This window comes from Cupriavidus numazuensis (assembly GCF_905397435.1).
Classification (GTDB): Bacteria; Pseudomonadota; Gammaproteobacteria; order Burkholderiales; family Burkholderiaceae; genus Cupriavidus; species Cupriavidus numazuensis.
Genome location: NZ_CAJPVI010000032.1, coordinates 1 through 54,633 on the forward strand (window position 1 = coordinate 1; position 54,633 = coordinate 54,633).

The window sequence follows — 54,633 nt, forward strand, 5'->3', positions numbered from 1 at the left end:
GTACGAGTTCCCCGGCGACGACACCCCGATCATCAAGGGTTCGGCCAAGCTGGCGCTGGAAGGCGACAAGGGCGAGCTGGGCGAAGTGGCCATCATGAACCTGGCCGACGCACTGGACACCTACATCCCGACGCCGGAGCGTGCCGTTGACGGTACCTTCCTGATGCCGGTGGAAGACGTGTTCTCGATCTCGGGTCGCGGCACCGTGGTGACCGGCCGTATCGAGCGCGGCATCATCAAGGTCGGCGAAGAAATCGAAATCGTCGGTATCCGCCCGACCGTGAAGACCACCTGCACCGGCGTGGAAATGTTCCGCAAGCTGCTGGATCAAGGTCAAGCTGGCGACAACGTCGGCCTGCTGCTGCGCGGTACCAAGCGTGAAGACGTCGAGCGCGGCCAAGTGCTGTGCAAGCCGGGTTCGATCAAGCCGCACACCCACTTCACCGGTGAGGTGTACATCCTGTCGAAGGACGAAGGCGGCCGTCACACCCCGTTCTTCAATAACTACCGCCCGCAGTTCTACTTCCGTACCACCGACGTGACCGGCTCGATCGAGCTGCCGGCGGACAAGGAAATGGTGATGCCGGGTGACAACGTGTCGATCACCGTCAAGCTGATCGCCCCGATCGCCATGGAAGAAGGCCTGCGCTTCGCTATCCGTGAAGGCGGCCGTACCGTCGGCGCCGGCGTCGTGGCAAAGATCCTCGACTAAGTAGCTTCCTGGGACATGCCTGCAGGCATGTCCCCTTTAATCCGGGCACATTGCCCATCGCTCTTTTAAGGAAATATCATGCAGAACCAGAAGATCCGTATCCGCCTGAAGGCTTTCGACTACCGCCTGATCGACCAGTCGGCTGCCGAAATCGTGGATACCGCCAAGCGTACCGGCGCGATCGTCAAGGGCCCGGTGCCCCTGCCGACCCGCATCCAGCGCTTCGACATCCTGCGTTCGCCGCACGTCAACAAGACCAGCCGCGATCAGTTCGAGATCCGCACTCACCAGCGCCTGATGGACATCGTCGATCCGACCGACAAGACCGTCGACGCGCTGATGAAGCTCGACCTGCCGGCCGGCGTGGACGTCGAGATCAAGGTGTAATCATGCTTCGGGCCGCCTGAGCGGCCTGCTGCAGCAAAGAACGGCGAACTTCGGTTCGCCGTTTTTGTTTTGGGGCTAGTGAACGGACTTGTGCTGATCAGCCTTGCCGATGCCGACGCAAGCTCTGCGCCGGGCACACCCTGAATGCATGCCGATATTCCGCACTGAACAGCCCAGGTGCGTAAAGCCCCAGTGCAACGGCTTCCGTGACTGATGGCAGTGCCGCATCATTCAGCTTGCAGGCAAGGTGCGCAGAGGGGGGGGCTTGTTACATCGCCGTATTGGATTCGCCCCGGCCGTCAGCATGTCCCTTGATCGGGCAAGCAGTTTCCTGCACTAATTGGATAGCCGCTGCATCTGGCGGCTAGTTTGCCGCGGTGCGGGTCCCCCATCATGAAGGCAGGGGCGAAGGCGCGCGGTGGCCGACCCCACAGAACCTACAGGAGCAGAAGGCATGGGCCAGACCATACAGATCCAGACCCAGGACGGCAGTTTCAGCGGCTATCTCGCGACCCCGGCAGCAGGCAAAGGCCCCGGCATCGTGTTGTGCCAGGAGATTTTCGGCGTCAATGCCACGATGCGGCAGGTGGCGGACTACTACGCCGAGGAGGGCTATACGGTGCTGGTGCCGGACCTGTTCTGGCGCATTGCACCCGGGATCGAGCTGACCGACCGCGGCGAGGACTTCCATCGGGCGCTGGGGCTGTATCAGCAGTTCGACGAGGACAAGGGCGTCCAGGATGTCGGCGCGGCGCTTGATGCATTACGTGCGCGGCCCGAATGCGTCGGCCAGGCCGGTGTGCTCGGCTTTTGCCTCGGCGGCAAGCTGGCCTATCTGGCGGCATGCCGGTTGCCTGACGTGGCGTGTGCCGTCGGCTACTACGGCGTCGGCATCGAGCGCGCGCTGGGCGAGGCGGCCAATATCCGCGGCCGGCTCGTGCTGCATATCGCCGAACGAGATGGCTTTTGCCCGCCCCAAGCGCAGGCGCAGATCCGCGAAGCGCTGGGCGGCCGGCCCGGCATCGAACTATACGTCTATCCGGGTATGGACCACGCCTTCGCGCGCGTTGGCGGCGAGCACTTTGACAAGGCATCGGCGTTGATGGCGCACCAGCGCTCCATCGCGGCTTACCGCAGCGAGATGGGCCCGCACTACGATTTCTCCGCGCTGTGGGACAAGCACTGCGAGTACGAATTCGCCACGCGCGATGTCGATGCCACCATGGCCACGATGGTGCCCGAGCCCTACGTCAACCACATCCCGACGATGACTGGCGGTGTGGGCTATCGCCAGCTCAAGCGCTTCTATCAGCATCACTTTGTCCACAGCAATCCGCCCGACACGATGCTGATTCCGCTGTCGCGCACGATCGGCGCGAGCCAAGTGGTCGACGAGATGCTGTTCTGCTTCACCCACACCTGCGAAATCGACTGGATGCTGCCCGGCGTCGCGCCGACCGGCAAGCGCGTGGAGATCCCGCTGATCGCCATCGTGAAGTTCCGCGGTGACAAGCTCTACCACGAGCACATCTACTGGGATCAGGCCAGCGTGCTGGTGCAGATCGGCAAGCTGGATCCGAAGGGATTGCCGGTGGCGGGCGTCGAGACCGCGCGCAAGCTGCTGGACGAAACACAGCCATCGAACACGCTGATGGCGCGCTGGAGCGAGAGCGGGAGCAAGTGACCGGGTGCCAATCGCGTGGGCCGGAAGCCAGGGCGGCCCGCAGAGGCCGTCTGGCGCCACAAGAGAAGAGACGCCATCGTGAACCGCGTGCAGGACAAGGTTGCGATCATCACAGGGCCCCGCGCTGATTGACAGCGGCGTACGGCGAGGCAGCTACGCGTGAAAGCCGTGGCAGCCTCGGATGGCGAGCCGCTGTTGTTAGCGGGATTTCGTCCGCGTAGCCGCCTGAACTTGAACGCTTCGGCGGCCATCGCACCGCCGCAAGTCGGCTTCGCGCCGCAATTTCACCGAATCTGACGATCGTGGCAGGAAATCCCTGCGGAAATCGGCAATTGAGCTTGCCCTTCCAAAAGCACTGGGTTATAGTGTAAGGCTACCCGTGTATCCGGGTAGATGGGTTGGCCGTTTTGGCCGTGCGCAGTCCTCTTCAGCGCGCCCAATCGCGTGCAAACGCAAACCGCGCATCAGCGCAAACACAGTTTTCGTGTATCAATCAGCCCCGGCCAATCGCAGCTGGGAATGGAGCAAACCATGAGCCTTGGCCTTGTAGGTCGCAAGGTTGGCATGACCCGTATTTTCACGGACGACGGTGATTCGATTCCCGTTACCGTGGTCGAGGTCGGCGACAACCGCGTGACGCAAATCAAGACGGACGAGACCGACGGTTACACCGCCGTTCAAGTCACCTTCGGCGCACGACGCGCAAGCCGCGTTACCAAGCCGCTGGCGGGTCACCTCGCCAAAGCCGGCGTGGAAGCCGGCGAAATCATCCGCGAATTCCGTATCGATGCAGCCAAGGCTGCCGAACTGCAAACTGGCGGTTCGCTGTCGGTCGAACTGTTCGAAGTCGGTCAGAAGATCGACGTGCAGGGCGTGACCATCGGTAAGGGCTACGCCGGTACCATCAAGCGCTACCACTTCGCCTCCGGCCGTGCCACGCACGGTAACTCGCGCTCGCACAACGTGCCGGGTTCGATCGGTATGGCGCAGGATCCGGGCCGTGTGTTCCCGGGCAAGCGCATGACCGGTCACCTGGGCGATGTCACCCGCACCGTGCAGAACCTGGAAATCGCCAAGATCGACGCAGAGCGCAAGCTGCTGCTGGTCAAGGGCGCGATCCCGGGTTCGAAGAACGGCAAGGTCATCGTTACCCCGGCCGTCAAGGCCAAAGCCAAAGCTTAAGGAGCGCATGTAATGGAACTCAAGCTCCTCCAGGACAATGGCCAGATCGGCGCGGGCGTTGACGCTTCGCCCGAAGTGTTCGGCCGTGACTATAACGAAGCCCTCGTTCACCAGATCGTCGTCGCTTACCAGGCTAACGCTCGCAGCGGTAACCGTAAGCAGAAGGATCGTGAAGAGGTCAAGCACACGACCAAGAAGCCGTGGCGCCAGAAGGGTACGGGCCGTGCTCGTGCCGGTATGTCTTCCTCGCCGCTGTGGCGCGGGGGCGGCCGTATCTTCCCGAATTCGCCGGAAGAGAACTTCAGCCAGAAGGTCAACAAGAAGATGTTCCGTGCCGGCATGCGCTCGATTTACTCGCAGCTCGCACGTGAAGGCCGTATCAATGTGGTGGACGGATTCACCGTCGACGCGCCCAAGACCAAGCTCTTGGCCGACAAGTTCAAGGCCATGGGCCTGGACTCGGTGCTGATCATCACCGACAGCCTCGACGAAAACCTCTACCTGGCTTCGCGCAACCTGCCGCACGTGGCAGTTGTCGAGCCGCGCCAGGCTGACCCGCTGTCGCTCGTGCACTACAAGAAGGTGCTGGTGACCAAGGCAGCTGTCGCGCAGATCGAGGAGTTGCTGAAATGACGCAAGTAGCCAAGAACGATCATCGTTTGATGCAGGTGCTGCTCGCGCCGGTGGTTTCCGAAAAGGCAACCCTGGTCGCCGACAAGAATGAACAAGTCGTGTTCGAAGTGGCTCGCGATGCCAACAAGGCAGAAGTGAAGGCCGCCGTCGAACTGCTGTTCAAGGTCGAGGTGCAGTCCGTTCAGATCCTGAACCAGAAGGGCAAGCAAAAGCGCTTCGGTCGCTTCATGGGGCGTCGCAACCACGTGAAGAAGGCCTACGTTTCGCTGAAGCCGGGTCAGGAAATCAATTTTGAAGCGGAGGCCAAGTAATCATGGCACTCGTCAAGACCAAGCCGACGTCCCCGGGTCGTCGCTCGATGGTGAAGGTCGTCAACAAGGACCTTCACAAGGGCGCCCCGCACGCTCCGCTGCTGGAAAAGCAATTCCAGAAGTCGGGTCGTAACAACAACGGTCATATCACCACCCGCCATAAGGGCGGTGGTCATAAGCACCACTACCGCGTGGTCGACTTCAAGCGCAACGACAAGGACGGCATCGCCGCCAAGGTCGAGCGCCTGGAATACGATCCGAACCGCAGCGCCAATATCGCGCTGGTGCTGTTCGCCGACGGCGAGCGCCGCTACATCATCGCCACCAAGGGCATGGTTGCTGGCCAGGCACTGCTGAACGGCGCTGAAGCCCCGATCAAGGCTGGCAACAACCTGCCGATCCGCAACATTCCGGTTGGTACCACGATCAACAACGTGGAAATCCTGCCGGGCAAGGGTGCTCAGGTCGCTCGTGCTGCTGGCGGTTCCGCTGTGCTGCTGGCCCGTGAAGGCCTGTACGCTCAGGTTCGCCTGCGTTCCGGTGAAGTGCGCCGCGTGCACATCGAGTGCCGCGCCACCATCGGTGAAGTCGGCAACGAAGAGCACAGCCTGCGCGTCATCGGCAAGGCCGGTGCAACCCGTTGGCGCGGTATCCGCCCGACCGTCCGTGGTGTCGTGATGAACCCGGTCGACCACCCGCACGGTGGTGGTGAGGGCAAGACCGCTGCTGGTCGCGATCCGGTTTCGCCGTGGGGTACCCCGGCCAAGGGCTACCGCACCCGCAGCAACAAGCGCACGGACAGCATGATCGTCCAGAAGCGCCACAAGCGTTAATCGGTAGGTAGGAGCTAAAGATATGACTCGTTCCGCTAAAAAGGGTCCGTTCTGCGACGCCCACCTGCTGAAGAAGGTGGAAGCGGCCGTAGGCGGCAAGGACAAGAAGCCCATCAAGACGTGGTCGCGCCGCTCGACCATCATGCCGGAATTCATCGGTCTGACGATCGCCGTGCACAACGGCCGTCAACACGTGCCGGTGTATGTCACGGAAAACATGGTTGGCCACAAGCTCGGCGAATTTGCGCTCACCCGCACGTTCAAGGGCCACGCGGCTGACAAGAAAGCGAAGAGGTAAGGTGCCATCATGGAAGTGAAAGCGATTCATCGCGGTGCCCGCATCTCCGCCCAGAAGACGCGCCTGGTCGCTGACCAGATCCGTGGTCTGCCGATCGAGCGCGCGCTCAATGTCCTGACGTTCAGCCCGAAAAAGGCTGCCGGGATCGTGAAGAAGGTGGTCGAATCGGCCATCGCCAACGCCGAGCACAACGAAGGCGCCGATATCGACGAACTGAAGGTCAAATCGATCTTCGTCGACAAGGCAACCTCGCTCAAGCGCTTCACCGCACGGGCGAAGGGCCGCGGCAACCGCATCGAGAAACAAACCTGTCACATCACTGTGACGCTCGGCAACTAAGGAGTCACGATGGGACAGAAGATTCATCCGACTGGCTTCCGTCTGGCCGTCAGCCGTAACTGGGCTTCGCGTTGGTACGCCAACAACACGAAGTTCGCCGGCATGCTGAAGGAAGACATCGAAGTTCGCGACTTCCTGAAGAAGAAGCTGAAGAACGCATCGGTTGGCCGCGTGGTCATCGAGCGTCCGGCCCGTAACGCACGTATCACCATTTACAGCTCGCGTCCGGGCGTGGTGATCGGCAAGAAGGGTGAGGACATCGAACTGCTCAAGGCTGAACTGCAGCGTCGCATGGGCGTGCCCGTGCACGTGAACATCGAGGAAATCCGCAAGCCGGAAACCGATGCTCAGCTGATCGCCGATTCGATCACCCAGCAGCTCGAGCGCCGTATCATGTTCCGCCGCGCCATGAAGCGCGCGATGCAGAACGCGATGCGCCTGGGCGCCCAGGGTATCAAGATCATGAGCTCGGGCCGTCTGAACGGTATCGAAATCGCACGTACCGAGTGGTACCGCGAAGGCCGTGTGCCCCTGCACACCCTGCGCGCCGACATCGACTACGGCTTCTCCGAAGCAGAAACCACCTACGGCATCATCGGTGTCAAGGTGTGGGTCTACAAGGGTGATCACCTCGGCCGCAATGACGCGCCGGTGGTGGAAGAGCCGCAAGACGACCGTCGTCGTCGTCCGGGTCGTCCGGAAGGCCGCCGCCGTGAAGGCGAAGGCCGTCCGGGTGGCAACCGTCGCGGTGGCGCCGGTGCAGGTGCCGGTCGCCGCGGTGCGCCTGGCGATGCGAAGAGTGGAGAATAACGATGCTGCAACCTAAGCGCAGAAAATATCGCAAGGAGCAGAAGGGCCGCAACACGGGTAAGGCTACCCGTGGCAACGCCGTGTCTTTCGGCGAATTCGGCCTGAAGGCAATGGGTCGTGGCCGTCTGACAGCTCGTCAGATCGAGTCGGCACGTCGTGCGATGACCCGCCACATCAAGCGTGGCGGCCGCATCTGGATCCGGATCTTCCCGGACAAGCCGATCTCGAAGAAGCCCGCCGAAGTCCGTATGGGTAACGGTAAGGGCAATCCGGAGTACTACGTGGCTGAAATTCAGCCGGGCAAGATGCTCTATGAGATGGATGGCGTGAGTGAAGATCTGGCACGTGAGGCGTTCCGCCTCGCGGCTGCCAAGCTGCCGATCGCCACCAATTTCGTGGTGCGCCAGGTCGGGACGTAAGGAGAGCAGGGATGAAAGCATCCGAACTTCGCGGCAAGGACGCCGCAGGCCTGAACCAGGAGCTCTCCGAGCTGCTGAAGGCCCAATTTAGCCTGCGCATGCAAAAGGCGACTCAACAGCTGCAGAACACCAGCCAGCTGAAGAAGGTTCGCAAGGACATCGCGCGAGTGCAAACCGTGCTGAATGAGAAGGCGAACGCGAAATGACTGAAGCTGCAAAAACGGAAACGTCGCTTCGCCGCACCCTCGTCGGTCGTGTGGTAAGCGACAAGATGGACAAGACCGTTACGGTCTTGGTGGAAAACCGCGTCAAGCATCCCCTGTACGGCAAGTACGTGCTGCGTTCGAAGAAGTACCACGCACACGACGAAGCTAACCAGTACAAGGAAGGCGACAAGGTCGAGATCCAGGAAGGCCGTCCGCTGTCGCGGACCAAGTCCTGGGTGGTTTCCCGGCTGGTAGAGGCTGCACGCGTCATCTAAGAACAACACGTTCTTAGTCTGACTTGCAAGTCCAGGATTATGTAGCTATAATCCTGGACTTCCGCTTTGTTGCGTCCGCCAATGCAGTATCACCCGGGCGGCCTGGAGAGCGAGCCAGGGTCAAGTGGTCCCGAGATGTTGTCGAGATTGCCTGATTCCTACCGACTTCAAAGTTGATCAACCCATACGGGAATGGCGCAAAGCCGGAACCGACGGGACCAAGACTGACCGGCAGATGTTTCTGACACCTGGCGGATTAAGTTGGGAAGACAAACACCATGATTCAGACAGAAAGCCGGCTCGAAGTGGCCGATAACACTGGTGCGCGCGAAGTGCTGTGCATCAAGGTCCTGGGTGGGTCCAAGCGCCGCTACGCGAGCGTTGGCGACATCATCAAAGTGACCGTCAAGGACGCAGCTCCGCGCGGCCGTGTGAAGAAGGGCGATATCTACAACGCCGTCGTCGTGCGCACCGCCAAGGGCGTGCGTCGCGCGGATGGCTCGCTCGTCAAGTTCGACGGTAACGCCGCTGTCCTGCTGAACAACAAGCTCGAGCCGATCGGCACCCGTATCTTCGGGCCGGTGACTCGTGAACTCCGTACCGAGCGCTTCATGAAGATCGTGTCGCTCGCTCCGGAAGTGCTGTAAGGAGCCGCCATGAACAAGATTCGCAAAGGCGACGAAGTCATCGTCCTGACCGGCAAAGACAAGGGCAAGCGCGGTACCGTGCAAGCCATGCTCGGCGACAAGGTTGTAGTGGAAGGCGTGAACGTTGCCAAGAAGCATGCTCGCCCGAACCCGATGCTGGGCACCACTGGTGGTGTGGTCGACAAGGTCATGCCGCTGCATATTTCCAACGTTGCGCTCGTGGATGCCAATGGCAAGCCGTCGCGCGTCGGCATCAAGGTGGAAGACGGCAAGCGCGTGCGCGTGCTGAAGACCACCGGCGCCGTCGTGGCAGCTTGATTCTGGGCACGTATAGGAGTTGAGCATGGCAGCACGTCTGCAAGAGTTTTACAAAGAAAAGGTTGTGCCGAAGCTGATCGAGCAGTTCGGCTACAAGTCGGTCATGGAAGTGCCGCGCATCACCAAGATCACCCTGAACATGGGCCTTGGCGAAGCGATCAATGACAAGAAGATCATTGAAAACGCTGTCGGCGACCTGACCAAGATCGCTGGCCAGAAGCCGGTCGTGACGAAGGCCAAGAAGGCTATCGCTGGCTTCAAGATCCGTCAGGGCTACCCCATCGGTGCGATGGTGACCCTGCGCGGCGAGCGCATGTTCGAATTCCTCGATCGTTTCGTGACCGTGGCCCTGCCGCGCGTGCGTGACTTCCGTGGTGTGTCGGGCCGTTCGTTTGACGGTCGTGGCAACTACAACATCGGTGTGAAAGAGCAGATCATTTTCCCCGAAATCGAGTACGACAAGATCGACGCACTGCGTGGTCTGAACATCAGCATCACGACGACGGCAAAGAACGACGAGGAAGCCAAGGCACTCCTCGGTGCGTTCAAGTTCCCGTTCCGCAATTAAGGGGTAACCGTGGCTAAACTGGCTCTGATTGAACGTGAGAAGAAGCGCGCCAAGCTGGCGGCGAAGTTCGCCCCGAAGCGTGCTGCCCTCAAGGCCATTATTGACGACCAAGAAAAGTCGGAAGAAGAGCGTTATATGGCGCGTCTCGAGCTGCAACAGCTCCCGCGCAACGCGAACCCGACTCGCCAGCGTAACCGCTGCGCGATCACCGGTCGTCCCCGCGGTACCTTCCGCAAGTTTGGCCTGGCGCGTAACAAGATCCGCGAAATCGCCTTCAAGGGCGAAATCCCGGGTCTGACGAAAGCCAGCTGGTAATTACGCACAGGCTACAGGAGAAACAGTATGAGCATGAGCGATCCTATCGCCGATATGCTGACGCGCATCCGCAACGCCCAAGGCGTGCAGAAGGCGTCGGTTGTCATGCCGTCGTCGAAGCTGAAAGTGGCAATCGCCAAGGTCCTGAAGGACGAAGGCTACATCGACGACTACGCCGTCCAGGAAGATGGCGGCAAGGCACAACTGAGCATCGGCCTGAAGTACTACGCCGGCCGTCCGGTCATCGAGCGCATTGAGCGCGTCTCGAAGCCCGGCCTGCGCGTGTACAAGGGCCGCAGCGACATCCCCCAAGTGATGAACGGCCTCGGTGTCGCGATCATCTCGACCCCGCAGGGTCTGATGACCGACCGCAAGGCACGTGCCACGGGTGTGGGTGGCGAAGTTCTCTGCTACGTCGCTTAAGGAGAGAACCATGTCCCGTGTAGGTAAGGCTCCCATCGCGCTCCCCAAGGGCGCGGAAGTGAACGTGGCAGCTGGCGTGCTCTCCGTGAAGGGCCCGCTCGGTACGCTGTCGCAGCCGATTCACAGCCTGGTCAAGGTCAATGTCGAAAACGACACGCTGACTTTCGCCCCGGCTGACGAATCGCGTGAAGCAAACGCCCTGCAAGGCACCATGCGCGCCCTGGCGGCGAACATGGTCAAGGGCGTGACCACCGGTTTCGAGCGCAAGCTGAACCTCGTTGGCGTGGGCTACCGTGCCCAGCTGCAAGGTGCTGCGCTGAAGCTCCAGCTTGGTTTCTCGCACGACGTGATCCATGAGATGCCGGAAGGCGTGACGGCAGCAACGCCGACGCAGACCGAGATCATCATCAAGGGTGCGGACAAGCAGAAAGTCGGTCAGGTTGCCGCGGAAGTTCGCGCGTACCGTCCGCCTGAGCCCTACAAGGGCAAGGGTGTGCGTTACAGCGACGAGCGCGTTATCCTGAAGGAAACCAAGAAGAAGTAAGGGGTGCAATGATGAACAAGAAAGACGCTCGTTTGCGCCGTGCACGTCAGACCCGCGCCAAGATCGCGGAGATGAAAGTCAATCGTCTGACCGTGTTCCGTACGAATTCGCATATTTACGCCCAGGTCTTCTCCGAGTGCGGCACCAAGGTGCTGGCTTCGGCTTCGACCGCCGAGGTGGAAGTGCGCAAGGAACTGGATGGCAAGGGCGCTACCGCCGCTGCCGCTACTATCGTGGGCAAGCGCATCGCCGAGAAGGCGAAGGCTGCCGGCGTGGAAACCGTCGCGTTCGATCGCGCCGGCTTCCGTTTCCATGGCCGCGTGAAGGCCCTGGCAGACGCCGCCCGCGAAGCTGGCCTGAAGTTCTAAGCGCATAGAGAGAGATACGTCATGGCAAAGATGCAAGCAAAAGTCCAACAGGACGAACGCGACGACGGCCTCCGCGAGAAGATGATCTCGGTCAACCGTGTCACCAAGGTGGTGAAGGGTGGCCGGATTCTCGGTTTCGCAGCGCTGACCGTGGTTGGTGACGGCGATGGCCGCATCGGCATGGGCAAGGGCAAGGCCAAGGAAGTGCCGGTTGCAGTTCAGAAGGCAATGGACGAAGCCCGTCGCAAGATGGTCAAGGTCTCGCTGAAGAACGGCACGCTGCAACACGAAGTCGTTGGCAAGCACGGCGCCGCCAAGGTGCTGATGATGCCCGCCAAGGAAGGTACCGGCGTGATCGCCGGCGGCCCGATGCGCGCGATCTTCGAAGTGATGGGCGTCACCAACGTGGTGACCAAGTCGCACGGTTCCACCAACCCGTACAACATGGTTCGCGCCACGCTGGACGGCCTTCAGAAGATGAGCACGCCGGGCGAAATCGCTGCGAAGCGTGGCAAGTCGGTCGAAGACATCCTGGGTTAAGGTGAACGCAATGTCGCAGAAAACCGTAAAAGTGCAACTCGTGCGCAGCCTGATCGGCACGCGCGAGGATCATCGCGCCACCGTGCGTGGCCTGGGCCTGCGCCGCATCAACTCGGTGTCGGAGCTGCAGGACACGCCCGCCGTGCGCGGCATGATCAACAAGGTCTCGTACCTGGTCAAGGTTCTGGCCTGATCGGGACTTGGAGAGCAAGATGCAACTGAACAACCTGAAACCGGCTGCCGGTTCGAAGCACGCCAAGCGTCGCGTCGGCCGCGGTATCGGCTCCGGCCTGGGCAAGACCGCCGGTCGCGGTCACAAGGGTCAGAAGTCGCGTTCGGGCGGCTTCCACAAGGTGGGCTTCGAAGGCGGTCAAATGCCGCTGTATCGTCGTCTGCCGAAGCGCGGCTTCACGTCGCTGACCAAGGCGTTCAACGCCGAAGTCTCGCTGCGTGACATCGAGCGCCTGGAAGCGACCGAAGTCGATCTGCTGGTCCTGAAGCAAGCTGGCCTGGTGAGCGACCTGGTGAAGAGCGCCAAGGTCATCAAGGCTGGCGAGCTGACCCGCAAGGTGACGATCAAGGGTCTGGGCGCCACCGCTGGTGCCAAGGCCGCGATCGAAGCCGCTGGCGGCCAGATCGCAGAGTAAATCGGCAGCAATCATCGCAGCATAGGCAGTCATAGTCGGAGCATCGTTTGGCCACGGCGAAACCCAATGCAAGCGCGCAAGCCAGGAACACGGCGAAGTACGGCGACCTCAAGCGTCGGCTGATGTTCCTGGTGTTGGCCCTGATCGTTTACCGCATCGGCGCACATATTCCGGTGCCGGGAATCGATCCGGATCAGCTCGCGAAGCTTTTCCAGAGTCAGTCGGGTGGCATCCTCGGGATGTTCAACCTGTTCTCGGGCGGGGCGCTGTCGCGCTTTACCGTCTTCGCGCTCGGCATCATGCCGTACATCTCGGCGTCGATCATCATGCAGTTGCTGACGATCGTGCTGCCGCAGCTGGAGTCGCTGAAGAAGGAAGGGCAGGCAGGTCAGCGCAAGATCACGCAGTACACGCGTTATGGCACCGTGGTTCTGGCCACGTTCCAGGCGCTGTCGATCGCGGTCGCGCTGGAGTCGCAACCGGGGCTGGTGATCGATCCGGGCCTGATGTTCCGGGCTACGGCGGTGATCACGCTGGTGACCGGCACGATGTTCCTGATGTGGCTGGGTGAGCAGATCACCGAGCGTGGTCTGGGCAACGGCATCTCGATCATCATCTTCGGCGGTATCGCAGCGGGCTTGCCCAACGCGATCGGCGGACTGTTCGAACTGGTCCGCACGGGTTCCATGAGCATCATCGCAGCGATCCTGATCGTCGCGATCGTGGCTGGTGTGACCTTCGCCGTGGTGTTCGTCGAGCGTGGCCAGCGCAAGATCCTGGTGAACTATGCCAAGCGTCAGGTCGGCAACAAGGTGTACGGCGGTCAGTCGTCGCACCTGCCGCTGAAGCTGAACATGGCAGGGGTGATTCCGCCGATCTTCGCATCGTCGATCATCCTGTTCCCGGCGACGATTGCGGGCTGGTTCACGTCTCAGTCGACGGGTGCGGTCGGCCGGTTCATCAAGGACCTGGCTGCCACGCTGTCGCCGGGACAGCCGGTGTATATCCTGCTGTATGCGGCTGCGATTGTATTTTTCTGCTTCTTCTATACGGCTCTGGTTTACAACAGCCGGGAAGTGGCGGACAACCTGAAGAAAAGCGGTGCCTTCATTCCGGGCATTCGTCCGGGCGAGCAGACGACGCGCTACATCGACAAGATTCTGGTGCGCCTGACGCTGGCTGGTGCGATCTACATCACACTGGTCTGCCTGTTGCCGGAATTCCTGGTGCTGCGCTGGAACGTTCCGTTCTATTTTGGCGGGACTTCGCTGCTGATCATCGTGGTCGTCACGATGGACTTCATGGCCCAGGTTCAGTCCTACGTCATGTCGCAGCAGTATGAATCGTTGCTGAAGAAAGCGAACTTTAAGGGCAACCTGACCCTGCGCTGATTCAGATCGGTACAGACAAGGTATGGCGCGCACGGATCGTCTTCCGGACGAAGTGAGCGAACAGGAATAGAAGGAAGAGGAAAAATTATGAAAGTGCTGGCTTCTGTTAAGCGCATTTGCCGCAACTGCAAAATCATCAAGCGCAACGGTGTCGTGCGCGTGATCTGCTCGTCGGATCCCCGCCACAAGCAACGCCAAGGCTAATCGGAAAGAGGATTGACGAATGGCACGTATCGCAGGGGTTAACATCCCGAACCACAAGCACACCGAAATCGGCCTGACGGCTATTTATGGTGTCGGCCGCTCGCGCGCTCGCAAGATTTGCGAGGCCACCGGTGTACCGTTTGACAAGAAGGTCAAGGATCTGACCGACGCTGACCTGGAAAAGCTTCGTGACGAAGTGGGCAAGGTCACGGTCGAGGGTGACCTGCGTCGTGAAACCACGATGAACATCAAGCGTCTGATGGACCTTGGTTGCTATCGTGGCATGCGTCACCGCAAGGGCCTGCCGATGCGCGGCCAGCGTACGCGCACGAATGCCCGTACCCGCAAGGGTCCGCGCAAGGCCGGCGTGGCTCTGAAGAAGTAAAGCCGAAGGCAGAGGAAGAAACTAATGGCAAAAGGTCCGAATAACGCCGCTCGCGCGCGTAAAAAGGTCAAGAAGAACGTTGCCGACGGCATTGCGCACGTCCACGCTTCGTTCAACAACACCATCATCACGATCACCGACCGTCAGGGCAACGCCCTGTCGTGGGCGACCGCTGGTGGCCAGGGCTTCAAGGGTTCGCGCAAGTCGACCCCGTTCGCTGCTCAGGTCGCTGCCGAGAACGCCGGCCGCGTGGCGCAAGACCAGGGTATCAAGAACCTGGAAGTGCGCATCAAGGGCCCGGGCCCGGGTCGTGAGTCGGCTGTCCGCGCGCTGAACGCGCTGGGCATCAAGATCGCGATCATCGAAGACGTCACGCCGGTTCCGCACAACGGCTGCCGTCCGCCGAAGCGCCGCCGCATCTAAGCGTCGGCGTGTCCGGACCGGCGGGTTTACCTGCCGGCCTCGGATATGGTAGTATCGCGCGTTGACCTGCTGCATTTGATGCGGCAGGTTTTCGTTTTGTCCGACGGAAATGTCGCATAAAGCACATTTCGGTTGCGCTCTGTAACTGCTTTCAGCGTCGTACCCGTTAACGGGGCGCGCTTCATAAGCCCACCGTCCGTCACGGTCGCCGGCAATTCCCGGTGGACAGCGCTGGCGGACTCGCGGCGCGTCAACACAGGCGTCGCGATCGAACAAAGGAAGACAACGTGGCACGTTATACCGGCCCGAAGGCCAAACTCTCCCGCCGTGAAGGTACCGACCTGTTCCTGAAGAGCGCCCGTCGCTCGCTCGCCGACAAGTGCAAGCTGGACAGCAAGCCGGGCCAGCATGGCCGCACCTCGGGTGCCCGCACCTCCGACTACGGCAACCAACTGCGTGAAAAGCAGAAGGTCAAGCGCATCTACGGTGTGCTCGAGCGCCAGTTCCGCCGCTACTTCGCCGAAGCCGATCGCCGCAAGGGCAACACCGGTGAAAAGCTGCTGCAACTGCTGGAATCGCGCCTGGACAACGTGGTGTACCGCATGGGCTTTGGCTCGACCCGCGCTGAGGCACGCCAGCTGGTGTCGCACAAGGCGATTCTGGTGAATGGTCAGACTCTGAACGTGCCGTCGGCCCAGATCAAGTCGGGCGACGTCATCACCATTCGCGAGGCGTCGAAGAAGCAAGTTCGTATCGCTGAAGCGCTGTCGCTGGCCGAGCAGTCGGGTTTCCCGACCTGGGTTGCCGTGGATGCCAAGAAGTTCGAGGGCACCTTCAAGCAAGTTCCGGATCGCGCCGACATCTCGGGCGACATCAACGAAAGCCTGATCGTCGAACTGTACTCGCGTTAATCCGCGGGCAAGACGACTCAGCGCTTGCGTTCGCCGCAAAGCCTCTCCTTCTGCAGCCCGCCGCGCACTATGCGCGGTCGGGCTTGTTGCCCATCGTGCGATGGGATTTCAAGGTTCCAAACGTCAGCCTTATCGGTGTAACGAGCCGAGGGTATTGAAAAGGACAACCTAATGCAAACAGCACTCCTCAAGCCAAAAATCATTGCCGTCGAGCCTCTGGGCGACCATCACGCCAAAGTCGTGATGGAGCCGTTCGAGCGCGGCTACGGCCATACGCTCGGTAACGCCCTGCGTCGCGTGCTGCTGTCGTCGATGGTCGGTTATGCTCCGACCGAAGTGACGATCGCTGGGGTGGTCCATGAGTATTCCACCATCGACGGCGTGCAGGAAGACGTCGTCAACCTGCTGCTCAACCTGAAGGGCGTCGTGTTCAAGCTGCACAACCGCGACGAAGTCACGGTTTCGCTGCGCAAGGATGGTGAAGGCATCGTGACTGCAGCCGATATCGAGCTGCCGCACGACGTCGAGATCATCAACCCGAACCACGTCATCGCCCACCTGTCGGCCGGCGGCAAGCTGGACATGCAGATCAAGGTCGAGCAAGGCCGTGGCTACGTGCCTGGCAACGTGCGCAAGTTCGGCGACGAGTCGAGCAAGGTGATCGGCCGTATCGTGCTGGACGCTTCGTTCTCGCCGGTGCGCCGCGTGTCGTACGCCGTCGAGTCCGCCCGCGTCGAGCAGCGTACCGACCTGGACAAGCTGGTGATGAACATCGAAACCGACGGCGTGATCTCGCCGGAGGAAGCGATTCGCCAGTCTGCCCGTATCCTGGTTGACCAGCTGTCGGTGTTCGCAGCGCTGGAAGGCACCGAGTCCGCCGCCGAGGCCGCTTCGAGCCGTGCACCGCAGATCGACCCGATCCTGCTGCGCCCGGTCGACGACCTGGAGCTGACCGTGCGTTCGGCTAACTGCCTGAAGGCAGAGAACATCTACTACATCGGCGACCTGATCCAGCGTACCGAGAACGAGCTGCTCAAGACCCCGAACCTGGGTCGCAAGTCGCTCAACGAGATCAAGGAAGTCCTCGCCTCTCGTGGCCTGACGCTCGGCATGAAGCTCGAGAACTGGCCGCCCGCCGGTCTGGACAAGTAATTGTGGCGCGGGGCAATGGCCTCGTGCTGCGGTAACCGCCTCGGTTTCGGCCGAGGCATGTATGACTACCGGCCCGCGTCTCGGGAGCTTGCTCCAGGGGTGATAGAAGAGCTGGTCAAACACTCAATCTGAAAAGGAATCATCATGCGTCACCGTCATGGTCTGCGGAAACTGAACCGCACCTCGTCGCACCGTCTCGCGATGCTGCGCAACATGTCCAACTCGCTGTTCCAGCACGAGCTGATCAAGACCACCCTGCCCAAGGCCAAGGAACTGCGCAAGGTTGTCGAGCCGCTCATCACGCTGGCCAAGAAGGACACCGTTGCCAACCGCCGTCTGGCTTTCGCCCGTCTGCGCGACCGCGACATGGTCACCAAGCTGTTCACCGAACTGGGCCCGCGTTACAACGCTCGTCCGGGCGGCTACACGCGTATCCTGAAGTTCGGCTTCCGTCAGGGCGACAATGCGCCGATGGCGCTGGTCGAGCTGGTGGATCGTCCGGAAATCACCGAAGCTCCGGCTGAAGAAGCTGCTGAGTAAGGTTGGGTTCCCGCCCGTCTCCCGACGGGTTCGGACACACCGCTTACAATCGAGCCAGGCAATTTGCCTGGCTCTTTTGTTTTGTGCGCCAGGATTCGGAGGGGCCGGATGCAAGCCAGTAACAGTCCACAAAACGCCGGCGACGGCGACAACGAGGCGGTCATTGCTGTACTGACCAACCTGCCCGATGCAGACGCCGCGGCTCGGCTTTCGCGGGCTTTGCTCGAAGCGCGCGCATGCGCGTGCGTGAACCGTCTTGCGCCCGTGGAATCGGAGTACTGGTGGCAAGGCAAGCTGGAACAGGCCACGGAATGGCCCCTGCTGGCCAAGACCACGCGTGGACGGTATGCGGCGCTGGAGGCTGTGATCCGCGCCAATCATCCCTATGATGTGCCGGAAATCATCGCCTGGCCCGTGAGCCAGGGATTCGGACCCTATCTCGAATGGGTGCGGAGCGAGGTAACTCGCGCCGAGCAAGGCGAGGATTGAGGCGCCGGGCACACAGCATCGCAGAGTGACAGAAAGGATTCAGGAAGGTCTATGAGCATGGGTTTTGCGCTTTCGGCGCGGTCATACGGCGCGGGCTGGGCGCGGCATATTGCCGCAGTGCTGGCGGTGATGGTGGCCTGGTTGAGCCTGGTCGCGGGCGCCCATGCGGCCACGGAAGACGATTTCCTGCCCCCTGAGCAGGCGTTCCGCTTTGCCGCCCGGCAGATCGACCCACAGACCATCGAAGTGCGCTTTGATGTGGCTAGCGGTTACTACCTGTACCGCGAGCGCTTCGCCTTTGCTGCCCAGCCCGACACGGTGCGCCTCGGCCAACCCGAGTTTCCTCACGGCAAGGTGAAATTCGACGAGACCTTCGGCAAGGAGATGGAGACTTACCGTGATGCGGTGGTGATCCGCGTGCCGGTGCAGTCTGCGCCGGCTGATGGCAAATGGTCGCTCGTCGTCACGTCCCAGGGCTGTGCCGACAAGGGGCTGTGCTACCCGCCGATGGAGAGCGTCTACAAGGTCGGCGGCTCGACCTTGGGGAACCTGTTCGCCGACAGACCGCGCAGTGAGGCAACCGTGCCGCCGGCAGCGTCGACCAGACCCAGTACGGAAGCCGTTGCGCCGGCGGCGCGCCTCGACGAGAACGACCGCATCGCCGGCGTTCTGGCCAGCCGCAACCTTGGCGTCGTCCTCGCATTGTTCTTTGGCCTTGGCCTGCTGCTGACCTTCACGCCATGCGTGCTGCCGATGGTGCCTATCCTGTCGTCCATCGTCGTCGGCGAACACGCGACGCGCAGCCGTGCGCTGGTGGTGTCGCTGGCCTATGTGCTGGGCATGGCCGTCGTCTATACGGCGATCGGCGTGGCCGCGGGGCTGCTCGGCGAGAGCCTGGCCGCAGCCCTGCAGACGCCTGCCGTGCTGGCCGCGTTCGCGGCGCTGATGGTGGCGCTGTCGCTGTCGATGTTCGGGCTCTATGAGCTTCAGCTGCCGCAGCATTGGCAGACGCGGCTGACGGCGACGTCCAACCGCCGCCAGGGCGGCCAGGTGATCGGCGCTGCAGCCATGGGGGCGATCTCCGCGCTGATCGTCGGCCCGTGCGTGACGGCGCCGCTTGCCGGTGCGCTCGCGTATATCGCGCAGACGCGCGATGCGGTGACCGGTGGCACCGCGTTGCTGGCCATGGCGCTGGGCATGGGCGTTCCACTGGTGCTTGTGGGTGTTGGCGCAGGCAACCTGCTGCCGCGCGCCGGGCACTGGATGGAGGCCACCAAGCGTTTCTTCGGCTTCCTGCTGTTGGGCGTGGCCATCTGGATGGTGACGCCGGTGCTGCCGGCGTGGCTGACCATGGCATTGTGGGCGGCGTTGCTCCTGGTGGCCGCCGTGTTCCTGGGCGCCTTTGACGCACTTGGCGCCGAAGCCCGCGGTCTGGCGAGGCTCGGCAAGGGACTCGGTGTGCTGGCCGCGCTGGCAGGTGCCATCCTGCTTCTGGGGCTGGCCTCTGGTGGCCGGGATCCGCTGCAACCGTTGGCGCACCTGAACCTCGCGCGCGTCGCCGGCGGTGCAGCGGGAACGGGAGCGGGGGCGGGACCCCAGGCGGTGCGATTTGAGCGCATCCGCAGCGTGGCGGAACTGGATGCGCGCGTGGCCCAGGCCGCCGCCGCCGGCAAGCCCGTGCTACTCGACTTTTATGCCGACTGGTGCGTGAGTTGCAAGGAAATGGAGCACCTGACGTTCACGGACGCCAAGGTTCGGGCGCGCATGTCGGAAATCGTGCTGCTGCAGGCCGACGTCACCGCCAACAACGCCGATGACAAGGCGCTGCTCAAGCGCTTCGGCCTGTTCGGCCCGCCGGGGATCATCCTGTTCGGCGCCGATGGCCGCGAACGGCCCGTGCGCGTGATCGGCTACCAGTCCGCCGGCCGCTTCCTGGACAGTCTGGAGCGTGCATTCGGCACGCGTCCCAGCACCTGAGTCTTACCGCTCCAGTTGCCGCCCAAGCGCCCACACGGCGGCCAGGACCACCACTACGGCGCCCATCAGGCCGATCGACCACCAGAAGCCGTCGGGCTCACGCAGCCACGGCATGCGTTCGAAGTTCATGCCGAAGATGCCGGTGATCAGCGTCAGCGGCATGAACAGCGCCGTGATCAGCGTCAGCGTGCGCATGGTGCGGTTGGTCCGGTGGGCCACCGCTGAAAAATGGATCTGGACTGCGGACTCGATCGAATCTTCGAGCCGCCGCGCATGCGCAAGCACGCGCTGGATGTGCTCCATGAGGTCGTTGATCCGAACGAGCAGCACTTCGTCGCGGCCGGGTGCCTTGTCCGCTGGCTCGGTCGGATCGGCGCTGTAGCGGTTGTCCAGCACGCTGTCGCGGAATTCCTGCAGCGCATCGCGCTGTTCTTCGCTCAGGTGTTCGAGCCTGCGTAGCTGGATGCGTGCATCCAGCAGCCCTTCCCAGCTCGAGAAACTGCGCCGCGAATTGAGCAGCGCGCGTTGCCAGCGGTCGAGCTGCCGCGTGAGTGGCGCGCGCAGTTCGAGATAGCGGTCGACCATGGCGTTGAGCAGGCGCAGCATCAGGTCCTCGGGCCGGCTCGGCGGCCGTGTGCCATGCAGCAACGGGGCGTGGCCATTCGCTTTCGGTGCGATGGGGCGCGGCTCTTGGCAAGATTCCAGCAAGCGCTGGCGTACCTGGTCGATCGTGCGCGACGGGCCCGGCCGGACGGTGACAAGTACTGTGTCGAAGACGAAGAAGGTGACCGGCTGGGTGTCAATCCGGGCCAGTGCCGGCAGGAAGCCGGGAGGATGACGCCGCGCCTTCGGGGCGGCTTCGACCGCTGGCGCCGGCGAGCCGTCCGCCTCGGCGATCGCGCGGCTGGTCTCGAAGGTCAGCTTGCGGAAGATCACCATGTCGTACGCATGCGTCGTGTCGAAATACGACGGATGCGCCGTGTTGGTGGCATCGGTCAAATGCAGGTCGAGGATCGGCGCGCCGGCAAGCTGCCGCACGTTCTCGCGCCAGGCGTCCGGCGCAGCGGACACCTCTTCGATCGAGAAATCGGCCCAGACAAAGCGGGCCGTCGCGTTGCCGCCGAGGAACGCCGCCGCCTCGGCGAGCGAGGCGAGCGGGTGAACCTGGCTGGCCGAAAAGCCTAGCAGCTCCATGCGTGGGGCGTGGCCTCAGCCGGCGAGCAGGCGCGCGGCGTCGCGCGCGAAGTAGGTCAGGATGCCGTCGGCGCCGGCGCGGCGGAATGCCAGCAGCGATTCCATCATCACCTTGTCGTGGTCCAGCCAGCCGTTCTGCGCGGCGGCCTTGAGCATCGCGTACTCGCCGCTGACCTGGTAGACGTAGGTCGGGAAGCGGAACTCGTCCTTCACGCGGCGAACGATGTCCAGGTATGGCATGCCGGGCTTGACCATCACCATGTCGGCGCCTTCCATGATGTCCTGGGCGACTTCGCGCAGCGCCTCGTCGGTGTTGGCCGGATCCATCTGGTAGGTCATCTTGTTGCCCTTGCCCAGATTGGCGGCCGAGCCGACGGCGTCGCGGAACGGACCGTAGAACGCCGACGCGTACTTGGCCGAGTACGCCATGATGCGCGTGTGGATGTGGCCCGCGTCTTCCAGCGCCATGCGCACGGCACCGATGCGGCCATCCATCATGTCGGACGGGGCGACGATGTCGACGCCTGCCTCGGCCTGCACCAGCGCCTGCCTGACCAGGATCTCGACGGTCTGGTCGTTGATCACGTAGCCATTGTCATCGAGCACGCCGTCCTGGCCGTGGCTTGTGTACGGGTCGAGCGCCACGTCGGTCAGCACGCCGAGTTCGGGGAATCGGTCCTTCAGCGCGCGTACGGCGCGCGGCACCAGGCCGTCGACATTGGTCGCCTCGATGCCGTCGGGAGTCTTCAGTGACGGGTCGATGACCGGGAACAGTGCGATCACGGGGATGCCTAGCTTCACGCAGTCCTCGGCCACCGGGAGCAGCAGGTCGACCGACACACGCTCCACGCCCGGCATCGAGGCCACCGGCTGGCGCTGGTTCTGCCCGTCAAGGATGAACACGGGGTAGATCAGGTTGTCCGGGGACAACCGGTGCTCGCGCATCAGGCGCCGCGAGAAATCATCGCGACGCATGCGGCGGGGACGGTACTCGGGAAAGGCAGACATGGCAGCTTGAAGGGGGAAGTTCAGAGGAGGAAATGTGCGGAAAATGGTTCACCGCCGACCAGCGGTGGGCACGCCGTAGCGCATTCCGCAGAAAAACTAAACTTTTGTGCGTGCCCGCTATCATACTCGCGGACACCTTGCGTTGCGCCCCGCGTGGCGCGGTGTCCCCCGCTACTCCTCCCTGAGCGGGTACCCGCCTCAACCGGCGGGAAAGTTCGTCCCCGTTGCTTGCAACGGGGCTTTTTTTTGTCCGCGCGCTATGGTCGTGTCACTCGGACGCGCCCGGCGCAGCCGGTTGTTCTGCGGGCGCCGCTGCCTGTGCTTCGGGCAGTGACAACCAGCCCGCGATGACCCGCTGTGCTTCTTCGATGCCGCGGCGTTTGAGGCTGGAGAACAGTTGGGCGGTCAGGGGCACCGGCGTGGCGAGTTGCTCCGCATAGGCCTCCAGCATCTTCCGCGTTTCGCGCAGGGCCTTGGCGTTTTCGCTGTTGGTGAGCTTGTCGGCCTTGGTCAGCAGCACATGCACCGGCTTGCCGGTGGGCAAGAACCACTCGACCATCTGGCAATCGAGATCAGTGAAGGGGCGGCGAGCGTCCATCATCAGGATCAGTCCCGACAGCTGCGTCCGGGTCTGCACGTAATCGCTGAGCAGCCCTTGCCAGTGGTACTTGGCGGAGCCGGACACCTCGGCATAGCCATAGCCCGGCAAGTCGACCAGGAAAGCGATCGGATCCGGCGCTTTTACCGGGGCCACCGTGAAGTAGTTGATGTGCTGCGTGCGGCCCGGCGTGCGAGACGAAAAGGCCAGGCGCTTCTGGTTGCAGAGGATGTTGATGGCCGTCGACTTGCCGGCGTTGGAGCGTCCGGCGAACGCGACTTCGGGCACCGCCGTGGCAGGCAGGTCGCGCAGATGGTTGACGGTCGTGAAAAAGCGGGCCTGGTGTAGGAGGGACATGCGCTGAAGCGGGTGGGGCGGGCTGATTGCGGCGGGCGCGACATGCGCGAAACGCGGCAACCACGGTCACGCCGAGGTGGTAAGGCTGGCGGCACGGGATCGGCCAGGCCGCCGGAATTGATCCAGCACAGGCACAGGGGCCCCATGGCATCAATCCGGCACATTATTTATTGTACAATACGCCGGTTTACGGTCTCCTGACCGGGTGACGCAGGGCATCCATGGCCGCGTTGCCGGTGACCCGTTCCATCCGGACGGAAGGCCGTGTTTGCCGTTCCATCGTGAGCGGCGCCAGGAAGGCGGGGTCTGCTGCCTGGCGCACCGGCCTGACCGGTTTTTCGGTCGTTGCCACCACGATGCAGGGCCTTGCAAGGGCGCGTCCTCCGCCCGCAAAGTGCCGGCCGGCATGCACTACGGTATTCAATACAATTCAGACAAGGTGTGCGAATGAACCGCATTGCGAAGCTTCTGGGTGTCCTGGTGCTGGCCCTGCCTGCAACCGCCATGACCGGTCTGGCCTCTGCCTCCGAGCAGGCCGCCGCGAAGGCAGATCCGGCAAAGGGCGAAACGCTGTATACGCAGGGCGCGCCCGATCGCAATGTCCCCGCCTGCCTGAGCTGCCACGGTGCCAACGGCAACAGCGGCGCCGCCGCCAACCCGAAGCTGGCCGCGCAGCATCCCGAATACGTCCACAAGCAACTGGCCAACTTCAAGGACAAGTCGCGCAATAACGCGATCATGTCGCCGCTGGCTGGCGCGCTGAACGACCAGGAAATGAAGGACATCGGCGCCTATCTTGCCAAGCAGCCGATCAAGCCGGCCACCGCCAAGAACAAGGACACGATCGAAGCCGGCCAGAAGATCTACCGCGCGGGCATCGCCGCCAAGGGCGTGCCGGCTTGCGCCGCCTGCCATGGCCCGACCGGCGCCGGTATTCCGGCCCAGTATCCGCGCATTGGCGGCCAGTGGTCCGATTACACCGAAGCTCAGCTTGTGGCATTCCGCCAGGGCACCCGCAAGAACAATCCGGTGATGACGACCATCGCCGCCAAGATGTCGGACGCCGAGATCAAGGCCGTGGCGGATTACGTCGCCGGCGTTCGCTAAGTCGTTCCGCGCCGGCCGGACGGTTGGCCTGCGCCTCGCAGGAGCGGGGCACGAAGCAGGATGAAACCGTTGGCGTCGGCAACAATCGAAGAGGGTGGCCTGCTTGCCAAGCATGTCCACCCTTTTTTATTTCAAAGCTTACTGCTGCACTGCACATGTCGACCGCTTCCACTTCAGGCCTGCACCTGAAGACCCCCCACCGCGTGTTGCGCGACGCGGTCGAATTGTTGTCCTCGATGCGCTTTGCGATTTCCCTGCTGACGGTGATCGCCATTGCCAGCATCGTGGGTACCGTGCTCAAGCAGAACGAGCCGTACCCGAACTATGTGAACCAGTTCGGGCCGTTCTGGGCCGATGTCTTCCATGCGCTGTCGCTGCAGAAGGTCTACGGCTCGTGGTGGTTTCTGCTGATCCTGGCGTTCCTGGTGGTGTCGACATCGCTGTGCCTCGTGCGCAACGCGCCGAAGATGATCGTCGACATGCGTTCGTGGAAGGACCATGTGCGCGAACGCAGCCTGCGTGCGTTCCACCATCGCGGCGAATTCAATGCGGCGCGGCCGCGCGCCGACGCCACGGCTCGCGTCACGGCGTTGCTGCGCAATCGCGGCTACCGTACCCGGCAGGTCGAGCACGAAGGCGCGACGCTGCTTGCGGCGAAGGCGGGTGCGGCGAACAAGCTCGGCTATATCCTCGCGCATACCGCGATCGTGGTGATCTGCATCGGCGGTCTGCTCGATGGCGACATGCTGATCCGCGCGCAGATGTGGTTCGGTGGCAAGACGCCGATTCGCGGCAACGCGGTCATCAGCGATATCCCGCCGCAGCACCGGCTGTCGACCAGCAACCCGGGCTTCCGCGGCAATGCGTTCGTGCCTGAAGGCTCGACCGTCTCCACCGCGATCCTCAATATCGCGGATGGCGCACTGGTGCAGGACCTGCCGTTCAACCTCACGCTCAAGAAGTTCACGATCGATTTCTATCCGACCGGCATGCCCAAGCTGTTCGCGTCCGACGTGGTCGTGACCGACCGCGCCACCGGCAAGCAGACCCATGCGACGGTGAAGGTCAATGAGCCGCTGATCGTCGACGGCGTCGCGATCTACCAGTCGAGCTTCGAGGACGGAGGCTCGCAGCTGAAGTTCGTCGGCTATCCGATGCAGGGCACGGCCCACGGTACGTTCCCGTTTGCCGGCACCGTTGGCGGCAACGCTCCGCTGACCGGCACGGGCCTGGCCGCAGACACTGAAGGCCTGACCGTCGAGTTCAGCGACTTCCGCCTGATGAACATCGAGAACGTCACCGATGCCTCGGGCAAGCCCGACGTGCGTGGCGTGGCGCGCAAGTCGTTCAACGAGACCATCGAGTCGCACCTGGGCGCGGCCGCGAGCGCGCAGAAGGAAAAGACGCTACGCAATGTCGGGCCGTCGGTGCAGTACAAGCTGCGCGACCGCAACGGCCAGGCACGCGAGTACAACAACTACATGGTGCCGGTGCAGCTCGATGGCCAGTCGGTGTTCCTGGCTGGCATGCGCGAGTCGCCCAACGAGCCGTTCCGTTACCTGCGCATTCCCGCCGACGACCAGGGCAGCGTGGCCGACTGGATGCGCCTGCGCGCCGCGCTGCAGGACCGCGGCATGCGCAGCGAGGCGGCGCGTCGCTTTGCGCTCGCGTCGATGCCGGGCGCGGACAAGGCCGAACTGCGTGGCCAGCTTGCCGAAAGCGCACTGCGCGCGCTGGACCTTTTTGCCGGCGCGACCCGCCCGAATCCGGATTCCCCGCCGGGCGGCTTCACGGCGATCGCGTCATTCCTCGAAAAGTCGGTGCCGGCGGCGGAGCAGCAGAAGGCCGCCGATGTGTTGCTGAAGATCCTCAATGGCTCGATGTGGGAGCTGTGGCAGATCGCGCGCGCGCAGGACAAGCAGCCGGTGGTGCCCAACAGTGCGCAGAGCGGCGCATTCCTGCAGCAATCGATCAACGCGCTGTCGGACAGCTTCTTCTACGGCGCGCCGGTCTTCCTGCAGCTCGACGACTTCAAGGAGATCAAGGCCAGCGTGTTCCAGATGACCCGTGCGCCGGGCAAGAACATCGTGTATCTTGGCTGTCTGCTGCTGGTGCTGGGCGTGTTCTCGATGTTCTATATCCGCGAGCGCCGCGTCTGGGTCTGGATCAAGGATCCGGGACACCATGCGGACGCCACCGTGCCAACGGAAGCGGCAACGCCAGGCAGCCATGTGCTGATGGCCATGTCGACCCAGCGCCGCACGCTGGACTTCGAGAAGGAATTCGTCGCCTTGCGCGACGACATCGGCCGCGCGGCCGGGGCGGAAACAGACACCTCGGCGCAGGCGCAGCATTGAACCCGTCGGGCCGGACCGTGGCGATCGTCTCCGGTTGCCGCCCGGCTTTTGTGGCGCAGCCTCAGGTTGCGTGCAGATCGCAGGTAACGCTATGTCTTCTAACGTGAACCAGGCCGCCCGGCCGGCCATGCGCCCAGCAACTTCTGCCGATTCCGGCGTACTGGACGAGTCCTACCTCGAACCTTCCTTCCTGCGCCGGCTCACGTGGCTGGACTGGGCCTTCGCCGTGCTGCTGGCAGTCGGCGCCGGCGTGGCGCTGTCGCGCTACGGCCAGTGGATGAACGGCTACGACAAGGCCGTGCTGATTGCCGCGGTGCCGACTTTCGCGCTGCTCGGCTGGCACTGGAAGCCCGTGCGGCCGTTGATGGTCGGGCTCGCCGTGCTGTCGCTGTTCGCCGTGCAGCTCTACCAGGGCCAGCTCGCGCGCGCCGACCAGGCCTTCTTCCTGAAGTATTTCCTGTCCAGCCAGTCGGCCATCCTGTGGATGAGTGCACTGGTGTTCCTGTCCACGCTGTTCTACTGGGTGGGACTGGCCACGCGCTCGGCGACCGGCTACAGCATCGGCAGCAAGCTGTGCTGGGCGGCGGTGGTGCTCGGCTTCACGGGCATGCTGGTGCGCTGGTACGAGTCGTATCTGGTCGGCACGGATATCGGCCATATCCCGATCTCGAACCTCTATGAAGTGTTCGTGCTGTTCACGCTGATCACGTCGCTGTTCTATCTCTACTACGAAGGCCGCTACGCGACGCGCGCGCTCGGCCCGTTCGTGATGCTGGTGGTGTCGGCCGCGGTGGGTTTCCTGCTTTGGTACACGGTCAGCCGCAATGCGCAGGAGATCCAGCCGCTGGTGCCGGCACTGCAGAGCTGGTGGATGAAGATCCACGTGCCGGCCAACTTCATCGGCTACGGCACGTTCGCACTCGCGGCGATGGTTTCGGTGGCCTACCTGCTCAAGCAGCGCGGCATCCTGGCCGAGCGCCTGCCGTCGCTCGAAGTGCTCGACGATGTGATGTACAAGGCTATCGCGGTCGGTTTCGCGTTTTTCACCATCGCGACCATCCTCGGCGCGCTGTGGGCGGCGGAAGCGTGGGGCGGCTACTGGAGCTGGGATCCGAAGGAGACCTGGGCCCTGATCGTCTGGCTGAACTATGCGGCCTGGCTGCACATGCGGCTGATGAAGGGGCTGCGCGGCACGGTCGCAGCATGGTGGGCGCTGATGGGCCTGCTGGTGACGACATTTGCCTTCCTGGGCGTCAACATGTTCCTGTCCGGCCTTCACAGTTACGGCGAATTGTGATGATTGCGCCATGCGCATGATGAAGAAAACCTGCCCATCGGGCAGGTTTTTTTTCGTCCGCAGGGAATAAACGCATCACATCCGGTGTTTACTTGAGGAACGGTGCCGGCTGGCGGCACCGGCTTGCATGGAGAAGAACATCATGGCACGTCTGCGTCGTCCTACCGCTGCATCTCTCGTTCGTCCTGTCGCACTGGCCCTTGGCTGTACCTCTGTTGTCCTGCTGGCTGCCTGTTCCGGCATGAGCGGGATGGGGATGGGCGGCGCCGGCAGCATGCCGCCCACCGTCAAGGTGACCGACGGGGTGCTGACCGATCCGCAAGGCCTGACGCTGTACACGTTCGACCGCGACACCAAGGACAGCGGCAAGAGCGCCTGCAACGGGATGTGCGCGACCAACTGGCCGCCGCTGATGGCAGCGCCGAACACGAGCGCGTCGGGCAGCTACACCATCATCACGCGTGAAGACGGCGGCAAGCAGTGGGCCTACCGCGGCATGCCGCTGTACCGCTTCGCCAAGGATGCCAAGGCGGGCGACCGTATGGGCGACAACCTCAACAATGTCTGGCACGTCGCCAAGCCCTGAGTACCCCGCGACGGATTGAGTCCGGTAAGGCATGGACGGGTTTGAAGGCCAGCTGATCGCACTGGCGCCGCGCCTGCGGCGCCACGCGCGTGGCCTGACCAGCGACGCGGCGCAGGCCGACGACCTGGTCCAGGACACGCTGGAGCGCGCGCTGCGTTACCGCTGGCGCTTCCGCCTGCGCCCGGGGGCATGGTGGGGCGATGGCGCCGATGGCCTGCTGCCGTGGCTGCTCACGCTGATGCACCGCCTGCGCCTGAATGCCGTGCGCAGGAAGGACCTGGTCGTCGCGATGGAAACCTTGCCGGAGGTCAGCGCCCCGGCAACGGATCCGGGATTGCGGCGCGATCTGCTGCAAGCGTTGACGGCCTTGCCCGAAGCGCAGCGCGCGGTGCTGCTGCTGGTCAGCCTGGAGCAGTTCACGTATGCCGAGGCCGCACAGGTGCTCAACGTTCCGGTTGGCACCGTGATGTCCCGCCTGGCGCGAGCGCGCGAACACATGCGAATCCTGCTGGACGGCACAGGGCGGCCACAACCGGCCACACAGGCCACCGACCCGGCCACGACGCTGCAGCGAGTGAAATGATGTCCCCGATCCACGAAGCCGACCTGCATGCCTACGCCGACGGCCAGCTAAGCGGCCGCCGCCGCGCAGCCGTGGAGGCATACCTGGCCGAGCGGCCGGAAGTGGCGGCACGTGTGGCCGAATGGCGCAGGCAGGCGGACGCATTGCATGGCGCGCTCGATGGCGTGCTCAACGAACCGGTGCCGCTTGCCGCGCTGCCTGAGCCGCTGCGTGGCGGTTTGCCCCGGCATGACCGCATCGCGCGCGGCTGGCGCACCGGATGGATCGCGGCCTGTGCCTCTGTTGCCTCGCTGGTGGTGGGCGGCGCGATTGGCTGGGTCGCGCACGGACGCATGGCGGACGGCCCTGTCATTGCCATGGCGCCCGGCGAGCGCTTTGCGCGCGAAGCGCTGGTCTCCCATGCGGTTTATGCGCCCGAAGTGCGACATCCCGTGGAAGTGCCAGCGACCGACGAAGCCCATCTGATCGCGTGGCTGTCCAAGCGCCTCGGTGCGCCGTTGCAGGTACCCGACCTGCGTCCGCAGGGTTTTCACCTGATCGGCGGCCGCCTCGGCGTGGCGGAAGGCGGGCCATCCGCGATCCTCATGTACGAGGCTGACGACGGCACGCGCCTGTCGCTGCAATTGCGCCGCATGGCGCAGGGTACGCCCGACACGGGCTTCCGGCTCGAACAGATGCCTCGGGCCGCCCCCGGCCGGCCCGGCGCGGCGCCCATGGCGTTCTACTGGATCGACCGCAGTCTCGGGTTCGCGCTGGCCGGGCAGGTGGATCGAGCGCGGCTGCTGACACTGGCGCAGTCCGTGTACCAGCAATACCAGGGCCAGGGCGGCTAGGCGCATCAGCCGCCTCCTGCAAAAAAAGCTGTCAGGAATGGCCAGCACCAACCGACCAACGGGAAGTCCAACTCCCGGGCCGTTTGAAGTACCAAGGAACAACCATGCTGATTCCCTCCCCGAAGTGGCTGCGCGGTGACGATATCGCCGCCTCCGAGATCACGCCGCGCCATGTGTTCGCCACGCGCCGGCGCCTGCTGGCCCTCGCTGCGGCCGGCACCGCCGGTGCTGCGCTGAGTCCGTGGCTCGCGCGCGAGGCTCGCGCCCAACAGGGCCATCACGGAGCCAAGCTGGCGGCCACGCCGAACAGCGCCTTCGTGGTGACGGAAAAGCGCACGCCTTACGAGGACATCACCACCTACAACAACTTCTACGAATTCGGTACCGACAAGTCCGACCCGGCGCGCAATGCCGGTACGCTGCGGCCGCGTCCGTGGCAGGTGGCGGTGGAAGGCCTGGTGAAGAAACCCAAGGTCTATGACCTCGACGAGCTGCTGAAGCTCGCCCCGATGGAAGAGCGCGTGTACCGGCTGCGTTGCGTGGAAGGCTGGTCGATGGTGATCCCGTGGCTCGGCTATCCGCTGGCCGAGCTGATCCGCCGCGTGGAGCCGCAGCCGGGGGCGAAGTACGTGCAGTTCATCACGCTCGCCGACAAGAAGCAGATGCCCGGCATCAGCAGCTCGGTGCTGGACTGGCCCTACAGCGAAGGCCTGCGCATGGACGAGGCGATGCACCCGCTCGCGCTGCTGACCTTCGGGCTCTATGGCGAAGTGCTGCCGAACCAGAACGGGGCGCCCGTGCGCATGGTGCTGCCGTGGAAATACGGCTTCAAGAGCGCGAAGTCCATCGTGAAGATCCGCTTCGTCGACAAGCAGCCGCCGACGAGCTGGAATCTGGCCGCGCCGCAGGAATATGGCTTCTACTCGAACGTGAACCCCGATGTGGACCACCCGCGCTGGAGCCAGGCGACCGAGCGGCGCATTGGGGAGGATAGCGGCGGCGGCGGGTTTGCGGCGCTGTTCGCACCCAAGCGCAAGACGCTGCCGTTCAACGGCTACGGCCAGCAGGTCGCGTCGCTGTACCAGGGCATGGATCTGAGGAAGTTCTTCTGATGGGCAGGGCTGACATGACGGTTTCGCAACCGACTCCGACACGCGCGCAAGGCGCGGTCCCGGGCAGCAGGTCCGGCGGACTGGCGGCCCTGCCTGCGGCGCAGGTGCGCACGCTGAAGGTAGCCATCTGGCTGCTCGCGATGCTGCCGTTTGTGCGGCTGCTGTATCTGGGAGCAACCAGCCAGTTCGGCGCCAATCCGCTGGAGTTCGTGACGCGGTCCACGGGCACGTGGACGCTGGTGATGCTGTGCGTGACGCTGGCGATTACGCCGCTGCGTCGCCTGACTGGCTGGAACTGGCTCGTGCGCCTGCGCCGCATGCTGGGGCTGTTCGCGTTCTTCTACGGGCTGCAGCACTTCCTGCTGTGGATCGGCGTGGATCGTGGCTTCGATTTCGCCTACATGCTGAAGGACGTGGTCAAGCGGCCGTTCATCACGGTTGGCTTCGCGGCGTTTGTGCTGATGGTTCCGCTGGCGCTGACGTCGACCAACGGCATGGTGCGGCGCCTGGGTGGCAAGCGCTGGCAGGCGCTGCACAAGGCCGTGTATGCGATCGCAGTGCTGGCCATCCTGCACTACTGGTGGCACAAGGCTGGCAAGAACGACTTCAGCGAAGTGTCGATCTACGCCGCGGTAGTGTTCGTGCTGCTGGGGCTGCGCCTGTGGTGGCGCTGGCGTCCGGCCGCCCGCTGAGGCGGGCAGGCCGGGAGCCTGGCAGCTGGATCAGTCCTGCAACAGGCGTTCGTCGCGGAACAGGTCTTCGACCAGTTCACGCTCGCGCACGAGGTGGACCTTGCCTCCGTCGACCATGACTTCGGCGGCGCGCGGGCGCGTGTTGTAGTTGGAGCTCATCACGAAGCCGTAGGCGCCGGCCGACATCACCGCCAGCAGGTCGCCGGGCTGCACGGCCAGCGAACGGTCGCGGCCGAGCCAGTCGCCCGATTCGCACACCGGACCGACGATGTCGTAGGTGACCGGCGATCCGCCGTTCGCCTTGACCGGCTCGATGCGGTGGTAGGCCTCGTACATGGCCGGACGCGCCAGGTCGTTCATGGCGGCATCGACGATGCAGAAGTTCTTCGCAGCGCCGGGCTTGAGGAACTCCACCTGCGTCAGCAGCACGCCGGCATTGCCGACCAGCGAGCGGCCCGGTTCGAACAACACTTCGCGATGCGCGTGGCCGCGTGCCGCCACACGGTCGAGCAGCGTGGTGGCAAAGCCCGTGATATCCGGCGGCGTCTCGTCGGTGTAGGTGATGCCCAGGCCGCCACCGACATCGATGTGCTCGAGCACGATGCCTTCGCGTTCCAGCGCTTCCACCACGTCGAGGACCTTGTCGAGCGCTTCCAGGTACGGCGCCACTTCGGTGATCTGGGAACCGATGTGGCAGTCGATGCCGGTGACTTCGATATTCGGCAGTGCCGCTGCTGCGCGGTACGTGGGCAGCACGTCCTCGAACGCGATGCCGAACTTGTTGCCCTTCAGGCCCGTCGAGATGTACGGATGGGTCTTGGCATCGACGTCCGGGTTGATGCGCAGCGACACCCGTGCGCGCTTGCCGATCTGGCCGGCCACGGCATTGAGGCGGTCCAGCTCGGGAATCGATTCCACGTTGAAGCAGCGCACGTCATGCGCGAGCGCGAGTTCCATTTCCGCCGCGTTCTTGCCGACGCCGGAAAACACCACCTTGCGCGGATCGCCACCGGCGGCCAGCACGCGCTTGAGTTCGCCACCGGAGACGATGTCGAAGCCCGCGCCCAGTTTGGCGAAGACCTGCAGCACCGCCAGGTTCGAGTTGGCCTTCATGGCGTACTGCACCTGAGCCTTGCGGCCCTTGCAGGCGGCGGCGTAGCCCTGGTAGGCGGCGGTCAGCGCCGCGCGCGAGTACACGTAGGTCGGCGTGCCGAATTCGGCGGCGATCTGCGCCAGCGGCACCTGTTCGGCCATCAGGGCGCCGTCCTGGCGATGGAAAAATGCGGTCATGGTTATCGGGTGGTGGGGGCGTCGGAAGAGGCCGGCGGCGTGGTGGGCGCTGCCGACGCGGGCAGCGTGGCGTCAGGATGGCCAAGGCCCGGATCGGGCACGGACGGCGCGGTCGGCTCTGCCGGAACCCTGGGCATGGTCAGCGGTCCGCGAATGCCGCATCCGCCCAGCAGGGGCATCGCAAGGCCGGCGGCAAACGCCGATACAATCGCAACACGACGGAGCATCGGGTCGTCCTTGAATACGGTTGGGAAAGCTGTCGGACCGGCAGCCGGCGTGTCGTACGCGGCCGCCGCCAGAGTTCCAGGGCACGGCCGGAATCCGGGAATCCTCAACAATAAAAGCCGGCCGCTGCATGTGCTTCATGCGGTGCTCCACGCGGAGCAGCAAGGCGGACAAAGCACTGGCGCCGGCGGTCTTGGAGTTTAGCATGCCCCCCTTGAATGAAAGCGAGTTCCTGGCCCTGGCCGGCCAGGAGCTGGACCGCATCGAAGCGGCGGTGGAAGCCGCCGCCGACGCGGCCGACGCCGACATCGAAATCAGCCGCACCGGCAACGTGATGGAGCTGGAGTTCGAGAACGGCTCGAAGATCATCATCAACAGCCAGGCGCCGATGCAGGAGCTGTGGGTGGCGGCGCGCTCGGGTGGTTTCCACTTCCGCCACGACGGCGAGCGCTGGATCGATACGCGCAGCGGCGATGAGCTGTATGCCGCACTGTCGGCCTATGTGAGCCAGCAGGCGGAAGCGGCGCTCAAGCTGGGCTGATCAACGCCCATCTGGCGCTGACCAATGAAAAAGCCGGCCCAGGTGGCCGGCTTTTTCGCGCATGCGGTTCGTGACGTTCAGCCGCCGCCGAACATTTCCAGGATCTTCTTCTTCTCCGCTTCCACGTCGGCTGGCGGACGCGTGCTTTCCTCGGGCTTGCCCGGCCACGGGTCGCCCAGGCCGACCGACGCCACGCCGGCGCCGCTGGCATTCTCCTCGAAGGTCCAGTCGCCGCCGGCCATGACCACGCCTTCCGGTGCCGGCCGCTCAGGGCTTTCCGGCACGCCCTTGAGCATCTTGCCCATGTAGCCGACCCAGATCGGCAGCGCCAGGCCGCCGCCGGTCTCGCGCACGCCCAGGCTCTTGGGCTGGTCGTAGCCCATCCACGCAATCGCTACCAGGTTGGGCGTGTAACCGGCGAACCAGGCATCGACGGCGTCGTTCGTGGTACCGGTCTTGCCGGCCAGGTCGTTGCGGCCCAGGCGCTGCTTGGCGGGGTTGGCCGTACCCATGCGCACCACATCGCGCAGCATGGTGTCGGCGATGAAGGCCGTGCGTGCGTCGAGCACGCGCACGGCGTCGCTGCCGGCGCGCTGCGGCTGGGTTTCGGACAGCACCTTGCCGCGCGCATCGACGACCTTCTGGATCAGGTACGGGTTGATGCGGTAGCCGCCGTTGGCGAACACCGAGTAGGCGCCCGCCATCTGCAGCGGCGTGACGCTGCCCGCGCCCAGGGCCATCGGCAGGTAGGCCGGGTGCTTCTCGGCCTCGAAACCGAAGCGGGTGATGTAGTCCTGCGCGTACTGCGTGCCGATTGCCCGCAGGATGCGCACCGAGACCAGGTTCTTCGACTTGGCCAGCGCGCGGCGCATGGTCATCGGGCCTTCGAACTTGCCGTCGTAGTTCTTGGGCTCCCACACCTGGCCGCCGGTGTCCGGGCCGATCGTCAGCGGTGCGTCATTGATCACGGTTGCCGGCGAGAAGCCCTTTTCCAGCGCGGCCGAATAGATGAACGGCTTGAAGCTGGAACCGGGCTGGCGCCAGGCTTGTGTCACGTGGTTGAACTTGTTGCGGTTGAAGTCGAAGCCGCCGACCATCGAGCGGATCTCGCCGTCCTGCGGGTTGATCGAGACAAAGGCCGCCGATACTTCCGGAAGCTGCGTGACCAACCACTGGTCCTTTTCGTCCTGCGTCACGCGGATGATGGCACCGGGGCGGATCTTGGTCTTGGGCTGGGCGTTCGCCGACAGCGACGGCGCGATGAAACGCAGTGCCGGGCCTTCGATGGTGGCTACTTCGCCCGACAGCAGCGTGGCCTTCACCTGGCGCGGCGACACACTGGTCACCACGGCCGAGCGCAGATCGTCGCTGCCGGGGTGTTCGACGAGCGCGTCGTCGATGGCCTGCTCGCGTTCGGCCTGATCGGACGGCAGGTCGATGAACGCTTCCGGGCCGCGGTAGCCGTGCTTGCGCTCGTAATTCATGATGCCCGAGCGCACGGCCTCATAGGCGGCGTCCTGGTCGGGCTTGGTCAGCGTGGTGTAGACCGTCAGGCCACGCGTGTAGGTTTCCTCGCGGTACTGCGCGTACATCAACTGGCGCACGATTTCCGCGACGTACTCGGCATGCGTCGAAAATTCGTTGCCTTCGCTGCGCACCTTCGGGGCTTCGCGAATGGCGGCATCGTATTGTTCCGGCGTGATGTAGCGCAGGTCGCGCATGCGCTGCAGGATGTACTCCTGGCGGACCTTGGCACGGCGCGGGTTCACCACGGGGTTGTACGCCGACGGCGCCTTGGGCAGGCCGGCCAGCATGGCCGCTTCGGCCGGCGTCACGTCGCGCACGGACTTGCCGAAGTAGACGCGCGCGGCGCTGTCGAAGCCGTAGGCGCGCTGGCCCAGGTAGATCTGGTTCATGTACAGCTCGAGGATCTGATCCTTGCTCAGGTTCGCCTCGATCTTGTACGCGAGCATCATTTCGTAGATCTTGCGCGTGTAGGTCTTCTCGCTGGACAGGAAGAAGTTGCGCGCGACCTGCATGGTGATCGTGGACGCGCCCTGCGACAGCCCGCCGCGCAGGTTCGCCAGGCCCGCGCGCATCACGCCGACGAAGTCGACGCCGCCGTGCTCGTAAAAGCGGTCGTCTTCGATCGCCAGCACCGCCTTCTTCATGACGTCGGGAATCTCCGCGATCGGCACGAAGTTGCGGCGCTCCTCGCCGAATTCGCCGATCAGGACATTGTCCGCAGTGAAGATGCGCAGCGGGATCTTGGGACGATAGTCCGTGATGGTGTCCAGCGACGGCAGGTTCGGCGCGGCCACGAGCAGCGCGTAGCCGAGCAGCAGCGCGACCGCCACGATGCCGGCGACGATCAGCCCGACCACCCAGAACGTGATGCGCGCCCAGAGCGAGCGGCGGGCTGGGAGGGACGGCTTTGGTTGTGCTGTGGCCATAAGGGAAAACCTAGTCAGGAGTGCGGGGGATTATATCTTCCGGTATAGCGGCAACTCCCCGTGCAGTGGCGCCCCCGACGCTACCGCGCTGTTACAAGATGTAATGTCGGGGCCGCGGCGGCTTGGGCGGATGGGCTTGCAGAAAAAGGGCCCGGAAGGGAACCCGACGACCGTGGGGTTTTGGCAACGTCGCCGGAAAAATAAATGCGTGGTCAAACCGGCACATTGCCAGCACTGCCGGTTTTTGTGAGAATCGACCAACATAAAAGAGCAAAACGTTTCATCCAAGAAACAGGGCTCGCCCGATTAGAGCAGTCAAGCCAGGGGCGAGTTCAAATGTCAGGGGGTCACCTTGCGACGGGGCATTTTGTCGGGGCTTCTGCGCCGGACTACGGTCGGCGTAGATATCGGGTCGTCCAGTGTCAAGGTAGTCGAGCTGTCCGTGGGGGGCAGCAAACAGGACTACCGGCTGGAAAAATGTGCCAGCGAATTGCTGGACCGCAATGCCGTTGCCGATGGCAACGTCATCAATATCGAGGCTGTGGGCATCGCGCTCAAGCGCGCGCTCGGCAAGGCCGGCATCCGTTCGAAGGACGTGGTGCTGGGCGTGCCGTCGATGCTGACGGAGTCACAGACCGTCAGCTTGCCGGACAACCTGTCCGAAGACGAACTCTATTCTCAGGTCGAATCCGAAGCGCACCGGCTTTATCCGCCGTCGCAGACGGTCAATTTCGACTTCGCCGTGATCGGCCCGAGCGAAACCGAGGGCGGCATCGGCGTGCGCGTCACCGCGGCCAACAGCGATCGCGTGCAGGAACGCGTGACCGCTGCCGAGATGGCCGGCCTGCGCCCGCAGGTCATGGACGTCGAGGAATACGCGGTGCAGCGCACCATCGTGCAGATGCTCGGTGTGCCGCGCGAGATGTCGGAAGCCGACGCGCGCGCGCTGCCCGTAGTGGCGGTCGTGCACCTGGGCGGCAGCCGTTCCAAGGCCATCTTCTATCAGGGCTGGAAAGAGCTGTACGAGCAGCCGCTGAACAGCTATGGCGACCAGCTCACGCAGAGCGCGGCGCGCATGTTCACGCTCGACGCGCTCAAGGCCGAGATCAAGAAGCGCAAGAACACGCTGCCTGAAGCCTGGCGTACCCAGTTGCTCAAGCCGTCGCTCGAAGCGCTGGCCATGGAAGTGCAGGCCGCGGTCGGCAATTTCATTGCCAGTTCCAGCCTGGGTCGCGTCGACGAAATCCTGCTGTCGGGCGGGCATGCGTCGCTGCTCGGCGTGCAGGCGGCGATCCAGCAGCAGACCCAGATCACCACCACGCTGGCGAACCCGTTCGCCAATATGGTCACCAACGGCAAGGTCAACGAGCGGTATCTGCAGCGTGACCTGCCGGCGTATATCGTCAGCGCCGGACTGGCATTGCGCGGCCTGCAATAACGCACCCCGGGGGAATCCGAATGTCAACGAACACGCTCCCGTCGGTCAACCTCCTGCCCTACCACGAAGCCCGCAAGGCCGCCCGACGCAAGCGCGTCTACGCGATCCTTGGCGGCGCGGCGGCGGCTGGCGCGGTGGTGGTGCTGCTGGGCGGGCTTTATATCGATCACGAGATCGAATCCGTGGTGGGACTGAACCAGGTGCTGACTGCTGAAAACGCGCGCCTGGACGGCCAGATCCGTGAGGTCAACACACTCAAGAAGGACATCGAGGCCCTGCTGCAACGCCAGCAGGCCGTGGAAAGCCTGCAGACCGAACGCAACCGGCCGGTGCAGCTGCTCGATGAGCTGGTACGCCAGGTACCGGAGGGCGTCTATCTGACCAGCCTCAAGCAGACCGGCGAGTCCTTTACGATCGCCGGCGTGGCGCAGTCCAACGAGCGCATTTCCGAGCTGTTGCGCAATGTCGGCGCGGTGCCGTGGCTCGACAAGGCCGAACTGGTCGAGTCCAAGGCCGTGACGATGACCAACAACCTGCGTGAACAACGCCGTTTGTTCGATTTCTCGATGCGCTTCGCCTACCGCGCTCCCGAAACGCCTGCCGACAAGAAGAACGGTGCGGCAAGCGCGGCGCAGGCACCGGCCGCTAACGGAAAGGCCTGACCATGGCGCTCAATACCGAAATCAACCTGGCGGACCTGACAGGCCAGTTCCGCGGGCTCAATATGAACGAGCCCGAGACGTGGCCCACGGCGCCGCGCGTCGTGTTCGCCCTCATCGCGGCGGCTGTGGTGCTGCTGCTCGGCTGGCAGTTCTACTGGAGCGGCAAGACCGAGGAACTCGACCGCCAGCGCGCGGAGCAGGACACCCTCAAGCAGGCCTACCAGTCCAAGGTCGCCCAGGTGGCCAACCTGGAAGCGCTGCGCGAACAAAAGAAGCAGGTCGAGCTAAGGGTGGCCCAGCTCGAGCGCCAGCTCCCGAACAAGACCGAGATGGATGCGCTGCTCGCCGACGTCAACCACGCAGGCGTGGCGCGCGGCCTGCAGTTTGAACTGTTCAAGCCGCAGGCTGCAGTGCTAAAGCCTTACTTTGCCGAGATCCCGGTGAACCTGAAGGTGACCGGCCGCTACCACGACGTTGCGCAGTTCAACGCCGATGTCGCCGCGTTGTCCCGGATCGTGTCGATGCAGAACCTGCAGCTCGCCAATACCAAGGAAGGCGCGCTGACCATGGAAGCGGTGGCGATGGCCTACCGCACCCTGGACCCGGACGAGCAGGCCGCGCAACGCAAGGCTGCCGCCAACGCCGCCAAGCCCGCCGGAGGTGCCAAATGAGCCGCCCCGTGAGCCTTCCCATGCGTTGCCTGGGCCTGCTTGCCGCAGCGCTGTCCGCCGGACTGCTGGGCGCGTGCGGTTCCAGCGACGAACAGGCGCTGCGCCAGTGGATGGATGCCACGCGCAACGCCAAGGCCCAGCCGCCCGCGCCGTTGCCCGAACCCAAGCCCTATGTGCCGCGCGAATACGCGGGGCGCAGCGCGCCCGAGCCGTTCGCGCAGACCAAGATCGGCGAACTCAACAAGATGCTGGCGGAGTCGCCCGAAGCCGGGCGGCGCCGCGAGCCGCTGGAAGACTATCCGCTCGAAAACTTCAAGATGCTCGGCATGATGAAGAAGAACGGCGAGACCTTCGGCATCGTACGTGTTGATAACAAGATCCACCACGTCAAGGTGGGTCAGTATCTCGGCCAGAGTTACGGCCGGGTGGTCCGCATCACTGATCAGGAGATCGTGTTGCGCGAATTGGTCCGGGAAGGGGTATCCGAGTGGAAAGAGAAAATGACCAGCCTGAAGCTGGAGGTGTCGGCATGACCCTGGGTCGCTGGTACCGAACGCTTGCAGGCGCAATGACGATGGCACTTGTGCTGGCCGCTCCCGCGGCGCTGGCGCAGGGCAACCAGGTGAAGTCGGTCGACGCCAACGTGGTGGGCGAGCAGACCCTGTTCACCATCGACCTGCAGTCCCCGCCGGCGCAGAAACCGGCGGACTTCACCACGCAGAATCCGGCGCGCATCGCGATCGATTTCTTCGATACCGGGTTTGCCGCCGGCCGCGCGCAGTATGACTACGCCGGCAAGCTGCTGCGCGGCGCGAACGTCATGCAGATCGGTGACCGCACCCGCGTGGTGCTCGACCTGACGCGCACGGCGACTTACCGGACCGAGGTCCGCGGCAATCAGTTCGTGGTGCTGCTCGACAACGTCGCGCCTGCTGCCAAGACGGCCGCGCCGACCTTTGCTGCGCCTGCCGCACCGACCGCGGTCGCTGCGGCACGTGCGTCCGTGCGCAATATCGACTTCCGGCGCGGCACGGATGGCGCGGGACGCGTGGTGGTGGACCTGTCCTCGCGTGATTCGGGCATCAATATCGCGCAGCAAGGCCAGAACGTGGTGGTCGATTTCCTGGGCACCTCGCTGCCCGAGAACCTGCGCCGCCGCTTTGACGTGAGTGACTTCGGCACGCCGGTGCAGGGCATGCGCGCCACGGACGCCAGCGGCAATACCCGCCTGACCATCGAGCCGCGCGGCAACTGGGAGTACAGCTCCTACCAGACCGACACCCAGTTCGTGGTGGAAGTGCGGCCGATCAAGGAAGACCCGGCCAAGCTGATCAGCGGCCCCGGTTATCGTGGCGAGCGCCTGTCGCTCAACTTCCAGAACATCGACATCCGCTCGCTGCTGCAGGTGTTTGCCGATTTCACGAACCTGAACATCATCACGAGCGACACCGTGCAGGGCAATATCACGCTGCGTCTCAAGGACGTGCCGTGGGACCAGGCGCTGCAGATCGTGATGGATGCCAAGGGTCTCGCTTCGCGGCGCAACGGCAATGTGCTGTGGGTCGCGCCCAAGGCCGAGCTGGCCACCAAGGAGAAGCTCGAGCTGGAGGCGCAGCAGCAGATCAATGAACTCGAGCCGATCCGCAGCCAGGTGTTCCAGCTGAACTACCAGCGCGCCGAGGACGTGCGCAAGATGCTGCTGGGCGTCACCACGGGTGGTGCGGCAGGTGCGGCGGTCCCGGCCGTCGGCGTCGGCGGCGCAGCGGGCATGGCTTCGCGCATGCTGTCCAAGCGCGGTTCGCTGACGGCAGACGCTCGCACCAACCAGCTGTTCGTGTCGGACATCGCCAGCAAGCTGGAAGAGGTGCAGGGGTTCCTGAACAAGATCGACATCCCGGTGCGCCAGGTAATCATCGAGGCGCGCATCGTCGAGGCGACCGATACGTTCAGCCGTAACCTCGGCGTCAAGCTCGGCTTTGCGGGCCAGTACAACAACGCCAGAGTCGGCAACACCTACAGCAACGTGCTGCCCGGCGCGACGTCGGACAACGGCCCGTTCCTGAGCCTGCCCGCCGGTGCGATCAACGGCACCAACCCGGCGAACATCGCGGTCAGCATCTTCAACAGCGCGGCCACCCGGTTCCTGGCGCTCGAACTCTCGGCGCTGGAAGCGGACGGCAAGGGCAAGATCATCTCCAGCCCTCGCGTGGTCACCGCCAACAACATCAAGGCGCTGATCGAGCAGGGTACGGAACTGCCTTACCAGGCGGCCACGTCCAGCGGTGCGACCTCGGTGCAGTTCCGCAAGGCCAACCTGAAGCTCGAGGTGACGCCGCAGATCACGCCGGAAGGCAATGTGCTGCTCGACGTGGATGTGAACAAGGACAGCGTCGGCATCCAGACGACTTCGGGCTTCGCCATCGATACCAAGCACGTGCAGACCCAGGTGCTGGTGGACAACGGCGGCACGGTGGTGATCGGCGGCATCTACACGCAGACCGAAAGCACGGATGTGGACAAGGTGCCATTTCTGGGCGATATCCCGGTGCTTGGCTATCTGTTCAAGAACAACGCCAAGGTGCGCAACCGCACCGAATTGCTGGTGTTCCTGACACCGCGGGTCCTGAACGAGAGCGTTACGCTGAAATGACGCGCCCGGCGGCCCGGATGCGGCGCAATTGGCGCCCGGAGCCCCGGATGCAGTAGACTGCAAGGCCGCATCGACCGATGCGGCCTTTTTTTTGCCCGTGGCGGCCCGTCGGCGCGGTCATGCCGCATCCGCCACTTGCTGGTTGCGGCCCAACATAAGAAGATGATGCAGTTTCCAACGGGGGAGGGCGGACCGGAATCCGCGTTCCCGAGCGACTATCCAGTGACAGCCTTGCCGACGGCCATGGAGACCGGCCGTCCCAACCTCTTCTTCGTCGGCCTGATGGGCGCCGGCAAGACCACCGTGGGCCGGACGGTCGCGCGGCGCCTGCACTATCCGTTTTTCGATTCCGACCATGAGCTGGAAGCGCACTGCGGCGTGCGCATACCGGTGATCTTCGAGCACGAGGGCGAGGAAGGCTTTCGCGACCGCGAGGCTGCGATGATCAGCGAACTTACCGGCCGCAGCGGCATTGTGCTTGCCACTGGCGGCGGCGCGGTGCTGCGGCCCGAGAACCGCGAACTGCTCAAGTCGCGTGGCACCGTGGTCTACCTGCGTGCCAGCCCGCACGACCTGTGGCTGCGAACCCGCCACGACCGCAACCGTCCGCTGCTGCAGACCGAGGATCCGAAGGGCAAGCTGGAAGCGCTTTACGCCGCGCGCGACCCGCTCTACCGCGAGGTGGCCGATTTCATCATCGAGACCGGCAAGCCCTCGGTGGCACAGCTTGCTAATATGGTGCTGATGCAGCTGGAAATGGCCGGTTTCCGCATCGACACCGCCGCCGCCGCGTCGGACCAGCCGGCCAACGATACGCATTCATGATTACGCTACAAGTCGACCTGGGAGAGCGCAGCTATCCCATCCATATCGGTACCGGCCTGCTCGGCAACGCCGAACTGCTGCGCCCGCATGTGCGCGGCCAGCACGCCGTCATCGTCACCAATGAAACCGTCGGCCCGCTCTACGCGGCCCGCGTCGAAACGAGCCTGAAGGAACTGGGCAAGACCGTGCGCGTGGTCACGCTGCCGGACGGCGAAGCCTTCAAGCAGTGGGAAACGCTGAACCTGATCTTCGACGCGCTGCTGTCGGCTGGTGCTGACCGCAAGACCACGCTGGTCGCGCTGGGCGGCGGCGTGGTGGGTGACATGACGGGGTTTGCAGCCGCGTGCTACATGCGTGGCGTGCCGTTCGTGCAGGTGCCGACCACGCTGCTGTCGCAGGTCGATTCGTCGGTCGGCGGCAAGACCGGCATCAACCACCCGCTTGGCAAGAACATGATCGGCGCGTTCCACCAGCCCAACGCGGTGATCGCCGACATCGACACGCTGCGCACGCTGCCCGCGCGCGAGCTGGCCGCGGGCATGGCTGAGGTCATCAAGCACGGCGCGATCGCCGACGCCGAGTACTTCGCGTGGATCGAACGCAATATCGCCGCGCTGAATAATTGCGACCCGGACCTGATGGCGCTGGCCGTACAGCGCTCGTGCGAGATCAAGGCCGGTGTCGTGGCTCAGGACGAGCGCGAAGGCGGATTGCGTGCGATCCTGAACTTCGGCCATACCTTCGGTCATGCCATTGAAGCCGGCATGGGCTACGGAGAATGGCTGCATGGCGAAGCGGTGGGCTGCGGCATGGTGATGGCGGCGGATCTGTCGCACCGGCTCGGCTTCATCGACACCGAGACGCGTGCGCGCATCCGCCAACTGACGCAGGCGGCGATGTTGCCCATCGTCGCGCCGGAACTGGGCACCGACCGCTATATCGAACTGATGAAGGTGGACAAGAAGGCCGAAGCCGGCAGCGTCAAGTTCATCCTGCTGAAGAAGCTTGGCGAGGCGTTCATCACTACGGTTCCCGATGCCGATCTGCGCGCGACACTGGCGCAGGCAGTCCTTAAACCTCCCACCGAGGCCACGGTCGCGTAAACGATCGGTTATGCCTCGCAACCCTGACCCAGCCCACGGATTGCCGCATGACCGACCTTGAAAGCCATCTCGCTCCCTACGCCGCCCGCTCCGCGCAGACACGCGGGCGCGTCCACGCCGAGTCCGCGTCGTCGTCGCGCACGGAATTCCAGCGCGACCGCGACCGCGTCATCCACAGTACGGCCTTCCGGCGGCTGGAGTACAAGACCCAGGTCTTCGTCAACCATGAAGGCGACCTGTTCCGCACCCGCCTCACGCACAGCCTGGAAGTCGCGCAGATCGCCCGATCGATCGCGCGCAACCTGCGCCTGAACGAGGATCTCGTCGAGGCGATCTCGCTCGCGCACGACCTCGGCCACACCCCGTTCGGCCACGCCGGCCAGGATGCGCTCAATGCCTGCATGAAGAACCACGGCGGCTTCGAGCACAACCTGCAGAGCCTGCTGGTCGTCGACGAGCTCGAAGAGCGCTATGGCGGCTTCAATGGCCTGAACCTGACCTTCGAGACGCGGGAAGGGATCCTGAAGCACTGTTCGCGCGTCAATGCCGCCGCGCTCGGCGAACTCGGCCGGCGCTTCCTGGAAGGCACGCAGCCGTCGCTGGAAGCCCAGCTGGCCAACCTGGCCGACGAGATCGCCTACAACAACCACGATATCGACGATGGCCTGCGTTCGGGGCTGCTGACGCTCGAGCAGCTCGACGAGGTGCCCATGTGGGGCCGCCATCGTGCCGAGGTGGCAGACGCCTTCCCCGGCATCAATGGCCGGCGCGCGATCAATGAAACCGTCCGGCGCATGATCAATACGCTGATCGTCGACCTGATCGAGACTACCAGCCGCAATATCGCCGCGGCGAATCCGCGCTCGATCGATGCCGTGCGCGCGGCCGGGCCGCTGATCGGGTTCAGCCCGCAGATTCACGAAGAGGCGGCTGCGCTCAAGCGCTTCCTGTTCCGGCACCTGTACCGGCACTACCTGGTGATGCGCATGTCGTCCAAGGCCCAGCGCATCGTCTCGGACCTGTTCGGGGCGTTCATGTCGGATTCCCGTTTGCTGCCGCCGCAGTACCAGGCTGCGCATGGCGGAGACCAGTCGCGGCTGATTGCCAACTACATCGCCGGCATGACGGACCGGTACGCGATTCGCGAGCATCGGCGGATATTCGCGGTCAGCGAAGGCAACTGATCGGCGGCGTCCATCGGCGGGCACCGGAAGGTGTCCGCAAGAAATTGGGGACGGATCAGGCTATCATCTGGGGCAACCCCGGTCCTGATCCCTGCGGCGCTTCGATGGCACGACTTCCCCGTTTCTCCCCGGCCGGCCTGCCGGCCCTTGTGTTGCAACGCGGCAACAACCGGCAACCCGTTTTCCTGGGTCCAGACGACTACCTGCACTACCTCGACAGCCTGCGCATGGCCGCGCGCGAGCACGACCTCGCCATCCATGCCTATGGCTTGCGGCCCAACCATATCCATCTGGTCGCCACGCCGCGCGGGGCCGATTCGCTGAGCCTGACCATGCAGGCCGTCGGGCGCCGCTATGCGCGCTACTTCAACCGTACGGCAAACCGCACGGGCACGCTGTGGGAAGGGCGCTTCCGTTCCGCGGTGTTCGATCCGACCGAATGGATGCTGCCGGCCATGCTGTATGCCGAGGGCAACGCCATGCGCGCCGGCGAAGTCGCGACACCCGAGGCTGACCGGTGGAGCAGCTACCGACACCATGTCGGTATCGAGGCCAGCGCACTGGTAAGTGATCACTCTGCTTACTGGGAACTGGGCAATACACCATTCGAGCGTCAGTCCAACTATCGCACGCTAAGCAATGAAGGCCTGTCAGGCCGCACGATGGCGACCTTGCGCAAGCATGCCCACAGCGGATGGCCGCTTGGCGGCGATGGCTTTCTTTCGCAGCTCGAGCGGCAGGCGACCAGGCGTGTGCAGCCGCTGCCGAAGGGCCGCCCGAAGCGCGAAGCAGGCGCGGAGGCAACCGAACCCGACGAATCGGTGGCGTAGCCGTCCCATATGACATATGAGATGTGGAGGATGCACCAATACGCCGCAATTTAATGTGTCCCCATTTAAGTTCGTCTTCAAAACGGTGCGAATTTAAATGTGTTCTGACCCCATTTAAAAACTTTGCAGGCTTTGTGGGATTCTCATATAGTTGCTCCACCCACAGTCATTGTGCGGCGCGTCACGCTCGTGTACGCCGCTTCGGTCCCCCGTAGCTTCCCTGTCAGCAAATGATGAGCCGGTCCAAACCGGACCAGCCGGTGCGAATTTGTGCCCGGCGCGCGCAGGCAGCAGTACGGTCCCGTTCGGTTTACCCGGCATTCCGCGCAGCCTTCACCGGAATTCAGCCCGTGGACCAATCGCAAAACCATCCGGCCCAGGAACTGGCCCAGGCGCAGACCAGCGCAACTTCCACTGACATCGCCCTGCGCCCGCAAGCGCAAGGCCTGTATGACCCGACCAACGAGCACGATGCCTGCGGCGTCGGCATGGTCGCGCATATCAAGGGCAAGAAGACCCACGAGATCGTCAGCCAGGGCCTGAAAATCCTCGAAAACCTGGACCACCGGGGTGCGGTCGGCGCGGACGCGCTGATGGGCGATGGCGCCGGCATCCTGATCCAGATCCCGGATCAGTTCTACCGCGAAGAAATGGCCGCGCAGGGCGTGAGCCTGCCGCCCGCCGGCGAATACGGCGTAGGCATGATCTTCCTGCCGAAGGAACACGCCTCGCGCCTGGCTTGCGAGCAGGAGCTCGAGCGCACCGTTCGCCTGGAAGGCCAGGTCGTGCTGGGCTGGCGCGACGTGCCGGTGGACTGCAACATGCCGATGTCGCCGACGGTCCGCAAGACCGAGCCGGTGATCCGCCAGATCTTCATCGGTCGCGGCCGCGACATCATGACCACGGACGCGCTGGAACGTAAGCTCTACGTGATCCGCAAGACCGCCAGCCACGCCATCCAGGCGCTCAAGCTGAAGCACGGCAAGGAATACTTCGTGCCGTCGATGTCGGCCCGTACCGTGGTGTACAAGGGCCTGCTGCTGGCCAACCAGGTCGGCGAGTACTACCTGGACCTGCAGGACCAGCGCGCCGTGTCGGCCCTGGCCCTGGTGCACCAGCGCTTCTCGACCAACACCTTCCCGGCCTGGGAACTGGCCCACCCGTACCGCATGGTCGCCCACAACGGCGAAATCAACACGGTCAAGGGCAACGTCAACTGGATCAACGCGCGTACCGGCGCGATCTCGTCGCCGGTGCTCGGCGACGACCTGCCGAAGCTGTGGCCGCTGATCTACCCGGGCCAATCCGATACGGCATCGTTCGACAACTGCCTCGAACTGCTGACGATGGCCGGCTATCCGCTCGTCCACGCGATGATGATGATGATCCCGGAAGCCTGGGAACAGCACACGCTGATGGACGACAACCGTCGTGCCTTCTACGAGTACCACGCTGCCATGATGGAACCGTGGGACGGCCCGGCCGCGATCTGCTTCACCGACGGCCGCCAGATCGGCGCGACGCTGGACCGCAACGGCCTGCGTCCGGCCCGCTTCTACGTGACCGAGGACGACATCGTCGTGCTGGCCTCGGAAGCCGGCGTGCTGCCGTTCCCCGAGTCGCGCATCGTTGAAAAGTGGCGCCTGCAGCCGGGCAAGATGTTCCTGATCGACATGGAGCAGGGCCGCATCATCGACGACAAGGAACTCAAGGACAACCTGGCCAACGCCAAGCCGTACAAGAGCTGGATCGACGCCGTCCGCATCAAGCTGGACGAGATCGACGCCAAGCCGGAAGACGTCGCCGCCGAGAAGAAGCCCGTTGCCAAGCTGCTGGACCGCCAGCAATCGTTCGGCTACACGCAGGAAGACGTCAAGTTCCTGATGGCGCCGATGGCACTGTCGGGCGAGGAAGCCACCGGCTCGATGGGCAATGACTCGCCGCTGGCCGTGCTGTCGTCGAAGAACAAGACGCTGTACCACTACTTCCGCCAGCTGTTCGCCCAGGTCACCAACCCACCGATCGACCCGATCCGCGAGAACATGGTGATGTCGCTGGTGTCGTTCATCGGCCCGAAGCCGAACCTGCTCGAGCTGAACAACATCAACCCGCCGATGCGCCTCGAAGTGTCCCAGCCTGTGCTGGACTTCAAGGACATCGCCAAGATCCGCAACATCGAGCACTACACCGGCGGCAAGTTCCGTTCGTACGAACTGAACATCTGCTATCCGACCGCGTGGGGCAAGGAAGGCATCGAAGCACGCCTGGCCTCGCTGTGCGCCGAAGCCGTGGACGCGGTGCGCTCGGGCTACAACATCCTGATCGTGACCGACCGCCGCGTCGATGCCGACCAGGTCGCGATCCCGGCGCTGCTGGCCACGTCCGCGATTCACCACCACCTGGTGGAGAAGGGCCTGCGCACGTCGACCGGCCTGGTGGTCGAAACCGGCACCGCGCGTGAAGTGCACCACTTCGCGCTGCTGGCCGGCTACGGCGCGGAAGCCGTGCACCCGTACCTGGCGATGGAAACGCTGGCCGACATGGCCGCTGGCCTGTCGGGCGACCTGTCGCCCGAGAAGGCGGTCAAGAACTTCGTCAAGGCGATCGGCAAGGGCCTGTTCAAGGTGATGTCCAAGATGGGCATCTCCACGTACATGTCGTACACCGGCGCGCAGATCTTCGAAGCGATCGGCCTGTCGCGCGAACTGGTCCAGAAGTACTTCCACGGCACGCCGTCGAATGTCGAGGGCATCGGCATCTTCGAGGTGGCCGAGGAAGCGCTGCGCCTGCACACGGACGCGTTCGGCAACAGCCCGGTGCTGGACAACATGCTCGATACCGGCGGCGAATACGCGTACCGTATCCGCGGCGAAGAGCATATGTGGACCCCGGACTCGATCGCCAAGCTGCAGCATTCGGTGCGTGCCGAGGACGCCAAGGGTTCGTACCAGACGTACAAGGAATACGCGAACATCATCAACGACCAGAGCAAGCGCCACATGACGCTGCGCGGTCTGTTCGAGTTCAAGGTCGATCCGGCCAAGGCGATTCCGCTGGAAGAAGTCGAGTCCGCCAAGGAAATCGTGCGTCGCTTCGCGACGGGCGCGATGTCGCTCGGCTCGATCTCGACCGAAGCCCATGCCACGCTGGCTGTGGCGATGAACCGCATCGGCGGCAAGTCGAACACCGGCGAAGGCGGCGAGGACGAGAAGCGTTACCGCAACGAACTGCGCGGCATCCCCATCAAGCAGGGCGACAGCCTGAAGAGCCTGCTGGGCGATGTGATCGAGGCCGACCTGCCGCTCAAGGATGGCGACTCGCTGCGCTCGAAGATCAAGCAGGTGGCATCGGGCCGTTTCGGCGTGACCGCCGAGTACCTGGCGTCCGCCGACCAGATCCAGATCAAGATGGCGCAGGGCGCCAAGCCGGGTGAAGGCGGCCAGCTGCCGGGCCACAAGGTGTCGGACTACATCGGCAAGCTGCGTTACTCGGTGCCGGGCGTCGGCCTGATCTCGCCGCCCCCGCACCACGACATCTACTCGATCGAGGATCTGGCACAGCTCATCCACGACCTGAAGAACGTCAACCCGTCGTCGGATATCTCGGTCAAGCTGGTGTCCGAAGTGGGCGTCGGCACGGTGGCCGCCGGTGTGTCGAAGGCCAAGGCCGACCACGTCGTGATCGCTGGCCATGACGGCGGCACGGGCGCTTCGCCGTGGTCGTCGATCAAGCACGCCGGCTCGCCGTGGGAACTGGGCCTGGCCGAGACGCAGCAGACGCTGCTGCTCAACGGCCTGCGCAACCGCATCCGCGTGCAGGCTGACGGCCAGATGAAGACCGGCCGCGACGTCGTGATCGGCGCGCTGCTGGGCGCCGACGAGTTCGGCTTTGCCACGGCACCGCTGGTCGCCGAGGGCTGCATCATGATGCGCAAGTGCCACCTGAACACCTGCCCGGTGGGTGTGGCCACGCAGGATCCGCAGCTGCGCAAGAAGTTCCAGGGCAAGCCGGAACACGTGGTGAACTTCTTCTTCTTCGTCGCAGAAGAAGCCCGCGAGATCATGGCCCAGCTGGGCATCCGCACCTTCGACGAACTGATCGGCCGCGCCGACCTGCTCGACACGAAGGCTGGCATCGAGCACTGGAAGGCGCGTGGCCTGGATTTCAGCCGCATCTTCCACCAGGTGTCGCTACCGGCGGACACGCCGCTGTTCCACACCGACGTGCAGGACCACGGCCTGTCCGTCGAGGCCGGCAAGGCGCTGGACCATGTGCTGATCGCGAAGGCCCGTCCGGCGATCGAGAAGGGCGAACGCGTGTCGTTCATCCAGCCGGTCAAGAACGTGAACCGTACCGTGGGCGCGATGCTGTCGGGCGTGGTGGCCAAGCAGTACGGCCATGAAGGTCTGCCGGATGACACCATCCACATCCAGCTGCAAGGCACGGCCGGCCAGTCGTTCGGTGCGTTCCTGGCGCACGGCGTCACGCTGGACCTCGTCGGCGACGGCAACGACTACGTCGGCAAGGGCCTGTCGGGCGGCCGCGTGATCGTGCGTGCCCCGCACGAGTTCCGCGGCGATCCGACCCGCAACATCATCGTCGGCAACACCGTGCTGTACGGTGCCATTGCCGGTGAGGCGTTCTTCAACGGCGTGGCCGGCGAGCGCTTCGCGGTGCGTAACTCGGGCGCGGTGGCCGTGGTGGAAGGCACCGGCGACCACGGTTGCGAGTACATGACCGGCGGTACCGTGGTGGTGCTGGGCGGCACCGGCCGTAACTTCGCGGCCGGCATGTCGGGCGGCGTGGCCTACGTCTACGACGAGGATGGCCTGTTCGACAAGCGCTGCAACACCTCGATGGTCGCACTCGAAGCCGTGCTGGCCTCGGCCGACCAGGAGAAGGGCCAGAGCCCGGCTTCGTGGCACAAGGTCAACGGCAAGCGCCAGCTCGACGAAGTCGTGCTGCGCAACCTGATCGAGCAGCACTTCCGCTACACCGGCTCCGAGCGCGCCAAGGCGCTGCTGGCTGACTGGACCACGGCACGCCGCAAGTTCGTCAAGGTCTTCCCGACCGAGTACAAGCGCGCGCTGGGCGAAATGTACGCCAAGGAACAGGCTGCCCGCGACAGCGACCGCGAAGCCATCGCTGCCTGATCCGCGGCACCACGAGACAGGGAGCGCCGCCACGGCAACACCGGCGGCGATCCCGACAAGATACTGACCTCACAGCAAGGCCGGCCACGCCGGTCTTGCCCAGCAAGATCAAGGACGCAACATGGGTAAGGCGACTGGCTTTCTCGAATTTCCGCGCCAGAACGAAGGCTACGAAGCGGTAGTCAAGCGCGTGAAGCACTACAAGGAATTCGTGTTCGCGCTGTCCGACAGCGAGGCGAAGATCCAGGGTGCGCGCTGCATGGACTGCGGCATCCCGTTCTGCAACAACGGCTGCCCGGTCAACAACATCATCCCCGACTTCAACGACCTGGTGTACCGCCAGGACTGGAAGTCGGCGATCGAGGTGCTGCACCAGACCAACAACTTCCCCGAGTTCACGGGCCGCATCTGCCCGGCACCGTGCGAGGCTGCCTGCACGCTCGGCATCAACGAACTGCCGGTCGGCATCAAGTCGATCGAGCACGCGATCATCGACAAGGCCTGGGAAGAAGGTTGGGTCGCACCGCAGCCGCCGAAGCACAAGACCGGCAAGACCGTCGCCGTGGTCGGCTCGGGCCCCGCTGGCATGGCTGCTGCGCAGCAACTGGCACGCGCCGGCCATGACGTGACCGTGTTCGAAAAGAACGATCGCATCGGCGGCCTGCTGCGCTATGGCATCCCCGACTTCAAGATGGAGAAGACGCTGATCGACCGCCGCATCGAGCAGATGCAGGCCGAAGGCGTGACCTTCCGCGCGGGCGTGATGGTGACCGAAGGCGCGCTGCCGGCTGGCATCAAGAACTACGCACGTGAAACCATCTCCGCCAAGGACCTGATGGACCAGTTCGACGCGGTCGTGCTGGCCGGCGGTTCGGAAGTCCCGCGCGACCTGCCGGTGCCGGGCCGTGACCTGGACGGCATCCACTTCGCGCTGGAATTCCTGATTCCGCAGAACAAGGAAGTGGCCGGCGATGGCGAGAACGACATCCGTGCCGAAGGCAAGAACGTGATCGTGATCGGTGGTGGCGATACGGGTTCCGACTGCGTCGGCACCTCGAACCGCCATGGCGCGACCTCGGTGAACCAGTTTGAACTGCTGCCGCAGCCGCCGGAAGAAGAGGACAAGCCGCTGGTGTGGCCGTACTGGCCGATCAAGCTGCGCACCTCTTCGTCGCACGAAGAGGGTTGCGACCGCGACTGGTCCGTCGCCACCAAGGAATTCATCGGCGAAAACGGCAAGGTCACCGCGCTGAAGGCCTGCCGCGTCGAGTGGAAGGACGGCAAGATGCAGGAAGTGCCGGGCAGCGAGTTCATCCTGCCGGCCGACCTCGTGCTGCTGGCAATGGGCTTTACCAACCCGGTGGGTTCGATGCTGGACGCATTCGGTGTTGACACCGATGCGCGCAAGAACGCCAAGGCTGCCACGGAAGGCGAGCGTGCGTACCACACCAATGTGCCGAAGGTGTTCGCCGCTGGCGACGTGCGCCGTGGCCAGTCGCTGGTGGTGTGGGCGATTCGGGAAGGCCGCCAGGCTGCGCGTTCGGTTGACGCGTTCCTGATGGGACATACGGAACTGCCGCGCTGATCAGCTGGAAAGCTCGTTCAGGAAAGACGCCGGGTGAATCCCGGCGTTTTTTTGCCTCGATGACGCGCTCAGGCAACGAGCACACGCTCCATCATCATCGCACCCGGCCCATAATCGGCCAGCTTTTCCGCATATGCGGAGCCCGGGTGCGCAACCACTGGCACGTACCCAACCCTGCGCCACCACGGCGCCGCCGATTGCACGGCAATCAACCGGGAGTGCCGCAGACCGCCATCGAGCGCGGACTGCAGCGCAGCTTCGTAGAGCCGCATCGCCAGCCCGCCACCGCGTCCGGCTGGCGCCACAGCCATGTCATGGACAAACCAGGTGAGCGTCGCCGTATCGGTGCCATCGTGCGCGGATTGCGGCAGTAAGCCGTTGAGCGGCGGCAGGCTGCCTTGCGGCCAGGGATGCGTGAACAAGTACGCGGCCAGCGCCGCTCGATCATCCCAGGACGTGGCGACCCAGCACGTGGCCGGCGATAGCGCGAGCCGGCTGGCGAAGGCCTCCGTGCCTTCAAGAAGATCACTGCGATAGCACTCCGCTTGAACGCGGAGCACGCCGGGCAAGTCAGCGGCCGTCATGCGCCGCAGCAAAAATTCAGACATTCGACATTGTAGAAGACCTTGCAACTGGTTGCGCAACTGCCTCCCAGCGCCGGGATTCCCTTGGCACACAAGGGCTTCAGGGTTCTCCCGCGCTATGGTTTACGTGCCTGTGCCCCCCTTTGGGTTGTTCGTACAATTTTCAAAAAACAAAAACGGAAACTGCCTCGAATCCATTTTTCCGTCGACCTAGCTGCGGTCCTGCTAAGCGGGACACGCCGGAGAAAATTGATGTCCGAAGTGCGCACATTGTCGCGGCTTTGGCGAGGTAAAGCGAAGTTGACGCTTCCTGCTGCCATCCGGGATGCTGTAGTGATGTGGTTTGGGGTGTTGGCCGCGTTTATTGCGGCAGGGGCACCTTTTGCTGCGCAGGCGGTATCGCCAGCCGTTGCCTCGGCGCCGCTTGCCACGGCGCGGGCCATCTCGTTTCCGGCGCGTCCGATGCGCCTGATCGTTCCGTTTCCGGCAGGCGGCGTCGCCGACGCCGTTGCCCGCTTGCTGGCCGAACGGCTGTCCGCACGCCTCGGTGTGCCCGTCGACGTGGACAACCGACCCGGCGCGGCCGGTACCACGGCCGGCGATGTCGTGGCGAAGGCCAGCTCGGACGGCCACACGCTGCTGTTCCACCAGGCCAATATGCTGATCCAGCCGGGACTGGAGCCCGTGCCATACGATGTCGTGCGGGACTTCACGCCGGTGGCGCGCGTGGCCACGACGCCGTTGTTCCTCGTCATCGACGGCCGGCTCCCCATGCGTACGCCAGAACAATGGGCGGTCGCGGTCAAGTCGAACCCCGGTTCCTACAGCTACGGGTATGGCCAGCCGGGAAGCCCGTCACACCTCTATGCCGAGTTCGCCGTGCGCGGTGTCCGCAACGGGGTGCCGCTGGTCACGGCCAAAGGCGAGGGCGCCGTTGTGCAGGAAATGCTCGCCGGGCGTATCAGCGCGTGCTTCTGTTCCTATGCCGCTGTGCAAAGCCATGTGCGCAACGGCTCGCTGCGCATGATCGGCGTGACCGGCGTGTCGCGCTCGCCGCTGGCGCCGCTGGTGCCGACGCTGCAGGAATCTGGTCTGGAGGGCTACGCCGCCGCGGCGTGGTTTGGCGTGATGGCGCCGGCCAAGACGCCGCGCGCCATCGTTGCGCGGCTGGCGGGGGAGCTCGACGAGGTGATGGCCGAGCGCGAAGTCCGCGCACGCCTGATGGCAGCCGGCCTGACCCCGCTACGCGATTCTCCGGAGGCTTTTGCGACCGCAATCCGCTCGGAGTCGATCCAGTGGCAGGTGATCCTGCGTGATGCCGCGCAGGGCGAGCCATAGCCCCGACACAACCCTTCGCCGGCGGATGTGGCGGCGGCCACACGGGCCGCCTGCAGTCCTAGGTAGTAGCCCTTATAATGCGCGACTGCCCGGACTGCTGCCAACGTGACTGATCCTGCCCATAATCTCGTCGAACTCAACGCGGTAGATTTTGCCTACTCGCCAGATGCCAAGCCGATCCTGACCGGCCTGACCATGCAATTTCCGCGTGGCAAGGTGATCGCGGTGATGGGCGGCTCGGGCTGTGGCAAGACTACCGTGCTGCGCCTGATCGGCGGTCAGGTGCGGCCGCAAGCCGGTACGGTCACCTTCGGCGGTGCCGATATCCACACGCTCGATACGACGGGGCTGTACGCTGTGCGGCGCCAGATGGGCATGCTGTTCCAGTTCGGCGCGCTGTTCACGGACCTGTCGGTGTTCGATAACGTGGCCTTTCCGCTGCGCGA

At 64.1% G+C, this 54,633-nt stretch carries 61 protein-coding genes (1 of these 61 only partly in view); 54 read left to right on the top strand and 7 right to left on the bottom strand.

The features are described 5' to 3' along the window. From KHO41_RS23540 to dsbD, 32 genes are all read left to right on the top strand, one after another. A partial coding sequence (locus KHO41_RS23540) for an EF-Tu C-terminal domain-related protein (RefSeq protein WP_244873998.1) occupies window positions 1–712 on the top strand: 712 nt, incomplete at its 5' end. A gap of 78 nt (window positions 713–790) precedes the next feature. After that, on the top strand, window positions 791–1,099 hold the full coding sequence (gene rpsJ, locus KHO41_RS23545; RefSeq protein ID WP_006160488.1) for a 30S ribosomal protein S10: 309 nt from the start codon (window positions 791–793) through the stop codon (window positions 1,097–1,099). Between the two features lie 454 nt (window positions 1,100–1,553). After that, window positions 1,554–2,783, top strand: a complete 1,230-nt coding sequence (locus tag KHO41_RS23550; RefSeq protein WP_211955699.1) for a dienelactone hydrolase family protein — start codon at window positions 1,554–1,556, stop codon at window positions 2,781–2,783. Between the two features lie 531 nt (window positions 2,784–3,314). Then, window positions 3,315–3,965, top strand: a complete 651-nt coding sequence (gene rplC / locus KHO41_RS23555) for a 50S ribosomal protein L3 (RefSeq protein WP_211955700.1) — start codon at window positions 3,315–3,317, stop codon at window positions 3,963–3,965. 12 nt (window positions 3,966–3,977) lie between these two features. Continuing rightward, a complete protein-coding gene (rplD, locus tag KHO41_RS23560; RefSeq protein WP_022536862.1) occupies window positions 3,978–4,598 on the top strand; it encodes a 50S ribosomal protein L4 in 621 nt (206 codons plus the stop codon). Continuing rightward, window positions 4,595–4,909, top strand: a complete 315-nt coding sequence (rplW, locus tag KHO41_RS23565; protein WP_006576245.1) for a 50S ribosomal protein L23 — start codon at window positions 4,595–4,597, stop codon at window positions 4,907–4,909. The genes rplD and rplW overlap by 4 nt, the downstream gene beginning before the upstream one ends. Window positions 4,910–4,911: 2 nt before the next feature. Beyond that, a complete protein-coding gene (gene rplB, locus KHO41_RS23570) occupies window positions 4,912–5,742 on the top strand; it encodes a 50S ribosomal protein L2 (protein ID WP_011299310.1) in 831 nt (276 codons plus the stop codon). Between the two features lie 22 nt (window positions 5,743–5,764). Next, the gene (gene rpsS / locus KHO41_RS23575) at window positions 5,765–6,040 is read left to right on the top strand and encodes a 30S ribosomal protein S19 (protein ID WP_011299309.1); all 276 of its coding nucleotides are present in this window, start codon (window positions 5,765–5,767) and stop codon (window positions 6,038–6,040) included. 9 nt (window positions 6,041–6,049) lie between these two features. Beyond that, complete coding sequence (gene rplV / locus KHO41_RS23580; protein WP_010812393.1) at window positions 6,050–6,379, top strand: 50S ribosomal protein L22; 330 nt, start codon at window positions 6,050–6,052, stop codon at window positions 6,377–6,379. Between the two features lie 9 nt (window positions 6,380–6,388). Continuing rightward, the gene (gene rpsC / locus KHO41_RS23585) at window positions 6,389–7,189 is read left to right on the top strand and encodes a 30S ribosomal protein S3 (RefSeq protein ID WP_211955701.1); all 801 of its coding nucleotides are present in this window, start codon (window positions 6,389–6,391) and stop codon (window positions 7,187–7,189) included. Window positions 7,190–7,191: 2 nt separating this feature from the next. Beyond that, window positions 7,192–7,608, top strand: a complete 417-nt coding sequence (rplP, locus tag KHO41_RS23590) for a 50S ribosomal protein L16 (protein WP_010812391.1) — start codon at window positions 7,192–7,194, stop codon at window positions 7,606–7,608. An 11-nt stretch (window positions 7,609–7,619) separates the two neighbouring features. Continuing rightward, complete coding sequence (gene rpmC / locus KHO41_RS23595) at window positions 7,620–7,814, top strand: 50S ribosomal protein L29 (RefSeq protein WP_039007569.1); 195 nt, start codon at window positions 7,620–7,622, stop codon at window positions 7,812–7,814. Continuing rightward, entirely contained in the window at window positions 7,811–8,089 is a 279-nt protein-coding gene (gene rpsQ / locus KHO41_RS23600) for a 30S ribosomal protein S17 (RefSeq protein WP_011299307.1), read from the top strand. Before rpmC ends, rpsQ begins: the two co-directional genes overlap by 4 nt. A gap of 278 nt (window positions 8,090–8,367) precedes the next feature. Beyond that, the gene (rplN, locus tag KHO41_RS23605) at window positions 8,368–8,736 is read left to right on the top strand and encodes a 50S ribosomal protein L14 (RefSeq protein ID WP_006576237.1); all 369 of its coding nucleotides are present in this window, start codon (window positions 8,368–8,370) and stop codon (window positions 8,734–8,736) included. A 9-nt stretch (window positions 8,737–8,745) separates the two neighbouring features. Further along, window positions 8,746–9,054 carry a 50S ribosomal protein L24 gene (gene rplX / locus KHO41_RS23610; RefSeq protein ID WP_017225232.1) on the top strand — a complete coding sequence of 103 codons (309 nt, stop codon included), beginning with the start codon at window positions 8,746–8,748 and terminating at the stop codon, window positions 9,052–9,054. A gap of 25 nt (window positions 9,055–9,079) precedes the next feature. Further along, window positions 9,080–9,622, top strand: coding sequence for a 50S ribosomal protein L5 (rplE, locus tag KHO41_RS23615; RefSeq protein ID WP_011299305.1), 543 nt, complete (start codon window positions 9,080–9,082; stop codon window positions 9,620–9,622). A 9-nt stretch (window positions 9,623–9,631) separates the two neighbouring features. Continuing rightward, complete coding sequence (gene rpsN, locus KHO41_RS23620) at window positions 9,632–9,937, top strand: 30S ribosomal protein S14 (RefSeq protein WP_011299304.1); 306 nt, start codon at window positions 9,632–9,634, stop codon at window positions 9,935–9,937. A gap of 27 nt (window positions 9,938–9,964) precedes the next feature. Next, window positions 9,965–10,360: a 30S ribosomal protein S8 gene (gene rpsH, locus KHO41_RS23625; protein WP_010812384.1), complete on the top strand. Its 396-nt coding sequence runs from the start codon at window positions 9,965–9,967 to the stop codon at window positions 10,358–10,360. A gap of 10 nt (window positions 10,361–10,370) precedes the next feature. Continuing rightward, entirely contained in the window at window positions 10,371–10,904 is a 534-nt protein-coding gene (rplF, locus tag KHO41_RS23630) for a 50S ribosomal protein L6 (RefSeq protein ID WP_211955702.1), read from the top strand. Window positions 10,905–10,915: 11 nt separating this feature from the next. Beyond that, window positions 10,916–11,272 carry a 50S ribosomal protein L18 gene (gene rplR / locus KHO41_RS23635; RefSeq protein ID WP_211955776.1) on the top strand — a complete coding sequence of 119 codons (357 nt, stop codon included), beginning with the start codon at window positions 10,916–10,918 and terminating at the stop codon, window positions 11,270–11,272. Window positions 11,273–11,293: 21 nt separating this feature from the next. Further along, window positions 11,294–11,812, top strand: a complete 519-nt coding sequence (rpsE, locus tag KHO41_RS23640; protein ID WP_006160449.1) for a 30S ribosomal protein S5 — start codon at window positions 11,294–11,296, stop codon at window positions 11,810–11,812. A gap of 10 nt (window positions 11,813–11,822) precedes the next feature. Further along, window positions 11,823–12,005, top strand: a complete 183-nt coding sequence (gene rpmD, locus KHO41_RS23645) for a 50S ribosomal protein L30 (protein WP_010812381.1) — start codon at window positions 11,823–11,825, stop codon at window positions 12,003–12,005. Between the two features lie 19 nt (window positions 12,006–12,024). Further along, window positions 12,025–12,459: a 50S ribosomal protein L15 gene (gene rplO, locus KHO41_RS23650; protein ID WP_211955703.1), complete on the top strand. Its 435-nt coding sequence runs from the start codon at window positions 12,025–12,027 to the stop codon at window positions 12,457–12,459. 47 nt (window positions 12,460–12,506) lie between these two features. After that, window positions 12,507–13,850, top strand: coding sequence for a preprotein translocase subunit SecY (secY, locus tag KHO41_RS23655; RefSeq protein ID WP_211955704.1), 1,344 nt, complete (start codon window positions 12,507–12,509; stop codon window positions 13,848–13,850). 87 nt (window positions 13,851–13,937) lie between these two features. Next, window positions 13,938–14,054, top strand: coding sequence for a 50S ribosomal protein L36 (gene rpmJ, locus KHO41_RS23660; RefSeq protein WP_008642959.1), 117 nt, complete (start codon window positions 13,938–13,940; stop codon window positions 14,052–14,054). Window positions 14,055–14,073: 19 nt separating this feature from the next. After that, window positions 14,074–14,439, top strand: coding sequence for a 30S ribosomal protein S13 (rpsM, locus tag KHO41_RS23665; RefSeq protein ID WP_010812377.1), 366 nt, complete (start codon window positions 14,074–14,076; stop codon window positions 14,437–14,439). A gap of 24 nt (window positions 14,440–14,463) precedes the next feature. Beyond that, window positions 14,464–14,862 carry a 30S ribosomal protein S11 gene (rpsK, locus tag KHO41_RS23670; RefSeq protein WP_211955705.1) on the top strand — a complete coding sequence of 133 codons (399 nt, stop codon included), beginning with the start codon at window positions 14,464–14,466 and terminating at the stop codon, window positions 14,860–14,862. 287 nt (window positions 14,863–15,149) lie between these two features. After that, window positions 15,150–15,773 (top strand): 30S ribosomal protein S4, encoded by a 624-nt coding sequence (rpsD, locus tag KHO41_RS23675; RefSeq protein ID WP_211955706.1) that lies wholly within the window; start codon window positions 15,150–15,152, stop codon window positions 15,771–15,773. Window positions 15,774–15,944: 171 nt separating this feature from the next. Continuing rightward, the gene (locus KHO41_RS23680; RefSeq protein WP_011299297.1) at window positions 15,945–16,925 is read left to right on the top strand and encodes a DNA-directed RNA polymerase subunit alpha; all 981 of its coding nucleotides are present in this window, start codon (window positions 15,945–15,947) and stop codon (window positions 16,923–16,925) included. 144 nt (window positions 16,926–17,069) lie between these two features. Further along, window positions 17,070–17,465, top strand: coding sequence for a 50S ribosomal protein L17 (gene rplQ / locus KHO41_RS23685; RefSeq protein WP_011299296.1), 396 nt, complete (start codon window positions 17,070–17,072; stop codon window positions 17,463–17,465). Window positions 17,466–17,573: 108 nt separating this feature from the next. Next, on the top strand, window positions 17,574–17,954 hold the full coding sequence (cutA, locus tag KHO41_RS23690; RefSeq protein WP_211955707.1) for a divalent-cation tolerance protein CutA: 381 nt from the start codon (window positions 17,574–17,576) through the stop codon (window positions 17,952–17,954). A gap of 51 nt (window positions 17,955–18,005) precedes the next feature. After that, a complete protein-coding gene (gene dsbD, locus KHO41_RS23695; protein WP_211955708.1) occupies window positions 18,006–19,931 on the top strand; it encodes a protein-disulfide reductase DsbD in 1,926 nt (641 codons plus the stop codon). Window positions 19,932–19,934: 3 nt separating this feature from the next. Here dsbD and KHO41_RS23700 read toward each other — a convergent pair whose 3' ends face one another. The 3 genes from KHO41_RS23700 to yihA all read right to left on the bottom strand — a co-directional run bounded on the left by KHO41_RS23700 (window position 19,935) and on the right by yihA (window position 23,088). Beyond that, entirely contained in the window at window positions 19,935–21,125 is a 1,191-nt protein-coding gene (locus KHO41_RS23700) for a magnesium transporter CorA family protein (RefSeq protein ID WP_211955709.1), read from the bottom strand. 15 nt (window positions 21,126–21,140) lie between these two features. Then, complete coding sequence (gene hemB / locus KHO41_RS23705) at window positions 21,141–22,133, bottom strand: porphobilinogen synthase (RefSeq protein WP_211955710.1); 993 nt, start codon at window positions 22,131–22,133, stop codon at window positions 21,141–21,143. Window positions 22,134–22,401: 268 nt separating this feature from the next. Continuing rightward, window positions 22,402–23,088, bottom strand: a complete 687-nt coding sequence (gene yihA / locus KHO41_RS23710) for a ribosome biogenesis GTP-binding protein YihA/YsxC (protein WP_211955711.1) — start codon at window positions 23,086–23,088, stop codon at window positions 22,402–22,404. A 447-nt stretch (window positions 23,089–23,535) separates the two neighbouring features. Here yihA and KHO41_RS23715 point away from each other — a divergent pair, with 447 nt between their 5' ends. From KHO41_RS23715 to msrQ, 8 genes are all read left to right on the top strand, one after another. Then, window positions 23,536–24,195 carry a c-type cytochrome gene (locus tag KHO41_RS23715; protein ID WP_011299290.1) on the top strand — a complete coding sequence of 220 codons (660 nt, stop codon included), beginning with the start codon at window positions 23,536–23,538 and terminating at the stop codon, window positions 24,193–24,195. 155 nt (window positions 24,196–24,350) lie between these two features. Further along, entirely contained in the window at window positions 24,351–26,552 is a 2,202-nt protein-coding gene (locus KHO41_RS23720; protein ID WP_211955712.1) for a cytochrome c biogenesis protein ResB, read from the top strand. A gap of 91 nt (window positions 26,553–26,643) precedes the next feature. Next, a complete protein-coding gene (ccsB, locus tag KHO41_RS23725) occupies window positions 26,644–27,849 on the top strand; it encodes a c-type cytochrome biogenesis protein CcsB (protein WP_376989635.1) in 1,206 nt (401 codons plus the stop codon). A gap of 142 nt (window positions 27,850–27,991) precedes the next feature. Beyond that, window positions 27,992–28,435, top strand: a complete 444-nt coding sequence (locus KHO41_RS23730) for a COG4315 family predicted lipoprotein (protein WP_211955713.1) — start codon at window positions 27,992–27,994, stop codon at window positions 28,433–28,435. Window positions 28,436–28,466: 31 nt separating this feature from the next. Further along, window positions 28,467–29,018, top strand: coding sequence for an RNA polymerase sigma factor (locus KHO41_RS23735; protein WP_211955714.1), 552 nt, complete (start codon window positions 28,467–28,469; stop codon window positions 29,016–29,018). Beyond that, window positions 29,015–29,851, top strand: a complete 837-nt coding sequence (locus KHO41_RS23740; protein WP_211955715.1) for an anti-sigma factor family protein — start codon at window positions 29,015–29,017, stop codon at window positions 29,849–29,851. The genes KHO41_RS23735 and KHO41_RS23740 overlap by 4 nt, the downstream gene beginning before the upstream one ends. 104 nt (window positions 29,852–29,955) lie before the next feature. Beyond that, on the top strand, window positions 29,956–30,963 hold the full coding sequence (msrP, locus tag KHO41_RS23745) for a protein-methionine-sulfoxide reductase catalytic subunit MsrP (protein WP_211955716.1): 1,008 nt from the start codon (window positions 29,956–29,958) through the stop codon (window positions 30,961–30,963). Between the two features lie 14 nt (window positions 30,964–30,977). Further along, on the top strand, window positions 30,978–31,655 hold the full coding sequence (gene msrQ / locus KHO41_RS23750) for a protein-methionine-sulfoxide reductase heme-binding subunit MsrQ (protein ID WP_211955717.1): 678 nt from the start codon (window positions 30,978–30,980) through the stop codon (window positions 31,653–31,655). A 30-nt stretch (window positions 31,656–31,685) separates the two neighbouring features. Here msrQ and lysA read toward each other — a convergent pair whose 3' ends face one another. Both lysA and KHO41_RS23760 read right to left on the bottom strand, forming a co-directional pair. Beyond that, entirely contained in the window at window positions 31,686–32,945 is a 1,260-nt protein-coding gene (lysA, locus tag KHO41_RS23755) for a diaminopimelate decarboxylase (protein ID WP_211955718.1), read from the bottom strand. A 2-nt stretch (window positions 32,946–32,947) separates the two neighbouring features. Then, entirely contained in the window at window positions 32,948–33,172 is a 225-nt protein-coding gene (locus KHO41_RS23760; protein ID WP_211955719.1) for a hypothetical protein, read from the bottom strand. 203 nt (window positions 33,173–33,375) lie between these two features. Here KHO41_RS23760 and cyaY point away from each other — a divergent pair, with 203 nt between their 5' ends. Continuing rightward, window positions 33,376–33,711, top strand: a complete 336-nt coding sequence (gene cyaY / locus KHO41_RS23765; RefSeq protein ID WP_211955720.1) for an iron donor protein CyaY — start codon at window positions 33,376–33,378, stop codon at window positions 33,709–33,711. Window positions 33,712–33,788: 77 nt separating this feature from the next. Here cyaY and KHO41_RS23770 read toward each other — a convergent pair whose 3' ends face one another. After that, window positions 33,789–36,164 carry a penicillin-binding protein 1A gene (locus tag KHO41_RS23770; RefSeq protein WP_211955721.1) on the bottom strand — a complete coding sequence of 792 codons (2,376 nt, stop codon included), beginning with the start codon at window positions 36,162–36,164 and terminating at the stop codon, window positions 33,789–33,791. Window positions 36,165–36,531: 367 nt separating this feature from the next. Between KHO41_RS23770 and pilM the strand changes: the two genes are divergently transcribed. The 11 genes from pilM (at window position 36,532) to KHO41_RS23825 (ending at window position 52,265) form a co-directional block, all read left to right on the top strand. After that, window positions 36,532–37,602, top strand: a complete 1,071-nt coding sequence (gene pilM, locus KHO41_RS23775; protein WP_041679726.1) for a type IV pilus assembly protein PilM — start codon at window positions 36,532–36,534, stop codon at window positions 37,600–37,602. Window positions 37,603–37,622: 20 nt separating this feature from the next. Further along, on the top strand, window positions 37,623–38,264 hold the full coding sequence (locus KHO41_RS23780) for a PilN domain-containing protein (protein WP_211955722.1): 642 nt from the start codon (window positions 37,623–37,625) through the stop codon (window positions 38,262–38,264). Between the two features lie 2 nt (window positions 38,265–38,266). Continuing rightward, the gene (gene pilO / locus KHO41_RS23785) at window positions 38,267–38,935 is read left to right on the top strand and encodes a type IV pilus inner membrane component PilO (protein WP_211955723.1); all 669 of its coding nucleotides are present in this window, start codon (window positions 38,267–38,269) and stop codon (window positions 38,933–38,935) included. After that, window positions 38,932–39,468 (top strand): pilus assembly protein PilP, encoded by a 537-nt coding sequence (locus KHO41_RS23790; RefSeq protein WP_211955724.1) that lies wholly within the window; start codon window positions 38,932–38,934, stop codon window positions 39,466–39,468. The genes pilO and KHO41_RS23790 overlap by 4 nt, the downstream gene beginning before the upstream one ends. Next, window positions 39,465–41,585 carry a type IV pilus secretin PilQ gene (pilQ, locus tag KHO41_RS23795; protein ID WP_211955725.1) on the top strand — a complete coding sequence of 707 codons (2,121 nt, stop codon included), beginning with the start codon at window positions 39,465–39,467 and terminating at the stop codon, window positions 41,583–41,585. The genes KHO41_RS23790 and pilQ overlap by 4 nt, the downstream gene beginning before the upstream one ends. A gap of 243 nt (window positions 41,586–41,828) precedes the next feature. Beyond that, window positions 41,829–42,410: a shikimate kinase gene (locus KHO41_RS23800; protein ID WP_211955778.1), complete on the top strand. Its 582-nt coding sequence runs from the start codon at window positions 41,829–41,831 to the stop codon at window positions 42,408–42,410. Next, window positions 42,407–43,513, top strand: coding sequence for a 3-dehydroquinate synthase (aroB, locus tag KHO41_RS23805; protein WP_211955726.1), 1,107 nt, complete (start codon window positions 42,407–42,409; stop codon window positions 43,511–43,513). Before KHO41_RS23800 ends, aroB begins: the two co-directional genes overlap by 4 nt. 47 nt (window positions 43,514–43,560) lie before the next feature. Continuing rightward, window positions 43,561–44,697, top strand: a complete 1,137-nt coding sequence (locus KHO41_RS23810) for a deoxyguanosinetriphosphate triphosphohydrolase (protein ID WP_211955727.1) — start codon at window positions 43,561–43,563, stop codon at window positions 44,695–44,697. A gap of 104 nt (window positions 44,698–44,801) precedes the next feature. Then, window positions 44,802–45,527, top strand: coding sequence for a transposase (locus KHO41_RS23815; protein ID WP_211955728.1), 726 nt, complete (start codon window positions 44,802–44,804; stop codon window positions 45,525–45,527). Window positions 45,528–45,877: 350 nt separating this feature from the next. Next, window positions 45,878–50,680, top strand: a complete 4,803-nt coding sequence (locus KHO41_RS23820; protein ID WP_211955729.1) for a glutamate synthase-related protein — start codon at window positions 45,878–45,880, stop codon at window positions 50,678–50,680. A gap of 121 nt (window positions 50,681–50,801) precedes the next feature. Then, entirely contained in the window at window positions 50,802–52,265 is a 1,464-nt protein-coding gene (locus tag KHO41_RS23825; RefSeq protein WP_211955730.1) for a glutamate synthase subunit beta, read from the top strand. Between the two features lie 68 nt (window positions 52,266–52,333). On the opposite strand, the gene KHO41_RS23830 is transcribed toward KHO41_RS23825, so the two are convergent. Continuing rightward, on the bottom strand, window positions 52,334–52,873 hold the full coding sequence (locus tag KHO41_RS23830; protein WP_211955731.1) for a GNAT family N-acetyltransferase: 540 nt from the start codon (window positions 52,871–52,873) through the stop codon (window positions 52,334–52,336). Window positions 52,874–53,101: 228 nt separating this feature from the next. Between KHO41_RS23830 and KHO41_RS23835 the strand changes: the two genes are divergently transcribed. Both KHO41_RS23835 and KHO41_RS23840 read left to right on the top strand, forming a co-directional pair. Next, window positions 53,102–54,187 carry a Bug family tripartite tricarboxylate transporter substrate binding protein gene (locus KHO41_RS23835; protein WP_211955732.1) on the top strand — a complete coding sequence of 362 codons (1,086 nt, stop codon included), beginning with the start codon at window positions 53,102–53,104 and terminating at the stop codon, window positions 54,185–54,187. Window positions 54,188–54,292: 105 nt separating this feature from the next. After that, on the top strand, window positions 54,293–54,633 hold the beginning of the coding sequence (locus tag KHO41_RS23840) for an ABC transporter ATP-binding protein (RefSeq protein ID WP_211955733.1). 481 nt of this gene lie beyond the right edge of the window; 341 of the gene's 822 nt are visible here — the first part of the coding sequence; it begins with the start codon at window positions 54,293–54,295; the stop codon falls past the right edge of the window.

Excerpts from the sequence above, each read along its gene's own strand:
- rpsJ (WP_006160488.1), top strand. The coding sequence starts at position 791 with ATGCAGAACCAGAAGATCCGTATCCGCCTGAAGGCTTTCGACTACCGC.
- KHO41_RS23550 (WP_211955699.1), top strand. The coding sequence starts at position 1,554 with ATGGGCCAGACCATACAGATCCAGACCCAGGACGGCAGTTTCAGCGGC.
- rplC (WP_211955700.1), top strand. The coding sequence starts at position 3,315 with ATGAGCCTTGGCCTTGTAGGTCGCAAGGTTGGCATGACCCGTATTTTC.
- rplD (WP_022536862.1), top strand. The coding sequence starts at position 3,978 with ATGGAACTCAAGCTCCTCCAGGACAATGGCCAGATCGGCGCGGGCGTT.
- rplW (WP_006576245.1), top strand. The coding sequence starts at position 4,595 with ATGACGCAAGTAGCCAAGAACGATCATCGTTTGATGCAGGTGCTGCTC.
- rplB (WP_011299310.1), top strand. The coding sequence starts at position 4,912 with ATGGCACTCGTCAAGACCAAGCCGACGTCCCCGGGTCGTCGCTCGATG.
- rpsS (WP_011299309.1), top strand. The coding sequence starts at position 5,765 with ATGACTCGTTCCGCTAAAAAGGGTCCGTTCTGCGACGCCCACCTGCTG.
- rplV (WP_010812393.1), top strand. The coding sequence starts at position 6,050 with ATGGAAGTGAAAGCGATTCATCGCGGTGCCCGCATCTCCGCCCAGAAG.
- rpsC (WP_211955701.1), top strand. The coding sequence starts at position 6,389 with ATGGGACAGAAGATTCATCCGACTGGCTTCCGTCTGGCCGTCAGCCGT.
- rplP (WP_010812391.1), top strand. The coding sequence starts at position 7,192 with ATGCTGCAACCTAAGCGCAGAAAATATCGCAAGGAGCAGAAGGGCCGC.
- rpmC (WP_039007569.1), top strand. The coding sequence starts at position 7,620 with ATGAAAGCATCCGAACTTCGCGGCAAGGACGCCGCAGGCCTGAACCAG.
- rpsQ (WP_011299307.1), top strand. The coding sequence starts at position 7,811 with ATGACTGAAGCTGCAAAAACGGAAACGTCGCTTCGCCGCACCCTCGTC.
- rplN (WP_006576237.1), top strand. The coding sequence starts at position 8,368 with ATGATTCAGACAGAAAGCCGGCTCGAAGTGGCCGATAACACTGGTGCG.
- rplX (WP_017225232.1), top strand. The coding sequence starts at position 8,746 with ATGAACAAGATTCGCAAAGGCGACGAAGTCATCGTCCTGACCGGCAAA.
- rplE (WP_011299305.1), top strand. The coding sequence starts at position 9,080 with ATGGCAGCACGTCTGCAAGAGTTTTACAAAGAAAAGGTTGTGCCGAAG.
- rpsH (WP_010812384.1), top strand. The coding sequence starts at position 9,965 with ATGAGCATGAGCGATCCTATCGCCGATATGCTGACGCGCATCCGCAAC.
- rplF (WP_211955702.1), top strand. The coding sequence starts at position 10,371 with ATGTCCCGTGTAGGTAAGGCTCCCATCGCGCTCCCCAAGGGCGCGGAA.
- rplR (WP_211955776.1), top strand. The coding sequence starts at position 10,916 with ATGAACAAGAAAGACGCTCGTTTGCGCCGTGCACGTCAGACCCGCGCC.
- rpsE (WP_006160449.1), top strand. The coding sequence starts at position 11,294 with ATGGCAAAGATGCAAGCAAAAGTCCAACAGGACGAACGCGACGACGGC.
- rpmD (WP_010812381.1), top strand. The coding sequence starts at position 11,823 with ATGTCGCAGAAAACCGTAAAAGTGCAACTCGTGCGCAGCCTGATCGGC.
- rplO (WP_211955703.1), top strand. The coding sequence starts at position 12,025 with ATGCAACTGAACAACCTGAAACCGGCTGCCGGTTCGAAGCACGCCAAG.
- rpmJ (WP_008642959.1), top strand. The coding sequence starts at position 13,938 with ATGAAAGTGCTGGCTTCTGTTAAGCGCATTTGCCGCAACTGCAAAATC.
- rpsM (WP_010812377.1), top strand. The coding sequence starts at position 14,074 with ATGGCACGTATCGCAGGGGTTAACATCCCGAACCACAAGCACACCGAA.
- rpsK (WP_211955705.1), top strand. The coding sequence starts at position 14,464 with ATGGCAAAAGGTCCGAATAACGCCGCTCGCGCGCGTAAAAAGGTCAAG.
- KHO41_RS23680 (WP_011299297.1), top strand. The coding sequence starts at position 15,945 with ATGCAAACAGCACTCCTCAAGCCAAAAATCATTGCCGTCGAGCCTCTG.
- rplQ (WP_011299296.1), top strand. The coding sequence starts at position 17,070 with ATGCGTCACCGTCATGGTCTGCGGAAACTGAACCGCACCTCGTCGCAC.
- cutA (WP_211955707.1), top strand. The coding sequence starts at position 17,574 with ATGCAAGCCAGTAACAGTCCACAAAACGCCGGCGACGGCGACAACGAG.
- dsbD (WP_211955708.1), top strand. The coding sequence starts at position 18,006 with ATGAGCATGGGTTTTGCGCTTTCGGCGCGGTCATACGGCGCGGGCTGG.
- KHO41_RS23700 (WP_211955709.1), bottom strand. The coding sequence starts at position 21,125 with ATGGAGCTGCTAGGCTTTTCGGCCAGCCAGGTTCACCCGCTCGCCTCG.
- hemB (WP_211955710.1), bottom strand. The coding sequence starts at position 22,133 with ATGTCTGCCTTTCCCGAGTACCGTCCCCGCCGCATGCGTCGCGATGAT.
- yihA (WP_211955711.1), bottom strand. The coding sequence starts at position 23,088 with ATGTCCCTCCTACACCAGGCCCGCTTTTTCACGACCGTCAACCATCTG.
- KHO41_RS23715 (WP_011299290.1), top strand. The coding sequence starts at position 23,536 with ATGAACCGCATTGCGAAGCTTCTGGGTGTCCTGGTGCTGGCCCTGCCT.
- KHO41_RS23720 (WP_211955712.1), top strand. The coding sequence starts at position 24,351 with ATGTCGACCGCTTCCACTTCAGGCCTGCACCTGAAGACCCCCCACCGC.
- ccsB (WP_376989635.1), top strand. The coding sequence starts at position 26,644 with ATGTCTTCTAACGTGAACCAGGCCGCCCGGCCGGCCATGCGCCCAGCA.
- KHO41_RS23730 (WP_211955713.1), top strand. The coding sequence starts at position 27,992 with ATGGCACGTCTGCGTCGTCCTACCGCTGCATCTCTCGTTCGTCCTGTC.
- KHO41_RS23735 (WP_211955714.1), top strand. The coding sequence starts at position 28,467 with ATGGACGGGTTTGAAGGCCAGCTGATCGCACTGGCGCCGCGCCTGCGG.
- KHO41_RS23740 (WP_211955715.1), top strand. The coding sequence starts at position 29,015 with ATGATGTCCCCGATCCACGAAGCCGACCTGCATGCCTACGCCGACGGC.
- msrP (WP_211955716.1), top strand. The coding sequence starts at position 29,956 with ATGCTGATTCCCTCCCCGAAGTGGCTGCGCGGTGACGATATCGCCGCC.
- msrQ (WP_211955717.1), top strand. The coding sequence starts at position 30,978 with ATGACGGTTTCGCAACCGACTCCGACACGCGCGCAAGGCGCGGTCCCG.
- lysA (WP_211955718.1), bottom strand. The coding sequence starts at position 32,945 with ATGACCGCATTTTTCCATCGCCAGGACGGCGCCCTGATGGCCGAACAG.
- KHO41_RS23760 (WP_211955719.1), bottom strand. The coding sequence starts at position 33,172 with ATGCTCCGTCGTGTTGCGATTGTATCGGCGTTTGCCGCCGGCCTTGCG.
- cyaY (WP_211955720.1), top strand. The coding sequence starts at position 33,376 with ATGCCCCCCTTGAATGAAAGCGAGTTCCTGGCCCTGGCCGGCCAGGAG.
- KHO41_RS23770 (WP_211955721.1), bottom strand. The coding sequence starts at position 36,164 with ATGGCCACAGCACAACCAAAGCCGTCCCTCCCAGCCCGCCGCTCGCTC.
- KHO41_RS23780 (WP_211955722.1), top strand. The coding sequence starts at position 37,623 with ATGTCAACGAACACGCTCCCGTCGGTCAACCTCCTGCCCTACCACGAA.
- pilO (WP_211955723.1), top strand. The coding sequence starts at position 38,267 with ATGGCGCTCAATACCGAAATCAACCTGGCGGACCTGACAGGCCAGTTC.
- KHO41_RS23790 (WP_211955724.1), top strand. The coding sequence starts at position 38,932 with ATGAGCCGCCCCGTGAGCCTTCCCATGCGTTGCCTGGGCCTGCTTGCC.
- pilQ (WP_211955725.1), top strand. The coding sequence starts at position 39,465 with ATGACCCTGGGTCGCTGGTACCGAACGCTTGCAGGCGCAATGACGATG.
- KHO41_RS23800 (WP_211955778.1), top strand. The coding sequence starts at position 41,829 with ATGGAGACCGGCCGTCCCAACCTCTTCTTCGTCGGCCTGATGGGCGCC.
- aroB (WP_211955726.1), top strand. The coding sequence starts at position 42,407 with ATGATTACGCTACAAGTCGACCTGGGAGAGCGCAGCTATCCCATCCAT.
- KHO41_RS23810 (WP_211955727.1), top strand. The coding sequence starts at position 43,561 with ATGACCGACCTTGAAAGCCATCTCGCTCCCTACGCCGCCCGCTCCGCG.
- KHO41_RS23815 (WP_211955728.1), top strand. The coding sequence starts at position 44,802 with ATGGCACGACTTCCCCGTTTCTCCCCGGCCGGCCTGCCGGCCCTTGTG.
- KHO41_RS23825 (WP_211955730.1), top strand. The coding sequence starts at position 50,802 with ATGGGTAAGGCGACTGGCTTTCTCGAATTTCCGCGCCAGAACGAAGGC.
- KHO41_RS23830 (WP_211955731.1), bottom strand. The coding sequence starts at position 52,873 with ATGTCTGAATTTTTGCTGCGGCGCATGACGGCCGCTGACTTGCCCGGC.
- KHO41_RS23835 (WP_211955732.1), top strand. The coding sequence starts at position 53,102 with ATGTCCGAAGTGCGCACATTGTCGCGGCTTTGGCGAGGTAAAGCGAAG.